Below are 55,779 nucleotides of genomic sequence, written 5' to 3' on the forward strand. Positions count from 1 at the left end.
CGCGCTCGAACACGTCGCGCTCGTGGGCGTAGTAGATGCTCGGGAGCGCGATGTTCTCGCGGTCGATGTAGTTCCAGATGTCCAGCTCGGTCCAGTTCGACAGCGGGAACACCCGGACGTGCTCGCCTGGCTTGTGCTTGCCGTTGTAGAGAGACCACAGCTCGGGCCGCTGGTTGCGGGGGTCCCACTGACCGAACTCGTCACGCAGGCTGAAGATCCGCTCCTTGGCCCGGGCGCGTTCCTCGTCGCGCCGTCCGCCGCCGAACACGGCGTCGAACCGGTGCGCGTTGATCGCGTCCAGCAACGGGACTGTCTGCAGCGGGTTGCGCGTACCGTCGGCGCGTTCACGCAGCCGGCCGTCGGCCAGGTAGTCCTCCACCCGGGCGACCTCGAGCCGCAGCCCGAGCGCGCCGACCGTGGCGTCGCGGTAGTCGAGCACCTCGGAGAAGTTGTGCCCGGTGTCGACGTGCAGCAGCGTGAACGGCACACCGGCCGGCGCGAACGCCTTCCGCGCCAGGTGCAGCATCACGATCGAGTCCTTGCCACCGGAGAACAGGATCACCGGCCGCTCGAACTCCGCCGCCACCTCACGGAAGACGAAGATCGACTCGCTCTCCAGCGCGTCCAGCTCGGTCACGGTTGCCGGGGGCAAGCTCACGGCGGTCACGTGTGGAGCCCGCATTCGATCTTGCCCTGGCCGGCCCAGCGGCCGCTGCGCGGGTCTTCACCCGGGGCGACCTGCTTGGTGCACGGCTGGCAGCCGATCGACGGGTAACCGTCGTACTGGAGCAGGTTGACCAGCACGCCGTTGTCGTTGATGTAGCCGTCCAGGTCGTCCTGGGTCCAGGGGGCGATCGGGTTCAGCTTCACCATGTCGCGCTTCTCGTCGTACTCGACGAGCTGGGTGTTGGCCCGCGTCGGCGCTTCTTCCCGCCGTACGCCGGTCACCCAGGCCTTGTAGCCGGACAGCACCCGGTTCAGCGGCTCGACCTTGCGCATCGCGCAGCACTTGTCCGGCTGCGTCGCGAACAGGTCCTTGCCGTACGTCGCGTCCTGCTCGGCGACGGTCTGCTTCGGCGTCGCGTTGATCAGGTTGATCGGGAGCGTCGCGGCGACCGCGTCCCGGGTGCCGATGGTCTCGGCGAAGTGGTAGCCGGTGTCGAGGAACAGCACGTCCACGCCCGGAGCGGCCTCGGCAGCCAGGTGGGGGAGCGCCCCGTCGGCCATCGACGCGGTCACCACGAGCTCGTCACCGAACGTCTCCCGAGCCCACGCCAGCACTTCCTGCGCCGAGGCGTCGGCTAGTCGTTCGTTCGCCTCCTCGGCGAGCGTCTTCAGGTCTGTACTCATTTCACCGTCACCCGCAGTCCGATCATCTTGAGCTGGAACACCCGTGCACACGGCCGGCACTCCCAGGCGCCGTGCCCTTCCTCCGACGGACGAAGGTCCTCGTCCCCGCAGTACGGGCAGTAGAGAGGTGCAGCGCGTTCGCTCATTGCAAAGCCTCCTCGTCGGCACGGACGACCCACTGGGCGAAACGCTCGCCGTCGGACCGCTCTTTCAGGTAGTTCTGGGTGACGCGTTCGATGTAGTCGGTGAGTCCGTCGGAGGTGACCTTGTGGCCGCGCAGCTTGCGGCCGAAGCCGGCGTCGAGGCCGAGTCCGCCGCCGAGGTGGACCTGGTAGCCGGGGACCTGGTTGCCGTCGGCATCGAGGACCAGCTGGCCCTTGAGGCCGATGTCGGCGACCTGGATCCGGGCGCAGGAGTTCGGGCAGCCGTTCACGTTGACCGTGATCGGTACGTCGAGCTCGGGGATCCGCTCCTCGAGGTCGTCGATCAGCTGGGCCGCGCGGGCCTTGGTCTCGACGATCGCCAGCTTGCAGAACTCGATGCCGGTGCAGGCCATCGTGTTGCGCCGCCAGGCCGACGGCCGCGCCTGGAAGCCGAGGTCGGCGAGCTGGGCGACCAGCGACTCGACCTGCGCCTCCGGGACGTCCAGCACGATCAGCTTCTGCTGCGCGGTGGTCCGGATCCGGTCCGAGCCGTGCGCGGCGACGACCTTGGCCAGCTGGGCGAGCTTGGCGCCGGAGACCCGTCCGACGACCGGCGCGACGCCGACGTAGTACAGGCCGTCCTTCTGCCGGTGCACGCCGACGTGATCACCTTGTACGGCGGGGATCTCGGGCGCGGGACCGTCGATCAGCTTCCGGCCGAGGTACTTGTCGCTCTCCAGCACCTCGCGGAACTTGTCGATGCCCCAGTCGGCGACCAGGTACTTCAGCCGCGCGCGGTTGCGCAGCCGGCGGTACCCGTAGTCGCGGAAAATGCTGACGACGCCCTTCCAGGCCAGGTGCACCTCGTCGATCGGGATCCACGCCCCGACGCGCTGAGCGAGCATCGGGGTGGTGGACAGTCCGCCACCGACCCACAGGTCGAAGCCCGGGCCGTGCTCGGGGTGGACGACGCCGACGAAGCTGATGTCGTTGACCTCCGGCACCACGTCGTGCGACGGGTGGCCGGTCATCGCGGTCTTGAACTTGCGCGGCAGGTTGGAGAACTCGGTGCTGCCGATGTACTTCTCGACGATCTCGTCGATGGCCGGCGTCGGGTCGATGATCTCGTCCGCGGCGATCCCGGCGACCGGGCTGGAGATGATCACTCGCGGCACGTCGCCGCAGGCCTCGGTCGTGTACAGGCCGACGGCCTCGAGCTTCTCCCAGATCGCGGGCACGTCCTCGACCCGGATCCAGTGCAGCTGGATGTTCTGCCGGTCGGTGATGTCGGCGGTGTCGCGGGCGTAGGTGCTGGAGATCTCGGCGATCACGGCGAGCTGCTCGGTGGTCAGCTGACCGCCCTCGATCCGGACCCGGAGCATGAAGAACTTGTCGTCCAGCTCCTCCGGCTCCAGCGTCGCGGTCTTGCCGCCGTCGATCCCGGGCTTGCGCTGGGTGTAGAGGCCCCACCAGCGGAAGCGGCCGCGCAGGTCGGCCGGGTCGATCGAGTCGAACCCGCCGTGCGCGTAGACGTTCTCGATCCGGGCCCGGACGTTCAGGCCGTCGTCGTTCTTCTTGTTCTCCTCGTTCTTGTTCAGCGGCTCGCGGTAGCCGAGCGCCCATTGACCTTCGCCCTTGCCCTTGCGGGGGCGGGCGGCCTTACGAGGAGGATCAGTACGGGGGGCAGAGGTGACGCCAGTCATCTGGGGGCGTGTCCTTGTCTGTCCAGACAGGTGCGCTCTCGCGATGGAGGCTCGAAACGTCATCGGTTCGATCCGGTCTGCGCGGTGCGCACCCAGCGGTGATCAGGTGATCAGGGGGCCGTGAGGGGCCCGAGCAGGGTGGCTGTCAGATCGTCGAAGGACAACAGATGGCGCTGCGCATCCGCCCGAGGTCGACGTGAATCCGACCTACGAGGTGGGTTGACTGGGCAGCGAGCATGGTCACAACGATCAGCGCAGGCGGCTGACAAATCAACTCCCTATCCTGCATCGCGAGACGCGTTCTCAGGATGTGGATAAGTGCACCGACTGGGTCGTGATTCTTTCGCGCTCAGTTCGTGATCTGCAAGAACTCTTGCGCAAGAGTTCTTGTCATTGCTACGGTCCGGAGATGAGCCCCGCGAACCGTCGTACCGCCGACCCGTCCGTGATCGCCGCGATCCACCACCCGCTGCGACGGCGGCTGATCGACCTGCTCGGCGTGAACGGCCCGTCGACCGCCTCGCGGTTGGCGGAGACGACGGGGGAGCTGGTCGGGAACATCAGTCACCACCTGAAGGTCCTGGCGGCCGCCGGGGTGATCGTGGAGGCGCCGGAACTGGCCAAGACGCGGCGCGAACGGTGGTGGCGATCGGCCAAGGCGTCGTACTCGTGGTCGATCGCGGACGCCGGTGGGGATCCCGCCGGCGAGCTGGTCGCGGAGACCGCCGAGGAGGCGAACCTCACACACCACACGACGAAGGTCCGGCAGTGGTTCGGGCTGCGCTCGGAGTACGACGAGCCGTGGGTCCGCGCGGCGGTGGCGACCGAGAGCTGGGTGACGGTGACGCCGGAGCGGCTGGAGGAGCTGGGGACCCGGCTCAGCGCCTTGATCCAGGAGTACGTCGACGAGCCCTCCGAGGGCGAGGGCGCCCACCCGGTCTTCGTCTTCGCCCACGCCGTACCGGCCCGGCCGTGAGCGCCGTGCTCGAAGCTCCTGTGTTTCCGCCGTTGGGGCGGGATCGGCGGGTGCAGGGGTGGATCTTGTCCGCCGGGGTTTCACAGGCTGGGGACGTGGCCTGGTACGTCGGGTTGGCGTGGAGCGCTACGCAGGTGACCTCGCCGGCGGGGGCTGGGCTGGTGATGGGGATCGGGGCGTTGCCTCGGGCGCTGGTGCTGCTGTGGGGTGGGGCTCTGGCTGATCGGCTGGATGCGCGACGGACGATGATCCTGGCGAATCTCGGGCGGATCCTCGTCCTGGCGGCCGCCGCGATCGCGGTCGCGGTCTCCGGGGTTTCGCTGGCGCTCCTGCTCGTCGTGGCCGTGCTGTTCGGGCTGGTGGACGCGCTCTACACGCCGGCGGCGGGGACGATGCCGCGGCGGATGGTGCGGGCCGAGGACCTGGTGAAGCTTGCCGCAAGCACCCAGTTGGCGAATCGGCTCGCGGTCTTCGTCGGTGCTCCGCTCGGAGGCTTCCTGGTCGCGCACGGAGGACTCGCCGCTGTGATGATCGTGGATGCGATCTCCTTCGGGGTGATCGCGGTCGCGCTGGCCTGGGTCGTCCGCCCGCGGCTCCCGCAGGTGTCGTCCGCGGGCTCGTCGATCCGCGCGGATCTCCAAGCCGGCTTCGGATACCTGCGCCGAGACCTTCCGGCGCGGACCCTGGTGATCGCGTTCTTCGGGCTCAACCTCTGCGTCGGCCCGGTGCTCGCCGTCGGCCTGGTGCAGCGGACGTCGGCGGCTGGATGGGGTGCCGGTTCGCTCGGGCTGTTCCAGGCGTGCTCGGGCATCCTCGCCGCGACCGGCGCCGTACTGGCCATGCGCTGGAAGCCGGCGAACCTGGCCCGAGCCGGCCTGCTCGCCCTCATCTTCCAGGCCGCCGGCTGCGCGGCGATCGGCTTCGCACCCCGGGCAGGCGTTTTCGTTGCGATGGGCATCATCGGCTTCACCGCCGGCCTCGCGTCGGCACAGTTGTCTGCGGCGTTCCAGCAGACCATCGCCCCGGCGTACCTGGGCCGCACGAGCAGCATCGTCAGCCTCTCCGACGAGGCCCTGATGCCACTTGCCATGACCGGCTTCGGCGCCCTGATCTCCGGCGCCGGAATTCCCTTCGCCTGCGCCCTTCTCGGCACGGTCTTCGCCGCCTTGATGGTCTGGTCGGCCACTCGACTGACCTGACCGTACGACGGCAGTTGGCACGATCTCTTGCTGGCGGGGGAGCGGGGCGCTAGTTTGTGGCGACCAATAGGAAAGTTTCCTAACGGTCGATCGCCGAGGAGCCCTGCCATGCGCCCCTTCCGCCGTGCCGTCCTGGCAATTGTGGTCCCCGCGAGCCTCGTGCTCGCGATGACCACGGCGTCCGCCGCGCAGGTCGCGGCTCCACCGGCCGGCGGGCTCGTGCGGGTGAACCAGCTCGGGTACGCCGCGGGCGCGGCCAAGGTCGCCTACCTGATGAGCGGTACGGCGTCAGCCGGAGCCAAGTTCTCGGTGCTCGACCGGTCGGGTCGACGGGTGCTGACCGGCCGCGTCGGCGCGGACGCGGGGGAGTGGAACGCGGCGTACAAGCACGTCCATCGGATCGACTTCTCGGCTGTACGTCGTCCGGGTAAGTATCGGGTTGAGGTCGAGGGTTCGACGTCGCCGGTGTTCGAGGTGAAGGTCGGGGACGGGCTGGAGGAAGCCGCGGCGGACAAGGCGGTCGGGTTCTTCACCGAGCAGCGCGACGGCGCGCACGTGCCGAGCGGGCCGCTCGGGCGGAAGGCGTCGCACCTCACCGACCGGGCCGCGTCGGTCTACGACTGGCCGGTGTTCACCGGGCCGGACACGGATCAGTCGACCGGTGAACTGCTTCAGCTCGGCGGGCCGGTCGACGTCGAGGGCGGGTGGTTCGACGCGGGGGATTACCTCAAGTTCACCCACATCGCGGCGTACTCGGATTCGTTGCTGTGGGCATCGGCCCGGGACGGCCGGCGGCTGAATCCGACGCTGCTGAAGGAAGCGCGGCACGGGCTCGACTGGCTGGACAAGATGTGGGACGAGCGGACGAAGACGCTCTACATCCAGGTCGGCGTCGGCACCGGGAACGCCGAGGGCACGTTCGTCGGCGACCACGACGTGTGGCGACTGCCCGAGGTGGACGACACGCTCTCCGATCCGAGTGAGCGCTTCCTGAAGAACCGCCCGGTGTTCCGTGCCGCTGCGCCGGGCGCGCTGATCAGCCCGAACCTCGCCGGCCGGACGGCCGCGGCGTTCGCGCTCGCGGCGCAGGTCGAGCTGTCGCCGACGAAGGCTCGCCGGTACTTGGAGACTGCCGCGCAGATCTACGCGCAGGCGAAGACGACGGGCGTGGATCAGTTGGTCACGTCGCTGCCGTTCGCGTTCTACCCCGAGAGCGCGTGGCGCGACGATCTCGAACTGGGTGCCGCCGAGTTGGCGCTCGCCGCGCAGAAGCTCCACGACCCGCGCGCCCGGACCTGGCTGCAGAAGGGCGACTACTGGGCCGGCCAGTACCTCGAGCACGAGGCCGGCGGCGACACCTTCAACCTGTACGACGTGAGCGCGCTCGCCCACACCGACCTGATCCGCGCCACACGGGCAGACCGGCGTACGGCAGTCGGCGTCAGTGCCCTGAAGGCAGACCTTCGAGCGCAGCTGGAGATCGGCGTCCAGCGAGCGGCCGCGGAGCCGTTCGGCGCCGGCGCGCAGTACGACAACTTCGACGCCGTACCGCACGCCTTCGGCCTGGCCGCGACCGCACGTCTCTACAGGGAAGTCACCGGCGACCGCCGCTACGACACCTTTGGCGAACGCCAGCTGGACTGGAACTTCGGCGCGAACCCGTGGGGCGTGCCGTTCATGATCGGCGTCGGCGAGAAGGTCGAGCGCTGCCCGCACCACCAGATCGCGAACATCAAGAACCGCCCGCTGATCGGTGCCGTCGTCAACGGTCCGAACTCCGCCGACCTGTTCGAGGAAGGCCTCGGCGACAACCTCGACGGCATGCTGCCGTGCCCCGCCAACGGTGTCGACCGCTACGAACCCTTGACCGGCAAGGGTTCCCGCTACGTCGACGACGTCCGCTCCTGGCAGTCCTCCGAACCCGCCGACGACTTCGCCGCCATCGCGGTCTACGCCCTGAACCTCTGAGGTCTAAGGTGGCGCGGTGGCTGAGATCGACTGGGAGCAGGTCCGCGAGTTCACCCTCGGCACGGTCGCACGGCCGGCCACCCGGAAACGCAACCGGATCGAGTGGGGCCCGAAGGCGATCCGGGTGGCCCAGGGGCCGAAGGCCGACCGGGTCTTCACGCCGTGCGCGTACGTCGCTTCAGCGGGTGGCCTGAGCCTGGATCCCGACGGGAAGCAGCCGCTGTGCTCGGTGGCCGAGTCCGTCGAGAACACCTTCGAGGTGCGCGACGACCGGGGCGAGCCGGTCGGGACGATCACCCGGGTCCCGTCCGGCCGACCACTGCTTCGGCCGACCTGGCGGATCGATCAGCCTGGACGGCCGGAGGTTGTCGGCCGCACGGAATGGCTCAGTGGTGAACCGAAGGAGCTCGCCGCGAAGGCGGCGGGGCGGTTGTTCACCGGTGTGCTGGACGCCGTCTTCAGTGCAGGGGCCGAGGGTGGGGACCAGGCCACCAAGGAGCGGGTGCTGGAGTGGCGGGCCGACGGTGAGGTCGTGATGCTGTCCGAGGGCGCCAAGTCCGTCACGGTGACGGCGGACTGGCTGGATCGCCGGCTGCTGTTCGCCTACGTTCTCGTCGCTGGGTGACCTCAGCGCGCCGGGTGGTCGGTGCGCCAGTTCTTGATCATCTGGTCCATGTCGTCGCGGATGAACGCGAAGAAGTCGGCGGCTTCGGTGAGGCGCTGGCCGACCGGGTGGTCCGGGCCGAACAGGTCGGCGCCGCCGCGGCTGGAGGACTCCCACTCGCCGAGGGCGTTGTTGCGGCGTTCGAGGATGGCGGCGAAGACGTCGTCGCGGATCCGGTAGTGGTCCTTGCGGGAGCCGGGCAGACGCTCACGGGAGATGAAGCTGACCTGAAGCAGTTGCCGTACGGCGCCTGAGACGGCGGGCTGGCTGATCTGCAGCGACTCCGCGAGCTCGGACGCGGTCATCGTGCCGGTCGGGCTGACCAGCATCCGGCCCATCACCCGCGCGGACATCGACGGCACTCCACTGTTCGCCAGTACGCCGGCGAACCGCTCGACGAACTGACTGACCGCCTCGGCCGATGGCTCAACGGCGGCAGCATCAGTTGAAGCTTCCTGCGTCATGCCGAAACACTACCCGAATCCTATTTATCGCAACTATCACAATCTTCTGAGACTTTGCCTCCACCAGTGGCTAGCGGGTGCGTTCGCCGGTCGGCCGTTCACCGGGGTTCCGGTGCGGCCGATCGGCGACCTGACCGGGCGGCTTCACGGCCGACGCACCAACAGGCGGAGGAAGGGCTCGGGCGACCGTGTTGGCCACCTCGTTGGCGGATGCGCGCACCTGGTCGGGAGTGGTCTCGCCGCGGGCCGTAGGGGAGCGGCGCTCGGTGGGCTTGGTGAAGTCGGAGAGCGCGGCAACGACCTCCGGCGTGAACACCTCCGGCCGCGCACCACTGGCAGCGGCCGCCGGACCGGACGAGTCGGCCGGGCGGCGTACGAGCTCCCGCCCTTCGAGGACCAGGAACTTCACGAGCTCCTTCGCCCGCAGCACCCGGCTACGACGCAACACCCGGGACTCGCCCTGCAACGACGCCTTCGCCTTCCACCCGAGGTCGAACTCGACGCGTCCCCGCCGAAAGTCCGGATTGGTCTCGCCGCCCGAGTAACCACGGGCGTTCCCGTGGGTGAAGAACTCGCTGTAGAAGGCTCCAGGATCGTTGTGCTTCACATCGCCGACCCACCGCTTGTACTGGTCCGTCGGGATCTCGCCGCGCGCCCACGACTCGTCCATCAGCGCGTGCGACGTCTCGTTGAGCGGCCGGTGCCCGACGTAGTGGTACCGCGGCGATCCACCGGCCTTGCGGTTCTCGTACTCGGCGATGATCTGCGGCCACTCGTCCCCACTGCGTGACCTGCAGCGACGGCCGGTTCCGTCCACCGGTCAGGGCATTGAGCGCCCGCAGCGCCGCGATACCGGCCTTGTACAGCGGGACGCGGCGGCGCATGATCCGCGTCTCCCACGCGATCCGGTAGTCGCTCTCGAGCCAGTCTGATCCGACGAGCCGGCGGGCGTCACGGCGGTTCACGAGGCGGACGGCAGTACGACGCGAGCAGACACCATGGGCCGGGAGTCTAGGGCGCCAGAGGTCCGCCACAGACAGCACAGCGCCCGCCCCCAACCTCCCGGGAGCGGGCGCCGTACGACGACGATCAGTTCAGGTCGAGCCCCGGGTACAGCGGGTGCTTGTCGAGCAGCTCCGCGGAGGCCGCGCGGACCTTGTCGGCGACGCCGTCGGCGAGCACGTACTTCGCCTTCGACGGCGCCCCGGCCGACGTGCTGGTCGGCGTGACGCTCGACAGGACGTCGACCATCAGCTCGGCGACCTTGTCGAACTCGTCGCCGCCGAAGCCGCGGGTGGTCAGCGCCGGCGTACCGATCCGGACGCCCGAGGTGTACCAGGCGCCGTTCGGGTCACGCGGTACGGCGTTGCGGTTGGTGACGATGCCGGCGTCGAGCAGCGCCGACTCGGCCTGCCGCCCGGTGATCCCGTACGACGAGACGTCGAGCAGGACCAGGTGGTTCTCGGTGCCGTCGGTGACGAGCTTCACGCCACGCTTCATCAGGCCCTCGGCCAGCGTGACCGCGTTGTCGGCGACGTTCTGCGCGTACGTCTGGAACTCCGGCTGACGCGCCTCGGCCAGCGCGACGGCCTTGGCCGCCATCACCTGGCTGAGCGGACCACCGAGCACCATCGGGCAGCCGCGGTCGACGGCGTCGGCGTACTCGGGCTGGCACAGCACCATGCCACCGCGCGGACCGCGCAGCGACTTGTGCGTCGTGGTGGTGGTGACGTGCGCGTGCGGGACCGGGTCGAAGTCGCCGGTGAAGACCTTGCCCGCGACCAGCCCGGCGAAGTGCGCCATGTCGACCATCAGGGTCGCGCCGACCTCGTCGGCGATCTCGCGCATCTTGGCGAAGTCGACCTTGCGCGGGTACGCCGAGTAGCCCGCGATCAGGATCAGCGGCTTGAACTCGCGCGCGGTCGCGGCGACCTTGTCGTAGTCCAGCAGCCCGGTCTCCGGGTCGGTGCCGTACGAGCTCTGGTGGAACATCTTGCCGGAGATGTTCGGGCGGAAACCGTGCGTCAGGTGGCCGCCGGCGTCCAGCGACATGCCGAGCATCTTCTGGTCGCCGAGCGCCTTGCGCAGCTTGGCCCAGTCCTCGTCGGACAGGTCGTTGACGTGCTTGGCGCTCGCCTCGGCCAGGGCCGGGGACTCGATCCGGTTGGCCAGGATGGCCCAGAAGGCGACCAGGTTGGCGTCGATGCCGGAGTGCGGCTGGACGTAGGCGTGCGGGGCGTCGAACAGGGCCTTCGCGTGGTCGGCGGCGGCCTGCTCGACGATGTCGACGTTCTGGCAGCCGGCGTAGAAGCGGTGGCCGACGGTGCCTTCGGCGTACTTGTCGGACAGCCAGTTGCCCATCGTGAGCAAGGTGGCGGGGGAGGCGTAGTTCTCGCTCGCGATCAGCTTCAGCGAGGAACGCTGGTCTTCCAGCTCGGAGCGGATGGCGCCGGCGACGGTCGGTTCGACCGCGCCGATGACCTCGAGAGCGTTGCGGTACGCGGCCGACGCGGCGGTCGCGTCGAAGGGTTGAGTCATCGTCGTCTCTCCTGCGGTTGCACTCGGTCGCGGCACCCAGGCGCACGGTGCCGACGTCTTCTCGCTCCCCGGTGGTTCTCCACCTCACGCGCCAGTCGCGACGCGGTAACCCTAGCGTGTGACGGCGCTGGGGCGGACAACTCCCTGTCCTGTCAGAAGATGCGGTCCACGATGGCGCCGAACGGCGTCGTACGAGGCAAAGTCCCGAACACTCCACCCCAGTCGCCCGCCAGTCGCGAGGCCACGAAAGCGTCGGCGACCTCGGGCGTCGAGTAGCGGACCAGCAAGGACGCCTGCAGGCAAGCGGCCATCCGCGCAGCCAGTCGACGCGCACCGGCTTCGGCCTCGGAAACGTCGGAGAGCGCTTCCAGTACGTCGGTGACGGCCGCGTCCAGCCGATGGTCGGCGCCTCGAACCGAGCCGACCTCCGTCAGCCAGGCCTGCAGCGACTCGGGGCGACGCAGCGCCCGCAGTACGTCGAGCGCGTTGACCGTGCCCGAACCTTCCCAGATCGAGTTGAGCGGCGACTCGCGGAACAGCAGCGGCAGCCCCGACTCCTCGACGTACCCGTTGCCGCCCAGGCACTCCAGCGCCTCGGCGACCATCATCGGCGTCCGCTTGCAGACCCAGAACTTGGCCAGCGGCAGCGCGATCCGCCGGAACGCCTTCGCCTGCTCGTCGCCCGCCTCGGACGCGTCCACCGCGGCCGCGAGCCGCATGGCGAGAGCGGTTGCCGCCTCGCTCTCGATCGCCAGGTCGGCCAGCACGTTGCGCATCGCGGGCTTGTCGCGGAGCAGATCGCCGAAGGCACTCCGGTACGACGTGTGCCAGGTCGCCTCGACCAGCGCGCGCCGCATCAGCGCCGCGGATCCGAGCACGCAGTCGAGCCGGGTCGCGGCCACCATCTCGATGATCGTGCGCACTCCGGCACCCTCGTCGCCGAGCCGGTACCCGACCGTGCCGCTGAACTCGACCTCGCTGGATGCATTGGAGCGGTTGCCGAGCTTGTCCTTCAACCGCTGCAGCGCGAACACGTTGCGGTTGCCGTCAGCAAGAACTCTGGGGACGACGAAGCAGCTCAGGCCTTCCGGCGCCTGCGCCAGTACGAGGAACACATCGGCCTGCGGGGCCGAGCAGAACCACTTGTGCCCGGCCAGCAGGTACTCGTCACCGCTGCCGGTCGGCGTCGCCGTCGTCACGTTGGCGCGGACGTCGGAGCCGCCCTGCTTCTCGGTCATTCCCATGCCCGCGAGCACACCGGTCTTCTCGGCGACGGGCAGCCGGCGTACGTCGTACTGGGTGGATGCGAGCTTCGGGATCCACTCGCTGCCGAGGGACTCGGAAGCGCGAAGAGCCGGTACGGCGGCGTACGTCATCGAGATCGGGCACCCGTGGCCGGGCTCGACCTGGGACCAGACGTAGAAGCCGGCCGCGCGCGTCAAGTGTGGTGACGGCCGGTCGCTCGTCCAGGGCGCTGCCTGGAGCCCGAAGCCGATGGCCTTCTCCATCAACCAGTGCCACGACGGGTGGAAGTCGACCTCGTCGATCCGGTTCCCGTAACGATCGTGCGTCTTCAGGACCGGCGAGTTCTGGTTGGCCGGGAGCGCGTGGGAGAGCGCTTCCTGCGTTCCCGCGAGTTCTCCGACCTCCGCCAGCGCCGGATCTTTCGCCAGGTCCCCGTGCGGGCGCAGAGCGTCACCGAGCGACGAGTCCTGGGTGAAGAAGTTCACTCCCTGAAGTGGGGGAGCCTGATTCGTTACAGCGTTTGGGTCCGCCATGTCAGTACGGTAAGCGGTATGGCACGCTCTGGGTCAGCGCGAGGCGGTGGGACGTCGGTCTCACTCGCCTGGGTGCGACGTATCCCCGCGACGACCTGGAAGCTGATCACCCAGACCGTCGGCACCTGTCTGCGCTACCGGGTCACCGGTCTGGCCGCCGAGGGAGCGTTCTTCGCGATCCTCTCGCTGCCGCCGCTGATCTTCGGGCTGGCCGGCTCGATCGGTTTCATCGCCAGCCGGTACTTCGAGGTCGAGACGATCGAGGACATCAAGATCCAGATCGCCGACCTGGCGGCGCGGGCGCTGACCGACGACTCGGTCAAGACCGTCATCGTGCCGACGCTGAACCAGGTGCTGAACGGCGGCCGTCCCGACGTCATCTCGATCGGTTTTGTGCTCGCGCTCTGGTCCGGCAGCCGCGCGCTCAACGTCTTCGTCGACACCATCACGATCATGTACGGGATGGGCGGCAAGCGCGGCATCGTCCGGACCCGTGCGCTGTCGTTCAGCCTGTACTGCGCGGCGCTGGTCATCGGCGTCATCGTGCTGCCGCTGGTGCTGGCCGGTCCGGACGCGGTCGACGCGCTGCTGCCGCACCGGCTGGACTTCCTGAACCAGCTGTACTGGCCGGTCGTCACGATCCTGTCGGCGGGCTTCCTGAACACGCTGTACCACTTGTCGGTTCCGGTCCGTACGCCGTGGGTCTCGGACCTGCCCGGCTCGTTCCTCGCGCTGTCGATCTGGATCCTCGGCAGCTTCGTGCTGCGCTGGATCCTGCAGAGCACGGTCGGCGGTACGTCGATCTACGGGCCGCTGGCGGCGCCGATCGCCGTACTGATGTGGCTGTACATGTCCGCGATCGCCGTACTGATCGGTGCGGCGCTGAACGCGGTGGTCGACCGGTTGTGGCCGCACAAGGCCCGCCGCGAGGCCGCCGAGCCGGTGATGAAGGCAGAACCCGACCCGAGTCACGAGGACAACCCGCTGACGCCGGGCGAGCTGCGACCTGAGGTGAAGCTCGCGCGGGCCGTGGAGGCGATGTCACCTGGGTCGCCGGTGGATCCGCCGGGACACGCGGTGGGGTATCCGTCGAACGAGGCTCCGGCGAAAGAGCAGCCGGTCCCGGAGAAGCCGAAGCCGCCGAAGCCTGCGGTCGCGAAGCCGGCCGGGGGAAAGCCCGCGGCCCGGGCTCCTCGTGCGGAGAAGCCTGTCGAGGCCAAGGCCGAACCGGCTCCCGTCGGGCCCGCTGAGGACGCCGTTGCGCGTGCTGACGCGGACAAGGTCGTCCAGGCGAACCGGACCGAAACCACGCCGTAGTAATTCCGGTGCGGTGGGTCGCAAGTCGACCTACCCTTGACGTATCGCGACAGTCCGCCGGATCCGGCGGCAAGGACCCCGAAGGGAGTTGAGACGACCATGCACTCCGATCTGGCCCACGAGGACCATCGAGCCGACGGGCCCGCTCTCTCCCACACCGTCCGGCCGCCGAGCTGATCTCCGCGGCCGGGCCTCCCGAAAGGTTCGTCGCACCATGTCAGCAACGCTCGAATCCCTCGGCCTGGACCAGTCCACTGCCGATTACCTCTCTGCCTTTCCCGACCTGATCCACGGCCGCGTCATCCGGGTCGACAAAGGCCTGTCCACCGTTCTCACCGCCGACGGCCCGGTCCGCGCCAGCTGGTCCGGTGGGGTGCTCGCCGCCGTCGCCGAGGACTCACAGTCGTCCCCGTGCACCGGCGACTGGGTCGGCCTGCGGTGCTGGCCGGACGACCGGATCACGCTCGAGGCGATCGCTCCTCGCCGTACGGCGATCGTCCGTGCCGAGGTCGGCGGCTCGTCCCGCGGCCAGGTGCTCGCGTCGAACGTCGACGTGATCGCCATCGTCGTCGGCCTGATCCCCGAACCGAACATCGGCCGGATCGAACGCTTCCTCGCCCTGGCCTGGGAGAGCGGCGCGCACCCGGTCGTCGTACTGACCAAGTCCGACCTGGTCGGCGACGCGGAGTCGATCGCCGAGGACGTTGCCACGGCCGCGCCGGGCGCCGACGTACTGGTCTGCAGTGCGACCACCGGTGAAGGCGTCGAAGCGGTCCGCGAGCTGCTGGCCGGCAACTCCACGATGGCTCTGCTCGGCGTCAGTGGCGCGGGCAAGTCGTCTTTGGTCAACGCTCTCGCTGGTGTCGAACTGCTCGACGTCCAGGCGATCCGCGAGGACGGCAAGGGGCGTCACACGTCCGTACGGCGTGAGCTGATCCCGCTGCCGCAGGGCGGAGTCGTGATCGACACGCCTGGGCTGCGGGGGATCGGGCTGCAGGAGTTCGGCGGGGGGCTGGCGGCGGCGTTCCCGGATGTCAGTGGGCTCGCGGAGCACTGCAAGTTCAAGGACTGCGCGCATCAGACCGAGCCCGGGTGTGCGGTGCAGGAAGCCCTTGCCGACGGCACCCTTCCGGTACGCCGGTACGAGAGCTGGATCAAGCTGCAGCGTGAGGCGGCGTTCATGGCCCGGCGGACGGATGCCAGGCTGCGGGCCGAGGCGAAGAAGGAGTGGGCCCGCCAGACGAAGAACTACCGCAAGGACATCACGCCGCGGTAGTGAACGGTCCGGCCGAGTGAGCGATCGGGCTCGGTGAAAGACTCGGGGGCATGAGTCGATCGGTGCTGGTGACGGGGGCTTCACGAGGAATCGGCGCGGCAACAGCGAAGGCTTTTGCCGCGGCCGGAGATCGGGTGGCCGTGCACTACGGCGCCTCGGCCTCGGCTGCTTCGGCGGTGCTGAAGGAGCTTCCGGGGGAGGGGCACGTCGTCGTACAGGCTGAGCTTGCCGACCCCGACGCGATCCGCCGGATGGTCGACGAGGCCGCGGCCGCGCTCGGCGGGATCGACGTCCTGGTCAACAACGCGGCGGTCTACTCGGCGCATCCGATCCGGCGTACGTCGTACGAGGACTGGCAGCAGGCCTGGGCCGACACACTCGGGGTGAATCTGATCGGCGCGGCCAACGCCTGCTGGTGCGCCGTGCAGCACATGAGCCGGGGCGGCCGGATCGTCAACGTTTCGTCGCGAGGCGCCTTCCGCGGCGAGCCGAACCAGCCGGCCTACGGCGTCAGCAAGGCCGGCCTGGTCTCGCTCTCGCAGTCGCTGGCCCGGGCTCTCGGTCCGGAGGGCATCGCGGTCACCGCGATCGCGCCCGGCTGGACGACCACCGACATGGCCGCGGACGCACTCGCCGGCGATGGCTACGAGCGTCGGCGGATGGAAAGCCCGCTGGAACGGGTCGCCGCCCCCGAGGAGGTCGCGGCCGCGATCCTGTACCTGGCCTCACCGGCCGCCGAGTTCGCCACCGGGACCGTGCTCGACTTCAACGGCGGTTCTCACTTGCGGATGTGAAGTGCGGTGAACTCCTCCGCGGTCATGCCGTACACGATGATGTCCTGGTAGGCGCCGGCCAGGAACTCGTGATCCCTGAGGTGCCCCTCGCGCTGGAACCCGAGCCGTTCCTGCAGCGCGATCGAGGCCTCGTTGTACGCGTACACGCCGGCTTCGGCCTTGTGGTAGCGCCGCTCCTCGAACATGAACCGCAGCAACAGCTTCACCGCGTCGCCGGCATAGCCCTGCTGCTGGTGCTCACGCCCGATCGCGATCCCGTAGCTGAACCGCCCGGACCGCCGACTGGTGTCGTTGGTCGAGCACGCGCCGACCACGGTGTCGGTCTCGATCGCCTCGATGGCGAGCTGCAGCCGGTCGTTCTCTTCCCCGTGGGTCGCCTGTTCCTCGGCCCAGGCCTGCATGGCGAACGCCGACCGCGGTGCGTGCACCATGTCGACGTTGCGCTGCATCTCACTGTCCTCGTCGAACCGGTGGAAGTCCGCCCAGTCCTCGGGCTCGATCGCCCGCAACCGAACCCGCTCACCCACCCACACAGAGCCCATGCCCAAGGATTCAAACAGGCTTACGGATCAAGTTCCACGCCTTAAAACAGAAGAAGGCGACGTGCAGAGCACGTCGCCTTCGATCTCGCGTGGACGATACTGGGATCGAACCAGTGACCTCTTCCGTGTCAGGGAAGCGCGCTACCGCTGCGCCAATCGTCCGTATGAAGTTCTTCAAGGTTTGCGAGGTGGAGACGGGATTCGAACCCGTGTACACGGATTTGCAGTCCGTTGCCTCGCCTCTCGGCCACTCCACCACAGAGTCTCAGCCTGCTGACCTCTTCCGAGCGAACGACCGGGTTCGAACCGGCGACCTCAACCTTGGCAAGGTTGCGCTCTACCAACTGAGCTACGTTCGCACTTCTCACCGGGAGTTTTTCGCTCCCTGCGAGAGCAGAACAGTAGCGCACTTTCGGGGCCAAGAAAAATCGGTATCGCAGCCTCCTGAACCCCCTGATTTGGCACACTTCCGATGTGACGGAGACCAACATGCCCGCCCCCGCGCGCCCTCTTGCAACCCGCAAAGCAGATGCTCTAGAGCGCCTCGCCACCGCCGTGGACGCCTGGGTCTCCACCGCCTCAGCGGACGGCGTCCCGTACCTCGTCCCGCTCTCCTTCATCTGGACCGGCGAGACCCTGATCCTCTCCACCGCCTCCCGCAACCCCACCAGCCTCAACCTCCAGGCCAACGGGCACGTCCACCTCGCCATCGGCGGCACCCGCGACGTCGTCCTCGTCACCGGTACGGCGCAGCGATTCGCCCCCACCCAGGAGCAGGGCGACACCTTCGCCGAGAAGACCGGATTCGACCCGAGAGCCCTCAAGGCGACGTACCCGTACTTCGAGGTCACGCCGGTCCGGATCCAGTCCTGGCGCGAGGCGAACGAGCTCGAGGGCCGGGATCTGATGCTGGACGGCGCCTGGCTCGTCTGAGCCGGCTGCGTAGCACCTCGCCGAGCTTGCCGCCGCCCGCGCTCGTGCCCGGTCGGCCTTCTACCGCGCCTTCGCCTCGCGAAGGATCGCGGCGAGCTCGTCGTACCCGCGCTTCTGGGCGTGCTGAAGGGGAGTGACACCGTCACTGTCCGCACGCGACGGATCGGCGCCCGCCGCGAGAAGAACGCGGACGATCTGCTGCCACGGCTCGGTGCCCTTGCCGAGGATGACGGCCTCCAGCAGCGCGGTCCAGCCGAGATCGTTGACGTGATTGACGTCGATCCCGGTCCGGACGACGCGACGGACGTACTCGACGTGGCCGCGTTCGCTGGCGGGAATCACCGAAACGCCACCGAACCGGTTCCGGAGAGTGAGATCCGGATGCGCCGGCAGGAGGGCTTCGAGCATGGCGACGCTTCCAGTGACACCCGTGACGAGCCAGGCCGAGTCCTGCCGGTCGTCCTGAGCGTCAGGGTCCGCGCCGAGCGCGACCAGCAAGCGGGCGACCTCCACGCGATCGTTCGACGCCGCCAGGATCAGCGGCGTACGGCGGTTGCCGTCTTTCGACTCGATCGGCGCACCGGCCGCCAGCGCGGCGGCGGCCAGGTTCGCGTTGCCTGAGGTCGCCGCGGACAGCAGCGCCGCCGCGGGGGAGTCCGGGCGCTTGGTCTCGAGCACGGCGGTCACCGCGCTCTGGCCGAGCTTCTTGGCGCCCTGCACCGGCGTGGTGCCGTCGCGCTCGGCCGGCTTGGCGCGGTCGGCGCCCGCGGCGATCAGCAGTCGCACGGTGCCGATGTACTGCGGTGTGCCCTTGCCGAGCAGAACCGCCTCGTGCAGTGCGGTCCAGCCGAGATTGTTGACGTGATCCACCGCGACGCCGGCCTTGAGCAGCCGGCCGACCACGTCCGCGTGGCCGCGCTCGGCAGCGCGGATCAGTGCTGTGCCGTGGTAGCTGTCGAGGCTCCGGACGTCGGCTCCGTGCTGCAGCGTGAGGTCGAGCAGTTCGACGTACCCCTCGCTGGCTGCGATCAGGAAGGCGCTCTGCACGGTGTCGTCCACCGCGTTGACGTCCGCGCCGGCGGTGATCAACCGGCGCGCGGCGGCGAGGTCGTTCTTCCAGGCGGCGGCGATGAGTTGATGGTCCAGATCGGTCGCTGTCGGCATCGTGGGCCTCGGGGTCGGGGTGGGCGTGGTCGTGGATGTCGTCGGGCTCGGCGGCGCGGCTTCGGTGGTGGAGCAGCCGGCCGCAGTCACCAGGATGACCGCGGCCACCGACAGCGCGCGAGTCACCTTCATCGGCGCGGCGGGGTCAGAGCGACGACCTGGTACGGCGGGGTCGCGGTCGGCTCGTCGAACTTGCTGTCGACCAGAAGCAGTCGGCCCTGCGCGAGCTTCGCGGTGGTGAGCACCCGGTCGGGGTCAGTGGGAGTCGCCGCGACGAGTCGCGCGGTCCGACCGTCTGGCGTCAGCCGGAGCGTGCTCAGCACCTTCGAGAAGTTGCGCACCACCCACAGCGTGCGGCCGTCCTGCACGAGTCCGTCCGCGTTGACCAGGTCCGCCGTACCGGTGCCGACCGCCGACACCGCGCCGGTGCGCAGCGAGAACCGCCAGAGCTTGCCCACGTTGCCCTGGGCCACAATCAGCGCGGTCCGGTCCGGGGACAGGACGATGCCGCCGAGGTTGAAGCCGGTCTGGGTCGGGATGGTCGCCGTCGCGTCCGCCCAGGTCCGGATGGTCCAGCGGCCGTGCTGTTCGGCGACTCGGAACACCTGCGGCGCGTTCGAGTTCGTCACGTACGCCGCGCCGTCCGGCCCGATCACCAGGTCGTTCAGGAACGCGTTCGGTACGCCGGTCCGCAGCGCCGCGAGCAGTTTCCCGTCGCGGTCGTAGACCCACAGGTCCGGCGCGCCCGGGTGGTCGATGCTGTTCGGGCCGCCCGCGACGTACACCCGGCCACGCGCGTCGACGGTGACGCCGCGGGCCGTCCAGCGCCCGTCCGTACCGTCGCCGGCCTGCCACTCGGTCGCGGGCGGGGACCCGAGCCGACCGCGGTGGATCTCGCCGCCGGTGGTCTCGGAGACGTAGAAGCGCTGCGCGCGAGCGTCGTACCCGATGCCCTCGAACTTCGACCCGCCGAGGTCGCCCTGCAGTTCGTAGGTCAGGGGCCGGGCGGACGCGGTGGGGACGACGACGCCGACCAGGGCGACGGACAGCACGAGCGTGGTGCACAGGGAGCGGACGGACATCGGGAACCTCTCATCGCTGGAACGGGATGTCTCCAGCGTGGTCCGTGTCGACGCTCGGTTCGACGGGAGATCGGCCACCGCTGGATAGCCGATCGGATGATTCTGTCGCCGGCTTCTCGGGCCTACCATCGGCAGGACATGACGACTTCACCGACACCGGCCGCCGTGCTCGGTCAGACCGGCGGGCTGCTAAAGGCGCTGCACACGACGTTCGTGGTCCTCGTGCTGGCCTCCGCGGTGCGCTACCTGACCGGTCACGGGTTCGGCGATCAGGCTCCGTGGATGATCGCGGGGGCCCTGGCTCTGCTGGCGACGTACGCCGCGGGGCCGGTCCTGCCTGGCCGGGTGTGGCTCGCGTTGCTGGTGGTGGTGTGGTTCGGGCTGGTGCTGTTGGCGCCTTCGTTCGCGTGGTGCGCCGTACCGCTGTCGTTCGTGGCCCTGCGGGTGCTGGCGTTCTGGCCGGCCTGCGCGGTGGTCGCCGGCATGGTGGCCACGGTGGTGGTCCAGTGGACCCGGATGGCTGACCGCCTCGACCCGACGATCGTGCTCGGGCCGGCGTGCATCGCCGTACTGGCGGTTGGCGCCTACCGGGCGCTGGAGCGGGATGCGGTAGCGCGACAGGTCCTGCTGGACGACCTGCATGCGGCGCAGGGAGACCTGGCCGACGCTCAACACCAGGCGGGTGCCCTGGCCGAGCGGGCGCGACTGTCGCGGGAGATCCACGACAGCGTCGCCCAGGGCCTGTCCAGCATCAACCTGCTCCTGCAGGCCGCCGAACGCGAGTGGGACGCCAGGCCGTCCGCGGCCCGCGAGCATGCGGCCCTGGCGGCAACGACCGCCCGAGACGGGCTGGACGAGGTACGCCGAGTGGTGCGGGACCTGGCGCCTGCCGAGCTGGCGGCCTCTGGGTTGGGTGCCTCTGGCGCGGCCGCTTCTGGCGCGGCCGCCACTGGCGCCGCTTTGGGGGCGACGGCACCTGGGGTTGCTGGCTCTGGCGCAGCAGCCTCTGACCCGGCCGCATCTGGGTTAGCCGCCTCTGCGACGGCTGCGTCTGGGATGGCGGCTTCTGGGTCGGCCGCTTCTGGCACGGTTGTCGCTGGGACGGGCGCGTCTGACACGGTCGGCGCTGGCGCGGCTGCCTCTGGCGCAAATGCTTCGGGGGCGGCAGCATCTGGGCTTGCTAGCTCTGGCGCGGCGGACCCTGGGGTTGCCGGCGCTGGCGCGGCTGCCTCTGGCACGGCCGCCACTCGTGCGAATGCTTCGGGGGCTGCAGCCGCTGGGGTTGCTGGCTCTGGCGCGGCTGCCTCTGGCCAACCTGCGCTGCCGGGTGCGCTGCGGCAGACCTGCGAACGGCTCGCCGCCGTGAGCGACGTCGATGTCCGGGTCCAGGTGCACGGGACCCCGGTGTCACTGGGCCCCGAGGTCGAGACAGCTCTGCTGCGTACTGCGCGAGGCGCCCTGGCCAACGTGCTCGAGCACTCCGCTGCCACGACGGCCGTGGTCACGCTGACGTACCAGCCGGACTCGGTGGTCCTCGACGTCCGCGACGACGGCCGCGGCCTTGCCAACCGTGGAACGACTGCCCCGGACCGTGGGAGAGGGCTGGCCGGCATGCGTGATCGCCTGAGCCAGCTCGGCGGCACGCTGATCCTGGAGAGCGAGCCCGGCGAGGGGACGGCGCTCGCGGCGTCGATCCCGCTGAAGGCGACGAGAACGTGAGCGCCAGCCGGTCGTCGAGAAGCGTGCCCGGGTCGAACCCGAGCCGACCCGCTGAAGGCGGCGAGAACGTGAGCGCCAGCCTGTCGTCGAGAAACGTGCCCGGGTCGAACCCGAGCCGACCCGCTGAAGGCGGCGAGAACGTGAGGACCAGCCCGTCGTCGAGAAACGTGCCCGGGTCGAACCCGAGCCGACCCGCTGAAGGCGGCGAGAACGTGAGGACCAGCCCGTCGTCGAGAAGCGTGCCCGGGTCGAACCGGACCCGATCGAGCGTCTGCGCCAGACCCGACAGCGCGATCGCGGTCTGCCGATGGCGGACCCGCACCGAGGCCCACCTGGTCGCGATCGACCGGGTCAACGTGTCCGTCCGTCGTACCGCCCAGGCCGCGGACCATCGCCGACCTGGTCGAGGGTGGAACGCTCGCCTACGTGCTGATGGTCGGTGGCCTGCGCATCCCCAGTCTCAGCACGGCCGGCTCCGACCCGGTGAAGCTGTCGGCGCGCGCCGGCCGGGTGTCTGCCGAGGTCGGACCTCCCGCCCAGGTCGGACCTCCCGCCCAGGTCGGATGTTCGGCCGCTGGGGCGGTCTCGTGATCAGGGTCGCGACCCCGGCCGCTCGGGCGGCGTCGTGATCAGGGTCGCGCTGGTGGACGATCACCCCGTCGTACGGGCCGGGATGCGTGCGCTGGTCGAAGGTCAGGACGACCTGTCAGTCGTGGGCGAGGCTTCCGACGCCCACAGCGCCGTGCAGCTCGTCGCCGCGATCCGGCCGGACGTCGTACTGATGGATCTCAACCTGGGCGCCGGCCCAGGCGGCGCCGAAGCGACCGCGCGCCTGCGGGCCCTCCCGGAACCGCCGCAGATCCTGGTCCTGACGACGTACGACACCGAGGCCGACATCATGAGCGCGATCGACGCGGGTGCATGCGGCTACCTGCTGAAGGACGCACCGCCCGAGGACCTGTTCCGCGCGATCCGCGGCACCGCTCGCGGCGAGACCATCCTGGCCCCGGCCGTGGCAGCCCGGCTGATGCGCCGAAGCGGCCCACTGCTCACCGAACGAGAGGTCGAGATCCTCGACCAGCTCGCGACCGGTCGATCCAACCGCGAGATCGCCCGCCGGTTGTTCGTCAGCGAGGCAACGGTCAAGTCGCACCTCTCGCACATCTACACCAAGCTCGAAGTCGACACCCGCGCCGCCGCCGTGGCCCGCGCGATCGAGCAACGCATCATCCGCCCACCGAGCTGACGACTGCCTGCCTGCGGGTTTGCGTTCGCCCACCTCTCGCCACCCAACTAACCGCTTTCCCAGCCGTCGGCACTGGCAACCCGCCCAACGCAACTCGGCCCCCAAGGCGCGTGCTCGCACACCGAGCGCCAGCGCCGTACAAACAACTAAAGGAACAGGGCGGTGGCCGGCGAGGTGCCAATGCGGCCGCCACTGTTGCCTTGGGTCGAGGCGGCACCGGCCGGAAATACAGAAAGAGGAAGAGGCGGAGTTTGCGCGGTGGGCGGCGTCTGTGTTGGCGTTGACCACGAGCAGTTGGGCGAAGGTGCTGCAGACCGGCCACCCGGAGGAGTCGACCGGAGTGAAGCCGCCCAAGTAGACCAGCCCAGCCGAGCGCAGCGAAGGCGCCCTGACAACCAACCCCAGACAACGCGGCCGAGCGCAGCGAAGGCGCACCCGGCAGACGACCTCAGCCACAGCGGCCGAGCGCAGCGAAGGCCCAAGGCGGCCCGGCAGCGAGGCGGAGTGCACAACGCGACGCCGCAGGGACCCCAGCCCCAGCCGCCGAGCGAAGCGAAGGCGCAGGGGTGCGGGTGGCGAAGCCCCCGCAACGCGGCAAGCGAAGCGCAGCCGCACAAAACGACGAAGGCGACCCGCTCCGCGCTCTCCGCGGACACAAGTCGCCTATCGACTGAGTGGGCGATACTGGGTCGAACCAGTGACCTCTTCGGTGTGAAGGCGGTTCTGGCATACCAACGAGCCACCCGACGTTCTTCAACCTCTGCAGTAGTGCGGCGATGTCACCTAATCACTTGGACGAGCAGCCTGCTTGCTGCCTTTCCGCTGCCTGGGAACCTGTCGGGCCTGCATACCCGCGCGGCGGCCGGAGGTCGATGCTCCTTGCTGGGCACAGTCATGCCTGAGGTACACGCGAGCCTCGCCAGGATCCCATCGAGACCCGAGCGCGATGCACCACGGTCAGTAGAGCTTGAAGTAGCCGACGATGATGGCGCTGAGAACGGCGACCGTGCCGCCTGACATCAAGCCGACTCTGAGATTCTCCCGTCGATCAGCTCGCTGGCTCCGCAGCTCCTTACGGTCGACCGTGCGGATTCGATGGCCGGGGTATCCCGCGTATCCGGCGGTGCTCGTCACGCGAGCGCGCACGATGTTCCAGCCGGCGGCAGCGGCGAACACAGTGATTGGCGATCCCGCCAGGCCGAGGCTCAGGGGTGGCTTCGTGCCGATCAGGTACCAGATCCAGCACCCGACCATGAGCGCGATTAGCACGACGGGAGCCCGGGCGAACAGCGGCTTCCACATGATGCGCGGTCGGCCTTCTGCGTAGAGCTTGTTGTAGATCACCTCAGCGAGAGCGACTGCGCTCTCGTCGGCCGGTTCGTGTGTGATTGATGGCCAATGCCCCTCACGAAGGTCGACTTTGAATAGGGGAGCGTGGATTGCGAGCTTACGGATCTCCCAGTCAGGGCGACTAGCGAGGTCGTCCAGGTTGAACGGCTGAGCAGGTGGAGTATCTGGTTCGCCAAGCCAAGAATTCGTCGGGTCCTCAACCGGGTGCCAGCGGACCTTGACTTCACTGAAGTGCTGTTCGACCAGCCCGGCGATGTCTCGGATGGTGTCCGGTTCGAGCGCAAGCGACCGCATATAGATCTGGTTTCCCAGTTCGTCTCTCTTCGGACCGTAGAGCCAGTCGAACGCCATGACGCAAACCTAGACGAGTCAACTGCCCCGCGCCGATAGGCTCGCATGGATCCTTGGTGACCGAGACGACGGGTTGCAGGTCGGTCATGGGCCAGCGCGACGAAACGGACCGGCGATAGAGGTGGTGCGCCGCCGGCCGTCGTGCACCGTTGAAGGCCAAGGTCTGGACGAATCCACTCAAACGCGGTTGGCTGGCAGCTTCAAAGCCGCGCGAGACGATGCTCGCGCGCACGTTCTGCAGTTTCGATTGCCAGGGGGCAATGGTGGGGGAGATCATCGATCTCAAAGGCATGCTAAAAGAGCTTGATGAGAGTGTCCGGGATGAGCTAAAAAGCACTCCAGAAGTAGTCGATAAGGGCAAAATCCTTGATATCTCGAAGCTGCCAATCGAGGCAAGGCGATGGTTCAAGGTCTCGGGGGTGCTTGCTGTTGTAGCTGACCTGAAAGGTTCTACTAAGCTCGGTACAGGTAAGCGTGCTTCGTCGACGGCCAGTATCTACGAAGCGGGAACCGGGAACGTAGTCAAAATATTCAATCGGTTCGAGGCCGATTTCATCGCGATTCAAGGTGACGGTGCATTCGCTCTCTTCTGGGGCGATCGGAATTTCGAGCGTGCAATGTGCGCGGCGATAACGGTGCGAACATTTTCGGCAGACTTCTCGGAGAGGCTTGAGAAGAAATGGCCTGAAAGTCCGGCGACAGGCTTCAAGGTCGGTGTTGCTGAGGGACGACTTCTAGTCAAGCGAGTTGGTACGCCGAGAAACCCAAATGAGCAGGAACCGATCTGGGCGGGTAAGGTTGTCAATTACGCAGCAAAGGCTGCGCAGACTGCGAATCGGAACGAGATCATAGTTACCGGGACTGTCTGGGACATGATCGAGAAGAACGATTATCTCGCGATCAGTTGCGGCTGCCCAGATGGGCCGAGTTTGAATATTTGGCAAAATGTTGTCGTGAATAACCTCCCTGAGGGAGAGCCAGACGCTCAGGGGCGAATGCTGGTTGCTGGGTGGTGCGCTATTCATGGAGGCCAGTTCTGTCAGGCGGTCATGGACGGCGAAAAGAAGCGGGAAGATGTTGCGCATCTCCGAGCTGCGGTCCAGAGGTCTCAATTCGGGAACGCAGTGACCGAGAAGGCTAGGAGAGCACGCGAGCTTCGCAACGTAGGCCCGCGGTGACGCTCCTCTCGCGTCTCAGGGCGGGGCGCGCAAATACGCACGAATCTGTGGTCGAGGTCGTATCAGTCGGGACCGAGCAGGCGTGGAAGATCCTCGACGTCGTGACCGGATGGGTTCGAGCTTCCGAAGTTAAGGCGACGGCGGCGCTTGCGGCAGGCGGTGTCATCGGCGGGACGGTTTACAACCTAACCAAAAACGAGACGTTGAGCGTCGCCGAAATCGTTATTGTCATTTGTTCTGTGGCGAGCATTCTAGGTGCTGCACTTTGCGCCGGAGCGTGTCTTATTCCTCGCCTTTGGGTGAAGGAGAACCCTCAGAATCTAATCTACTTCAACCATGTCGCCAGGAGATACAGCCGATATGAAGATTATCGCTCTGTGTTTCAAGAGCTTGTTGTCGACGAGGCGCGGCTTGTGGATGAAATCAGTGCTCAAGCTTGGGTGAATTCAAAGATCGCTCGGAGAAAGTTCTTGTGGAGTGGGTGGGCGATCATCCTGGTCTTTCTGGCCATAACATTCGTCGCAATTCTGATGATTTTGCAGGCCTGACTTCGATAATTACCTCTGTGGAGGGCGCGGATCTTCCGCCAGTGCGTCAAGAACCCAACGCCATTGGAACTCGACAGCGACTTTGCCCCCCGTCCCGCTACTTACGGGGTCGAGGGAGGCGGCTGAACCGCTATGGGCATCGAGAATTCGCACCCCTGCATATCGGAGCACAGCTATCGATGCCAGCCAGGCGGGGTGGCCGGGAAGGTCATGCTTCGCAAAAGGCACGGCGACGATTGGCGTGCGAGCACCCAGCGCTGCGCACAACGTCGTCAGTGGGTAGGCGTGCGCATTGCCGTTGGTTAATGCGTTTAGGGTGTTGAAGGTCATCGGGACGACGGCGACGGCGTCGGCCGGCGGGGTGCGCTTCGGTTGGTCTGGGGTGCGGTTGCTGGTGATGACGGGGGTGTCGCCTAGGTCCTGGTCTGCGAGCCAGGGGAGGGCCGCATCGGTGGGGATGACGTGGGGATCCCAGGCATTGGCGCGGGTGGCCTTGACGCCGTCTGCGGTGCGGGAGGCGAGGGGTGCGCCGCACACGACGATGTAGAGGTTCGGTTGGTCACGCGAGGACTCCTGCGCGGGTTGCGATGGCGGTTAGGGCTGGGGTGGGCTTGCGGGAGCGCTTGAGGAGTTCGCGGACCAGCTCGCGGGCGATGGTGTGATAGCGGATCGACTCGGGGGCTACGCGTTCGGCTTGCTGGATGTGGAGGATCGCTTCCATGTCGTTCTTGGCCTGGGCTTGGGCTCATGCGAGGTCGATGTGGAGGCGGGAGCGGCGGCCTTGGAGTCCGGCCGGCAGTGCTTCTGTGTGGATTTCGGTTGCCACTCGGAGGGTTCCGCTCGGGTCTCCGAACTCGGCAGCGACCGAGGCGCGGTGGATCAGGACGTTGGTGGGGCCGAAGGCGGTCCACCAGTGGTTGCCGTCGTGCGCCAGGAGCTCCGCGAGCTGGGTGGCCGTGGCTAGGCGCTCGTTCGAGGCAGCACGGTCGGAGCGTCGGGCTGCGATGACGGAGGAGATGAGCCACAGGGAACCGGCGAGGGAGACGGCGTCGGGGGTGTCCGAGCCTGCCAAGGACATGGGTCCTTCGGCTGATCGGGCGGCGACGCGTTCGGCGTCGTCGGTTCGCTGGCTACGGAGCAGTGCGATGACGACCTGATAGGCCGTCATGCTTTGGCTGGCTTGGATTCGGCGGCTAGGGCGGCGCGATAGGGCACGAGCGGCCGACAATGATGCTGGCGATCTACACGCACGTCCAGGGCTGCTCCCAAGAGCGGGTTTTAGGGCTCTTGCTGCCTTTGCTGCCTGAGTAGGAGGAAAACAAGAGAGCGAGGGCTCGGCTGGTGCCGTGTCCTCGCTCTGACCTGCGGATTCCAAACGTGGGCGATACTGGGTTCGAACCAGTGACCTCTTCGGTGTGAACGAAGCGCGCTACCACTGCGCCAATCGCCCGTTCGGGGTGTTGCTGGTGTTGCTCGGGAGAAACCATAGCGCATGGAGCGGCGACGTACGAAACCGGCCGGGCTACTCTTGCTGCAGGACGGAGACCCCGTCGCGTTGGAGACGTGATTGTGACTTTCTCGCACGACACCGAGCACGCGCTCGGCACGCTGGTCCGGCTGGTCAACACGCTGCCCGGGCCGAACAGCCAGGTCGACACGATGGACTCGCTCGAGGATCTGGAGAAGTTCGTCCAGGAGCGGGAGTTCAGCGCGGTCGGGACGCTCACCGAGACGGACCTGCAGGAGGTCCGGGATCTGCGGCCGTTGTTCTCGCCGGTGTTCACGACGGGTTCGGACGCGGAAGCGGCGGCGATGATCAACGCGATCGTCGCGCGCGGTACGACGACGCCGCGGTTGACCAACCACGACGGTCACCCGTGGCACATCCACTACTCGCGCGACGGTGCGTCGCTGACCTGCCGGATCACGGTCGAGTGCGGCATCGCGCTGGCCCAGGTGATCTCGGCCGGCGAACGCGAACGTCTGCGTCGCTGCGAGGCACCGGACTGCGACGACGCACTGATCGATCTGTCGCGGAACCGTTCGAAGCGGTACTGCGACGCACGCACCTGCGGCAACCGCCTGCACGTGGCGGCGTACCGCGAACGCCGCAAGGCGTCGGGGGAGTAGCAAGCCCTCGTACGACGTACGCGCTCGCCGCGCCGGTGTAAAGCACCGGCGCGGCTTGTCGTTGTGCCCGCACTCGTGCAGTTGTCGGTGCGCGTGGGTGCTTGCCGGCTAGGACGCCGAGTGGCTGAGGCGGGCGGCGATGCGGCCGGACCCGGTAGGCGGTGCCTGGGGCCGCGGCGGCCGGATGCAGAAGAACAAGGCGGCGGCCGGATGTAGAAGAACAAGCAGGACGGGCGTTTCGTGGCTTACCCGCCAAATGACCCGTTGGCCCATTGAAACTCGGTGGGCCAACGGGTGAGTTCGTGGGTGAACCCACGAGATGGCCCGTTGGTCCGTCGGATTTCGGTGGGCCAACGGTCGAGCTGGTGGGTTGACCCACGAAACGGTCAGGGGTCGATGTCTTCGGCGGAGCGTTCGGCGAAGGTTTTGGCTACGGCGGCGGTGACTTCGCCGGGGGTGGTGAGGTCGCGGGCGTCGGCTCGGTGGATGGCTTGGACGTCGCGGGTGGTGGAGGTGAGGAAGATCTCGTCGGCCTCGGCCAGCTTGGCGAGCGGTACGTCGCGCTCGACGGCGCCGAACCAGGCGATCACCAGGGCGCGCGTGACTCCGGCCAGCGCGCCTGACTCGAGCGTCGGGGTGACCAGCTCCCCGTCGTACACGCAGAAGATGTTCGATCCGGTGCCCTCGCACAGGTTGCCGATGGTGTTGGCGAAGATCGCTTCGCTGGCACCGCGTTCCTTGGCGTAGGCCAGGGCGCGGACGTTCTCGGCGTACGACGTGGTCTTGAGGCCGGCGACCGCGCTGCGCTCGTTGCGGACCCAGGGGACTGTGACAAGCGCGGAGGTCGGCGCCGGTGCTTTGATCGCCTGCGATGCGACGACCAGGGTCGGGCCGGTTGTGCCGCGCTCCGAGGAGAGTGGCGAGACGCCGCCGGTGTAGGTGATGCGTAGCCGGCCGAACGCGATGTCCGGGTCGGCCTTCACGACCGTCGCGATCGCGTCCTCGACCTGTACGACGTCCGGTGCCGGCAGGCCGAGCCCGGTCGCCGAGCGGACCAGCCGCTCCAGATGCTTGGTCACCGCGAACGGCTGCCCGTCGACGATCTTCAGCGTCTCGAAGACGCCGTCACCCGTGGTCAGCCCGTGATCCAGCACCGACAACCCCGCGGACGACGGGTCCGGCAGAACGGCCCCGTTGAGCCAGACGATCATTCCTTGCTCCTTCCAACGGCCCACACAGTAGCTCTCGGTACGGCGATTCGTCTTACACCGTTGGGATTTCGCCTCCACAGGCGTGATCAGGGGGTGAACGGAGGGTGACGAAGGGGTACCCCGATTTTTGTTCTCCCGCCTGGATGGGCTAATGTTCTTCTCGCGCCGGGGGAACGAAAACCGGTCGCAACGCGGACGTAGCTCAGTTGGTAGAGCGCAACCTTGCCAAGGTTGAGGTCGCCGGTTCGAACCCGGTCGTCCGCTCGGAGAGGGTATCCGGCAGGCCGCTTTCTCACCTGGTGGAGTGGCCGAGAGGCGAGGCAACGGCCTGCAAAGCCGTGTACACGGGTTCGAATCCCGTCTCCACCTCTGAACACCCCTGGTTTCACAACTCAACACCTGGACGATTGGCGCAGCGGTAGCGCGCTTCCCTGACACGGAAGAGGTCACTGGTTCGATCCCAGTATCGTCCACGTAGTCGATAGGCGACTTGTGTCCGCGGAAAGCGCGGACCAGGTCGCCTTCGTCGTTTTGTGCGGCTGCGCTTCGCTTGCCGCGTTGCGGGGGCTTCGCCACCCGCACCCCCTGGGGCCTTCGCTTCGCTCGGCCGCTGGGGCTGGGGTTGCTTGCGGTGCGGCGTTCTTCGCACCACGTCGGTACCGAGCCCGCCTCCGCCTTTGCTGCGCTCGGCGGCTGTGGCTGGTGCCGTCTACGGCGCGGCGTTCTGGCGGACCACGTCGATACTGGGCCGCCTCGGGCCTTCGCTGCGCTCGGCTGCTGTGGCTGGGGTTGCTCGTCGGGTTTCGTTCTCGCACCCACGTTGGTACTGGCCCCGGGCCTTCGCTGCGCTCGGCTGCTGGGGCTGAGGTCCTCTGCCGGGTAGGCCTTCGCTTCGCTCGGCTGCTGACGCCTACGTGAAATGCCCTGCCTACCTTGCCGCCTACTTCTTGTACTACCGGCCGCAGCGGCCTCAGTCGAAGGGCGCCTCGTGCAGCACCTGGTAGGTGTCGGCCAACGACTCCGGCGAGGCCACCCGCTTGGCGTCTTCCCGGCCGCATCGCCAACCTCCCCACGCCACATCACTTGCTGCATGTCGACGCTGGGTCGCTTCGCTTCGCTCGGCTGCTCCTTCTGAGCCGCTTGCGACCACGGTGCCGAGATCGCGAACGCCGTCAGCCGGCGCCGTCTTCACCGTCCACCGCGATGGCGGCGCTACCTCGTCGACCAGCCTGTCCCCGCCGTCGATCCGCGCGCACGCGTTCGCGTCACTACCTACGTGACGTGCACGCGTTCGCGTCACCACCTACGGCGAGCCCACTCTCTTGTACTGCCGGCCGCATCGGTCTCAGCCCACGGCGACGTTGCCGGCCGCATCGCTACCTCGGGCACCATCGCCGTGACCCATCCACACCGGCTGCAGATCTGTGCGTTCGCTTGGGCCGGCTAATGAGGCTGTCGGCCGCTGGGTTGCCTTCGCATCGCTCGGCAAGTTGTGGTCGGCGCATACGTGCGTCTCCATCTCGCCACCCATGGCCGACCATCTCTCCGCGTACTCGCTGCCTGCGGCGGGCCATCTCGCCACCTATTTCCGGCCGCCGCGGCCTCAGCCGGAGGGCACCTTCCCGGCCGCATCGCCGCGGTCGGCACCATCGCTACAACCCATCCACCGGCTGCAGATCTGCGTCTTCGCGTGGCTCGGCTTCTCAGGCTGAGGCCGGGTGTCGGGTTGCCGCCTGGGGGTGGGGGGTGCGTGCGCCGGTGGGAGTGCCGGCATCCATCTGCCGGCTTATGCGATCTGGGGCTGGTACTTGCAGCCTTGTCGTGGGTTCGCCTGGGGGCTGGGGATGGGTTGCTGTGAGGGTGCCTTCGCTGTGCTCGGGTGAGGTTGTCGGCTGGGTGCCTTCGCTTTGCCGCCTGGGGTGGGACGTGGGTGCGCGGGGCGTGCGGGGTTGCCGGCCTTGGTTCGCCCGCTCAGGTGATTGGTGGCTGGTACTTGGTGAAGTTGGCCGACGAGAAGGCGGGCGCGGCCTTTGGCGTCCAGCGGCCGTTGGCTTGGCTGCGGTCCGGGTGGCGTCAGTGGCCGGGTTGCCGTCTGGGGTGGGGTGACGTCCGTGGGGTGGGGTGGCTTCGCCTTGCGTGGTGGGGCAGGTCGTCTGGTGGCGCCGGTTGTTTGGGGTGACCTTTGTTGTCGGGTGCCCGCTTTGGGAGCCGGTTGGGCTTAGGGGCGTGACTCTTTGGGCAGGATGGGTTCCGCTTGGTGATCAGTGAGGGTCATTGGGCCGGTTGCTGACTTCTGGGGGCATGGTGCCGGGTGGGTTCGAGGGGTTCGAGGCGCTTGTTGAGCTCGTTCGGCTGCGGTTTCGGCGGTTGCGGAAGCGGTTGGGGCGGGAGGACACGCCGCCGATTCTGGCTTGTGTGCAGCCTTCGTTGCATGAGCAGCCGGGGTTGCTGGTGGGGATCGCGGAGCAGTTGCGGCCGGGGGATCGGCGGGAGAAGCCGGTTCCTTACGCGTATGTCGACCTGAGTGGGAACCGGAGTGCGCAGGCGGGGCCGGATCATGATCTGGCGCCGATCGACGTCGATGACGTGGTCGAGCTGCGGAAGGTGTTGTCGGCGATCACGGGGCAGTTGGCGTTGGGGAACGGGGGGCAAGTACCGGTTTCGGCGGTTCTTTCTTGTCAACTGGTTGATGAAGATCTCCGTGCCGGAGCCGGATGGTGGGCCGCCGGCGATCAGCGGGAAGATGTTCCGGCGGGCACTGGCGACGGCGGGGGATGACGGGGCTACGGCGGCGCGGTACGCGCTCGACAGTTTGCCGCGGGTGCTGGCGACCGGCGTACTGGTGACTGTGACCGGGTTCCTGCGGGTCCTGCACAGCGGACGGGTGCCGGGGCCGGGCAAGGGATACAGGTGGTTCCGAAATCAGGACTTCCTGCCGCGGGGTGACGACACCTTCGCGGAGCTCGCCTACCGGATCACCGCGGATCAGTGGCAGAAGCAGGACCCTGCGCAGATCGCCCGGCTGCTCGTCGGCGCATTCCTGGGGGATCTCCGCGGGGCTTATCCACGCCGCGGGTTCTTCCGGCGGTACAGGACGACCTTCCCGATCGTCCTGCTGGACGGCATCACGCGAGCGAACGGCGGATACCCACTGATCCGTACGGTCGCCGACGTGCGCAACGAGACGCGGACGTTCGACCCGTTGTTGCTGATGACAACCAGTCGGCTGGTGCCGCCGCTGGCGCTGCCGCCGGCCGAGGACTCGTCGCTGGAGAGCAAGACCCCGGCGGAGCTCGTGCAGGGGTGGCACCAGCGCAACGAGGCGTTGAGCCGGCGGCGGGAGATCATCGCCTGGATCATCCCAATCACGGTGCACGCGCGGGCCGACGGGGACCCGCCCGCGCCCCCAGCGCGGTACCTGAGTCGGCCGCCGACACCTTGGCGTCGTACGAGGGTTGCCCGTGGAGTGTCGGTCCTGGCCACGCTGGCGGTGGTCGGCGGCGGCTACACGGCGTACGGGATGGTGGACGACGAACGCCGGTGCGGCGACGGGTTCCAGTGGCGGGACGGCACGAGCTGGCTCCTGTCGGACCCGATCGCGGACTCGGTGGCGCGGATCGACGGGACGTGCGTCGGGGTGTCCGACGGGTCCAACAGCTTGCTGCTGCCCAGCGCGCAGTTCGACGACGTTCGCGGGTTGATCTTCGCCCAGAACGAGCAGGTACGGCGGTTGCACGCGGAGACCGGTCGTCCGTTGATGACGCTGGTGTTCGTGGCGGCGGTCGCTGACCAGGCCGGTGTCGACAAGGCCCTGGCCGCGCAGCGCGAGCAGCTCGCGGGGATGGCCGTCGTCCAGGCTCGGCAGCTGGACAGGAACCGCGGCGGCGAGCCGCTGCTGCGGGTCCTGATCGCCAACGCGGGCCCGCAGTTGCAGCACACGCGGTTCGTGGTCGACCGGCTGCGGGTGCTGATGAAGGACGACCCGAGCATCGTCGCCGCGACCGGGCTGCACGAGAGCCGCGAGTCGACCCAGACGATGGTGAAGGAGCTCGCCGCGGCCGGCATCCCGTCGATCGCGGCGACGCTGACCGCCGACACGATGGTCGACACGTCGCGGCTGTACTTCCAGATCTCGCCGCAGAACCGTCGCGAGGCCGCCGTCGCCGCGGCGTACCTGAACCAGTTGATGGCCAAGGGCCAGGACGCGTTCGGCCACCGCCTGACCCGTCGCGCGCGGCTCTACAAGTCGGCCGACCCGAAGGACACCTACAGCCAGAACCTGGCCGCCGACCTCGAGGAGAGTCTCGCTCGACGCGGAATCGCGGTCACGACAACCTCGATCCGGCCCGACGGACAGGACGCGGACGGGCAGGCGCCGGACGGGCTGGACGCCGAGCGCGCGGGCCGGGACGCGTGCGACGCCCAGGGCGAGGCCGTCCTGTACGCCGCTCGCGGCCTGGTCGACTTCCAGGCCTTCCTGGACGGCATCACCGATCGTTGCCCCAAGCAACCGCCGTACATCCTGGCCGGGGACGATGTCACCAAGCACGTCGCGGAACGCTCGGTGAGTGCCGCGAACCGCGCCGTCCCGTACCAGTACCTCTCGCTGGCGATCGCGCCCGAGCTCGGTGGCGCCGCATCACCGGCAGCGGCGAACTTCTACCAGCGGCTGACGGACCTCTTCGACTACGAGGGCGACCCGGAGCGGTCCCGCACGCTCGACGGTCACGCCGCGCTGAGCTACGACGCCGGCTACAGCGCCGTACTGGCGGTGCGGTTCCTCGCCGAGAACAACATCGCGATCAGCAGCGCGACGCTGTGGCCGGCGCTGCTGTCGATCACCGACGACGCGGGCCAGCAACGGCGCTACGAAGGAGTGACCGGCACGATCGACTTCGGCGGCCGGATCGACCAGCGGGTGCCGGTGAACAAGCCGGTCTACATCGTCACGTTCGAGAAGGGCCGGGCGACCGCCAAGGACAACCTCGTCTGCGGCGCTCCCACCGACCGGGAGAGCACCTTGACCAAGCCGTGGTGCCCGGTCGATCAGTAGTAGCGGCGGAGGTCGGGCCAGAGGGCCGACCAGGGTTTCGTCGGGCCGGTGCAGAGGAGGACGTGGGCGCCGCGTTCCTCGTTGTCGACGCGTTGGCCGTTGTCCACGCGGGCGGCATCGGTGCAGGTGCCGAAGTGGGACTCGTACTGCGGCGAGCGTTCCTGCGTGACCACCACGACCGGGCCGTCGTGCGCGTCGGTCGGGGGCGTCCAGTCGGCGTAGCTCATGTGGCCGGAGTACACGGTCGGGAGGTCGTCGCCGTACTTGGCCAGAGCGCCGGCTTCGCCGTAGTTGCCGGCGAAGAGGACGGCTCGATCGCGGTCTTCCGCCGGGATCTGGTGCCAGACGGACGTGACGGTGGCGGTGAGTTCGGGCCAGCCGATCTGCTCGCCCTGCTCGGCGTTGACGGGGAGGACGAGGTTGACGGCCGATTCCGGCAGGACCGGGAGCGTGAACGCGGCCGAGGTGACGGCGGTGAGGACGGCGCCCGCGGCGAAGACCGTACGGCGTACCGGCCGGCGGCCTCGGGACAGCCAGTCGAGCGTGGGTTGGGTGCCTGCGGCAACAAGGACCAGGAGCAGCGGGAGCGCGTAGTACGACTTGCCGCCGGTGGCCAGGACGATGACGCAGAGGATCGGGTAGGAGAGCGCGACCGGGCGCGACCACCGCAGGGCGGGAGTGCGCCAGAGGCGGAGGAAACCGGCGATCCAGATCGGGACCAGGAACGGCGAGAGCTGCGCGATCTGGAGCGGGATGAACATGATCCGGTTCTCGGTGCCGTCGTCCTCACTGATGCCGCCGGCAACGGTCAGTTGGGGCCAGTCGTGGGTGGCTTGCCAGATGAGGTTCGGCGCCGCGACAACAGCTGCCACGGCGATCGCCGCGGGGAGGTACCAGGTCTTGAGGATGCTGCGCGGACCGGTGACCAGTACGGCGAGCAGCAGGGCCGCGAGGGGGAGGACGACCAGGTACTTGTTCTCCAGCGCGATCCCGGTGGTGAGGCCCAGCGGGATCCACCAGCGGGCGTCGTCCGTCCGGAGCAGGCGGAGGGCGAAGAACGCGATCACCATCCAGCCCAGCAGGTCGAAGGTGGCGGTCGAGACCATGTGACCGGTGCCGAGCACGAAGCCGGCGAGCGCCGTACAGGCTGCGGCGAGGATCTGGGCCTTGCGTTCGCCCGCGAGCTCGCGGGCGATCAACGCGACGACGACCACGGTCAGCGCCGCGCTGAGGGTCGCGACGACGCGCAGGCCCATCGGGGTGTCGCCGAAGATCGTCATCGAGATCTTCGCGAGCAGTGGGGTGAGCGGCGGCTGGTCGGTGTAGCCCCAGGCGAGGTGGTCGGCGGCGACGCGGAAGTACAGCTCGTCGCGGTGGTAGCCGTACCGGCCGGACAGCGCGGTGAGCACGGCGGCGACCGCGACGGCGATGAGGGTGACGGGGACGGTGGCGAAGGCAGGGACCGACGGGCGCGTCATGCCGGAATGTTGCCAGTCGCGGGGGTCCGCAGCTAGAGGTCGAGCAGCTCCGGTAAGCGCTCTCTTTCCAGGAGCAGGACGCGACCGGCGAGAGTGTCGTCCTCGATGAGCCGTACGACGGCGTCGGTGAGGGTCCGCAGCGGGATCTGCTCGGGTCCGCGGTCCTCCACCGGAAGGGCTTCGCGCTCGGCGATGCCGCGCTCGGTCGCCACCCAGTCCGGTACGACGCAGTTGACGCGAACGCGGTGAGTGTCCCGCAGCGGCGCGAGGGTCGCGGTGAAGCGGATCAGACCGGCTTTCGAGGCGCTGTACTCCGGGGAGACGTGCGGGCCCAGGCCGCGGCCGGCGGTCGAGCCGACGTTGACGACCGCGCCGCCGCCGGCTTGGCGCATGTGGTCGAGGACGAGCTGGGTGGCGAGCATCGGGGCGCGCAGGTTGAGGTCGAGCGAGGCCGACCAGCGGGCCGCGTCGGCGTCGGGGAAGCAGGGGCGGAGGACGGCGCCGCCGCCGGCGTTGTTGACGAGGATGTCGGGGCGGGTTTCGTCGAGGAGCCGGGCGAGTGCTTGGTCGTCGAGCAGGTCGAGGTGCTCGTAGCGGGCCACAGGCCGTGGCGACCCGGCCGAGCTCTTGTTGATCGCCTCGGCGGCCTGGTGCCCGGCCTCGTCGTCGATGTCGACCAGGACGACCTCGGCCCCTTCCGCGGCCACACGCGCGGCGATGGCGCGGCCGGTGCCGACGGCGGCGCCGGTGACGACTGCTCGCTTGCCGGAGATGTCCATGCGAACCACCCTGCCCGGTCGCACCGACAGAAACCGGGTTGGTATGTCTCGGCATGCGCGAGGGCGCTTGTCTGGAGCGGAGGTCGGTGATTTGGTATGTCAACCTGCCCGCCGACAGGAGGTTCGGATGACGCTGCTCTACGAGCGGATCAGCACGTACGTGCTGGAGGAGATCCGCCGCGGCGCGCTCGGCCCGGGGGACCGGGTCGCGTCGGAGATGGAGCTGGCGGCGCAGTTCGAGGTCAGCCGGATCACGTCGAAGCGCGCGCTGGAGGTGCTGCGTGAGGCCGGCCTGATCGAGCGCGTGCGGGGCAAGGGGTCGTTCGTCGTACAGGACCTGCCGGATCTGAACGGCGTGACGACGCCGCTGCGCGGCCGGATCGCGGGCGGGCCGGCGCCTTCCCATCTGAGGCCCGGGACGATCGGGCTGGTGGTTCCGGACGTCTCCGAGGCGTACGGGCTCGAGCTGCTGCGCGCGATCGAGGAGCGGTGCGCCGACCACGGCGTCCATCTGCTCGTACGACGGACGCGCGGCCGCCAGCCGGACGAGGAGAAGGCCGTCGACACGTTCGTCGCCTCGGGCGAGGTGGACGGGATGATCGTGTTCCCGGTGCACGGCGACTTCTACAACGCGAGCCTGCTGCGTCAGGTGCTCGACGGCTACCCGATCGTCCTGGTCGACCGCCACCTGTCCGGGATCCCGGTGTCGGCCGTGCACACCGATAACGTCGCGGCCGCCCGCGCGCTCACCGAGCGGCTGATCGAGCTCGGCCACCGCCACATCGCCTTTGTCTCCCCGCCGCCGCAGAACACGTCGAGCATCGAGGAACGCCTGAAGGGTTTCCACGCCGCGTTCGCCGATCGCGAGCCGGGTCAGCACCAGGCGCACCAGCTCACCACCCTGCGCGCGACCCTGCCCGGCTCGTTCACTCCGGAGCACGTGAGTTCCGACGTCGCCACGATCCGGGCGTTCCGCGCCGAGGAGCCGGAGGTCACCGCGTACGTCGCCTGCGAGTACAACCTCGCCCGGATGCTCGACCGCGCCTTCGCTCCGCCGGCCACGCCTGGCCCGGGCCATCCGGACGACCAGCGCCGTCCGGTGATCGCCTGCTTCGACTCACCCGGCGATCCGATCTCCGGCGCGCCGTACCTGCACGTGCGGCAGGACCAGGAGGAGATGGGCCGCCAGGCCGTCGACCTCCTGTTGGCCCGGCTGCGGGGCGAGTCCGTGCCCAACCTGTCCCTGGTCCCGTTCCGGATTGTCGATGCCGACGACAACTGACTTTCGGCAGTACTGCGGTGACGTCGTCGGTGTGTAGCGTCGGAGGGTGACGTGGCAGCGGGCGGGTGACTTCGGGCTGTGGGCCGGCCTGTCGTTCCTGGTGGTCGCGGAGAGCGGTAGCAGGAACGATCCGTACTCGTTCGTCGGCGTGTGCCTGGCCGCACTGGCCGCAGCCGTACTGCTCCGGCGTTCTCGCCCGCTGGTCGCGCTGACGCTCGTGCTCCTGCCGCAAACGGTGATCCTCGCCAACGCGATGAGCTCGACCGCCGGGGTGGAGATCGCCCTGATCCCGTCGATCGCGTTGTTCGCCTACCTGGCAGGCCGGCGGGAGAGTCAGCTCAAGTTCTTCGTCGCGCTGATCAGTGGATCACTGGTCCTGCTCCTCGTCCTGCACGTGATCCTCTCCGCGGATGTCGCTGTCGCGGACAGGCTGCTCAACTGGCTCGCTGTCGTGCTGCTCGCGCTGGTGCTGGTCGTGATGCCGTGGCTGATCGGCCGGTACCGCGCCCAGCAGGCCCTGCTCGCGACCGCCGGGTGGGAGCGCGCCGAGCGGATCGAGCGCGAGCAGCGGCTGGAGATCGAGCAGGTCCGGCTCCGGGAGCGCTCTCGGATCGCCGAGGACATGCACGACTCGGTCGGCCACGAGCTGAGCTTGATCGCGCTCCGCGCCGCCGCGCTCGAGGTGGACGCCGAACTGCCCGAGCGACACCGCCGGGCCGCGACCGAACTGCGGGAGGCCGCGGCCACGGCGACCGAGCGGCTGGGCGAGATCATCGGCGTACTGCGGGACGCGGACGCGCAGGCGCCCGTCGTACCGAGTGACGAGTCGGTCGCCGAGCTTGTCGATCGAGCTGCCGCGTCCGGTCTGGCGGTGCGCTTGGTGCAGGAAGGTGCGGCCGAGCCGTCGCCGATGGTGGATCGCGCGATCCATCGCGTCGTCCAGGAGTCGTTGACCAACGCCAGCAAGCACGCGCCCGGCGCCGAGGTCGTCGTCACGCTGACCCGCGCCGAGGACGAGGTGGTTGTTCGGATCACGGACACAGGACCGACGCGGGCAGTCGAGGCGGTGCCTTCGAGCGGGAGTGGGCTGGCGGGGCTGGCTGAGAGAGTCCGCCTGGTTGGCGGCAACTTGAGCGCCGGCCCGAGGAGCGTTGGTGGGTTCGAGGTCGTCGCGCGGGTTCCGCGGAGTGGTGGGCGGCCGGAGCCGGTCGTCGATGTGCGGTCGGCGACGGCCGACGAGAGGGACGTCGTACGGCGACGCGCGCGGCGCGGCCTGATCACCGCGCTGCTGGTGCCCGCGGGGCTGGCGGTCGGGATCGGGGCGATTGCCTTGGGCTACTACTTGGTGGCCGGGTACAACTCGGTGCTGCCGCCGCCCCAGTACGACGCACTGCGGATCGGGCAGAGCTTGGCCGAGGTCGAGACGGTGCTGCCGCGGATGCAGATGATCGACCCGCCGAAGGAGCGCGTGGTCGAGCACGACGGCTGGGCCTGCCGCTACTACCGTCCCGACGGGCCGTTCTCGATCAACTACGCGTACCGGCTGTGCTTCGAGAACGACAAGCTGGTCGCCAAGGAGATGGTGCAGACCGGCTCGGTGCAGCCGACCACTGAGGGCTACACGCCGGGCCCACAACCTGAAGGGACACGATGATCCGCGTCTTGCTGGCCGACGACGAGGCGATGGTGCGGGCCGGAGTCCGGGCGATCCTTGCCTCCGACGACGAGATCGACGTCGTGGCCGAGGCCGGTGACGGCGCCGAGGCCGTCGAGCTGGTGCAGAAGCACCGGCCGGACGTCGCCGTACTGGACATCCGGATGCCGCGAATGGACGGGCTCGCGGCCGGGGCCGAGATCCGCCGGACGGTGCCGGAGACGGCGGTGGTGATCCTGACGACGTTCTCCGAGGACGCCTACATCGCGAAGGCGCTGGGCGACGGCGCGAGCGGGTTCCTGCTGAAGTCGGGGGATCCGCGGGAGTTGATCGCCGGGTTGAAAGCTGTCGCGGAAGGGGCCGCGTACCTGTCGCCGAAGGTCGCGCAGCGGGTGATTGCCGAGCTCGGAGCCGGGACCGGCGGCGGCCGGATGGCCCGGGCTGCCGATGCGAAGGAGCAGGTCGCCGTACTGACTCCGCGGGAGCGTGAGGTGCTGTCACTGGTCGGTGCGGGGCTGTCGAACGCCGAGATCGCCGCCCGGCTCTTCCTGGTCGAGGGGACGGTCAAGGCGTACGTCAGCGCCGTACTGACCCGGCTGGACGTGAAGAACAGGGTGCAGGCCGCGATCATCGCGTACGAGGCCGGTCTGGTGAGCTGAGCCCGATTGTTGCCTGCCGTGGCAATGGGTACAGGTCCTGCCATGGCCGACAGAGCGGTCTGGCCGGAAGGGGCCGCCGACGCTCCGGCGGGTGACACCCGGTAGACACTTGGTCATGGGATAGTGGGACCTCCCGGCGGGACGGTTGCCGGGGAGGACCAGCAGAGCCGGGGCGGCGGCACGCCTCGTTGAGAGAATCAGGGGATCCAGGTCGTGACCGACTCGCACAACTCCGGACAGCACAAGGACCGGGAAGCGGCGGCGGCCGAGGTCCGGAGGATGTGGCAGCCCACGCCGTCCTGGAGCCAGCCGGACCCCGGCGCCCAGGCCGAGCCCGAGGACACCGAGCCGGCCGAGGAGAACCAGGACGCGCTCGCCCAGGAGTTCCCGGGCGACTCGTGGTCGAAGCCGAGCCAGCCGGGCCAAGCCACGCCGTACGGCGGACAGCCGGACGAGGCTCCTGCCAGTACGCCGGGAGCGCACAGCGCCGGCCCGAGCAGCACCAGCTCCGCCAGCAACTCCAGTACGCCGGGCGCCCACAGCGCGCCTGAGCCCGACGCCAACCCCTGGGGCTCCAGCAAGCCGAGCACCAGTGAGGCCAGCTCGTGGAGCATCGCCAACCCGGGCTCAGCCACTGGCGCCCCCACCGGAACTCCGGCGGCGGCCACTCCTCCCGCCGCTGACCCCTGGACGCAGCCGGCCGAGCAGCCCGCCCAGCAGCAGGCGCCGCAGGCCCCGCAGCTGTCGCAGACCGCCCAGCAGTTCTTCCCGCAGGGCGTCCCGAACCAGCACCCCCCGCAGCCTCCGCGCGAGGTGTCGTACCGCGCTGAAGAGCTGATGCAGGCACTGCCGCTGCCCCGGGAGGCTCCGGCCGAGCGCGGTGTCCGCAGCGTGCTGCGGCTGCGTCCGGGTAGCTCCGAGCGCGTCGAGCGGATCGCCCGTGCGACGGCGGCGACCGCGTTCCGCCGTCCGGTGACGATCACGATCGCCAACCCGAAGGGCGGCTCGGGCAAGACACCGACCACCCTGCTGCTGGCCGGTGCGCTCGGCCAGGCCCGTGGTGGCGGTGTAGTGGCCTGGGACAACAACGAACTGCGCGGCAACATGCACCTGCGTACCCACGACACCAACGCGCGCTCCACGGTGACCGACCTGCTGCAGGCGATGCCGATGCTGACCCAGCCGGACGCTCGGCTCGGTGACGTCGCGGCGTACCTGCGCCACCAGGTCGCAGGTCAGTACGACGTGCTGACGTCCGCGACCACGACGTACTCGCAGATCGAGGCCAAGGACTTCGACCAGATCCACCGGCTGCTGAGCCGCTTCTACAAGGTGCTGGTGATCGACACCGGCAACAACGAGGGCTCCAGCAACTGGCGCGAGGCGATGCGGGCGTCCGACGCCCTGGTCATCCCGATCAAGTGGAAGAGCCTGTCCTGCGCGGCCGCCGTGCAGATGCTCGAGGAGCTCGACCACCAGGGTCCCGAGGCCCAGCGGCTGATCCGGCGTGCGGTCATCGCCGTCAGCAACGGTCCCGGCGACGTCAACAAGGAGGTCGAGAAGCAGCTGCGCCCGTACTTCGAGTCACGCGCCGCCGCTGTCGTCGACATCCCGACCGACCCCCACATCGCCGCCGAAGGCGCACTGGACCACTCGGCCCTGCAGCCGGCCACCCGGCGTGCCGGTCTGGAGCTGGCCGCCAAGGTCGCCGAGCAGATCACCATCGCGCTGAACGTCCCGCGCTGAAACAGCTGAAAGGGGGCTCCGACCAGGTTGGTCGGAGCCCCTTCTGCTGTGTTCAGGCGTCTCTGCGCTGCAGGACCCGGAGTCCCACAGCCAGTCCGGCCACCGCCCACAGCACCAGTACGACGAAGCTGAGCGTCGGCGACATCGGGTCGGTCGCGCCACTGAGGAAGCCGTTGCCGGCCCCACCGGGCAGCAACGCCGCCAGCCACTGCAGTGCGCGGATGCTGCTCTGGCCGAGCATCATCGGTACGACGAGCAGCAGCAGGAACGCCGCCGTCAGAGTGCCTGCTGTGTTCCTGATGAAGAACGCGATGCCCGCGGTGAACAGTCCGGCGAGCACGGCGTACACACCGATCTGCAGCAGGTCCACGACCAGCGCAGAGGCAGTCCAGTCGGCCCAGCGGCCAGCAGCGAGTCCAGCTCCGACGGCGGCGACCAGACCGAGCAGTGCGCCGTACAGGAAGAGCACGGGGGCCAGGACGAGTGCCTTGCCCAGTACGACGTCGCGGCGTACCGGTGTCCACTGCAGCGTGCTGCGCATGCTGCCGGTCGCGTACTCCGACGTCACCGGGACCATCGCGAAGGCCGCGATGACCACCTGCACGATCATGAGCGCACCGATGGCCATGCCGCCGACCTCGGACGGCTCGACCAGCTGACCCGGTGCCGGGTTGTCGCGCTCGTACGCCGCGCTGAAGCCGAGCTGGAGTCCCAGCAGACCGGTCAGCAGGACGGCGCCGACGATGTTGAGCCAGGTCGAGCGGACCGACCAGAGCTTGGTCCACTCGGCGGCGACGGAGCCGCGCAGACCGGCGCCCGTCGACCTCTGGTGGACGGTGATGGTTGCCGTACTCATCGTTCTCCTACGGTTGTGAGCTCGACTTCGACCTCAGCTTCAGGGGTATGGCGTTTGCGGCGCTGGTGCCGCACGACCTCGACCAGCAGGGTCACCGCGAGGGCCAGGCCGATGCCGAGCACCACGCCCTTCAGCGGGTTGTCCTCGAAGGCCTTGCCGCCGATGTAGCCGACCAGCGAGCAGTAGATGCCCCAGCTGATCGCAGCGAGTCCGGCGAAGAAGGTGAACTTGCGGGCCGGGTAGCGGACGGCGCCCATGGTCAGCGTGACCGCGGTGCGGCCGCCGGGGACGTAGCGGGCGACTACCAGGACCAGTCCGCCGCGTTCGGCCAGTGCGGTACGCGCCCACTGGGTCATGGCGTGCCGCTTGGTGCCTGGCTTGGTCCTCTCGATCAGCCGGCCTCCTGCGCCCCGGCCGAGGAAGTAGGAGACGTGGTCGCCGAGGAACGCACCCGCTGCGGCGACCGCGATCACGCCGTACAGGTTGGGCTCGCCGGTGGCAGCGAACACTCCGGCCGTGACGACCAGGGTCTCGCTGGGGATCGCCGGGAAGAACCCGTCGAGCGCCGCGAAGCCGAACAGGGCCGCGTAGATCCACCAGGAGGACATCAGCTCCTCGGTGAAGTGCAGGATCGCGTCACCCATCACGCCACCTCGGCAGCGACGCCGTACTGGACGCTGTCGGCCGTCAGCTCCATGTAGGCCTCTTCCAGCGACGCCTGCTTGGTGGACAGCTCGTGCACCCGTACGCCGAGCTCGTAGGCCAGATCGCCGACGCGCTCGACCAGTACGCCGCTGACGATGAGCTGGTCGGCCGTGGACTCGATCTGCTCGGCCTCGGCGGTCAGCCGGTCGCGGAGTGCCGCTCTGGCCGTCGCGTCGGGGACTCTGACGTGCACCGTGGTCCGCGACGACCCGGCGATCACGTCGGCGATCGGTGCGTCGGCGATGAGCTTTCCGCGACCGATCACCACGAGCTGGTCAGCGGTCAGCTGCATCTCACTCATCAGGTGGCTGGACACGAACACGGTCCGGCCCTCCGCCGAGAGCGAGCGCATCAACTGGCGGACCCAGCGCACGCCGTCCGGGTCGAGCCCGTTGACCGGCTCGTCGAACATCAGGATCTCCGGGTCGCCGAGCAGGGCGCCGGCGATACCGAGCCGCTGGCCCATGCCGAGCGAGAACTGACCGGCGTGCTTGCCGCCGACCTCGTCGACGCCGACGATCCGCAGCACCTCGTCGACCCGGCTGAGCGGTACGCCGTTGCTGCGGGCCATCGCGACCAGGTGGTTGCGCGCCGAGCGGCGCGGGTGGAGCGCCTTGGCGTCGAGCAACGCACCGACCTTGGACAGCGGGACCGGCCAGTCGGCGTACGGGCGGCCGTCGACCAGGGCCTGGCCGGCGGTGGGACGGTCGAGGCCGAGGATCATCCGCATCGTGGTGGACTTGCCGGCGCCGTTGGGGCCGAGGAAGCCCGTCACCCGGCCCGGCGAGATGGTCAGGTCGAGCGCGTCCACGGCGGTCGTTCCGCCGTAGCGCTTGGTGAGTCCTGCGAGGGTGATCACGGATGCCCTTCCGGTTCCTGGAGTGTGGTTAAAACCTAGGAATTCGGCAGGGGTCGGCACATCGGACCAACGGCTGGAAGGACCCCCGACTTTCGTCAGGTCCGGGCTACGACCGGGGGATCCCGGCAGGGCCTGTGGATGGCGTGTGAGGTGGCGGGAGCGCAGTCGATACCATCACTGCGTGACCGGCATCCCGGCCGATCGCGCCAACCCGAGGAGAGCAACGTGTCGGAAGTCAAGGTCCATCTGATCGGCGTCGAGGGCGAGGCTGAGCGGAGCGTGACCGAGACGACGACGATCGGGGAGCTGTTCGCCGAGCTGTTCGGCCAGGACCGCTCCGCCATCGCCGCTCGGGTCAACGGTGAGCTGCGGGACCTGTCCCGGGTCGTCGCCGACGGTGACGAGATCGAGCCGGTCAAGGCCGGGTCGGACGACGGTCGCGCGATCATCCGGCACTCCACCGCGCACGTGCTGGCGCAGGCGGTGCAGGAGCTGTTCCCGGCGGCCAAGCTGGGCATCGGCCCGCCGGTCGAGAACGGCTTCTACTACGACTTCGACGTGCCGACTCCGTTCACCCCGGAGGACCTGGGTGCGCTGGAGAAGAAGATGCAGCAGATCATCAAGGAGCGGCAGCGGTTCGCCCGCCGGGTGGTCTCGGACGACGACGCGCGCGCCGAGCTGGCGGCGGAGCCGTACAAGCTCGAGCTGATCGGGATCAAGGGGTCCGCGGCCGACGCTGCCGAGGGTGCTTCGGTCGAGGTCGGTGGCGGAGAGCTGACGATCTACGACAACGTCCGGCGTGACGACAGCGTCGCCTGGAAGGACCTGTGCCGCGGGCCGCACGTGCCGGCGACGGGGTACCTGGGCAATTTCAAGCTGATGCGGACGGCGGCGGCGTACTGGCGGGGGAGCGAGAAGAACCCACAGCTGCAGCGCATCTACGGCACGGCGTGGGAGTCCCGCGACGAGCTGAAGGCGTACCTGAACCGTCTGGAGGAGGCCGCCAAGCGCGACCACCGCAAGCTGGGGACCGAGCTGGACCTGTTCAGCTTCCCCGACGAGATCGGTTCCGGGCTGGCCGTGTTCCACCCCAAGGGCGGCGTGCTGCGCAAGGTGATGGAGGACTACTCCCGCCAGCGCCACGTCGAGGACGGGTACGAGTTCGTCTACTCGCCGCACATCACCAAGGCGCAGCTGTTCGAGACCTCGGGCCACCTCGACTGGTACTCCGACGGCATGTACCCGCCCATGCACCTGGACGAGGAGCGCGGGCCGGACGGTGAGATCCGCAAGCAGGGCCAGGACTACTACCTGAAGCCGATGAACTGCCCGATGCACAACCTGATCTTCGACGCCCGCGGCCGCTCGTACCGCGAGCTCCCGATGCGGCTGTTCGAGTTTGGCACGGTGTACCGGCTGGAGAAGTCCGGCGTCATCCACGGGATGACCCGGGCCCGCGGCTTCACCCAGGACGACGCGCACATCTACTGCACCCGCGAGCAGATGCGCGACGAGCTGAAGAACCTGCTCACCTTCGTGCTCGGGCTGCTGGCCGACTACGGCCTGGACGACTTCTACCTCGAGCTGTCGACGAAGAACCCGGAGAAGTTCGTCGGGTCCGACGAGGTCTGGGAAGAGGCGACGACCACGCTGCGGGAGGTCGCCGAGTCGTCCGGTCTCGAGCTGGTGCCGGACCCGGGAGGCGCGGCGTTCTACGGGCCGAAGATCTCGGTCCAGGCCCGGGACGCGATCGGCCGGACCTGGCAGATGTCGACGATCCAGCTGGACTTCAACCTGCCGGAGCGCTTCGAGCTGGAGTACACCGCTTCCGACGGGTCGCGGCAACGGCCGGTGATGATCCACCGGGCGCTGTTCGGTTCGATCGAGCGGTTCGTCGCCGTGCTGACCGAGCACTACGCCGGGGTCTTCCCGCCGTGGCTCGCGCCGGTCCAGGTGATCGGCATCCCGATCACCGACGGGCACGTCGACTACCTGTTCGAGGTCGCCCAGCAGCTCAAGGCGCAGGGGATCCGGATCGAGGTCGACGCCTCCGACGACCGGATGCAGAAGAAGATCCGCAACGCCCAGAAGGCCAAGGTCCCGTACATGCTGATCGCCGGCGACGAGGACATGGCGGCCGGGTCGGTCTCCTTCCGCTACCGCGACGGTTCGCAGAAGAACGGCATCCCGATCGCCGACGCGATCACCGAGATCGTCGAGTCGGTCCAGAAGCGCATCCAGGTATGACGGACCAACCGCCCGGTTCGCCGTACGAGCCCGAGGACGTGGTGCAGCAGGACGGAGTCGGCGACGCCGACCCGTTCCTGCGGCTCTGGACGCCGCACCGGATGGCCTACATCGCCGGTGAGAACAAGCCGACCAGCGACGCCGAGGGCTCCTGCCCGTTCTGTCGGATCCCGTCGCTGCCGGACGCCGACGGGCTGATCGTGCAGCGCGCTGAGGCGGCGTACGCCGTACTCAATCTGTATCCGTACAACCCTGGGCACTTGATGGTCGTGCCGTACCGGCATGTCGCGGACTACACGGAGCTGACGCCTGCGGAGGTCGCTGATGTTGCGCGGCTGACGCAGGAGGCGATGGTCGCCGTCCGCGAGGTGTCGGCGGCCCACGGCTTCAACATCGGCATGAACCAGGGCGAGATCGCCGGCGCCGGGATCGCTGCCCACCTGCATCAGCATGTCGTCCCGCGCTGGGGCGGCGACACGAACTTCATGCCAGTCATCGGCCAGACCAAGGTGCTGCCCCAACTGCTGGCCGACACCCGATCACTGTTGGCAAAGAACTGGCCGAGTAGCTAGGTCTTCACTCGGCTGCTGGTCAGGGCGCGCCGCGGACTACTTGCGCTGCGCGCGGCCGGACGGCCGCGCCGCTCCGCTGCACGAGGGCGAGGCGTGGGCTGTGAGCGTGTTGCTTTAGGCCGGGCGGTGTTGGACTGCGTTGGCGATGGCTGCTGTGACCAGGTTGCTGACGGCTGTGGTGGTGGGCGGGCCGGGGTCTCTGTCGGCGTGCAGGAGGTGGCCGCCGCCTACCAGGGACAGCGTGATCGAGTCGATGTCGGCGTCGGGGGCTATGCGGCCCAGGTCGCGCTCGGCGGTCAGGTAGGCCGCGATCGCGGTGGTGGCCTGGGCGAGGATGGCGATGCCTCCTCCGGGCGTGGCTTGGCGGAGGCGTGCGCGGAGCTCGTCGCGGAAGGTGATGAGCGGGATGATCGCGACCGGGATCGGGCCGAACAGGGCGGTCAGCGCGGTGGTGAGGTTCTCGGCGACCGTGCCGGTGCCGGCGGATTCGCGGAGTGCGCTCGCCTGAGCCTCGAGCTGGGCGGCGCGGTCGAGCACGAGCTCGGCGAGGAACGCGTCGAAGTCGGCGAAGTGCCGGTGCAGCACGCCCTTCGCGCAGCCGGCCTCGTCGGTGACCGCTCGGCTGGTCAGTGCGTTCGGGCCGTCGCGCAGGAGCACGCGTTCGGCAGCGTCGAACAACTGCTGCCGCGCGTCACGAAGATGCACTCCTGTCGGCACGCGCAGATCCTCTCACTCCATCGACCCGTTGCTTGAGTGGGCGAGCGCCCACTAAGGTGGGCGCATGCCCACATTACCGCGAGAACAACCAGAACCGCCTGAAGACAAGCCACATGAGGCCCGGCGGATGGCCGAGTCGTTCGGCGTGAACGCAGAGAGGTATGACCAAGCCCGACCTGCCTACCCGGATGCCTTGGTGGCGCAGATCATCGCTGGGAACACCAAGGCCGACGTACTGGATGTTGGGTGTGGGACCGGGATCGCGGGGCGGCAGTTCCAGGCCGCTGGATGTTCTGTGCTTGGGGTTGAGCCTGATGAGCGGATGGCTGAGTTCGCGCGAGGGCGGGGGCTACAGGTGGAGGTGGCGTCTTTCGAGGACTGGCGGCCGGCGGGTAGGACCTTTGATGTGGTGATTGCCGCTCAGGCGTGGCACTGGGTGGATCCGGTGACCGGCGCGGTGAAGGCTGCGGAGGTGTTGCGGCCTGGGGGACGAGTGGCGATCTTCGGGCACGTGTACGAGCCACCGATCGAGGTGGCTGAGCCGTTTGCCGTCGCCTATCAACGCGCAGTGCCCGACTCTCCGCTCAACGGGCAGCCGGCCCGGCGGCCGATCGAGCTCTACCAAACGGCGTACGCGAAGATCGCCGGTCAGTTGCGCGCGACCGGGCAGTTCGAGGAGCCCGAGCAGTGGCGGTTCGACTGGGGGCGGTCCTACACGCGTGACGAGTGGCTCGAGCTGCTGCCGACGACCGGTGGTCTCACTCAGCTCCGGCCGGACCAGTTGGCCGACGTACTGGGTGCTGTCGGGAGTGCGATCGACTCCCTGGGCGGACGCTTCACGATGCAGTACACGACGCTCGCCGCGACCGCCGTACGCGCTGGCACGGGCTGACGGTCAGCGGAGGAAGAGGGGGAGGAGGGGTTCGACGATGTCGAGGAGGGACTCCAGGGGGATCTCTCGGGGTGGGGTGGTGAGGGCGCTGACGCGGACGACTCGGCGACCGTAGCGGAAGACGAGTTCGCCCTGGTCGGGGAGGTAGTAGCCGGGGCGGCCGATCGGGGCTGAGCGGGGTGGGGGAGTCTGGCTCGCTTCCGGGATCGAGTCGGTGTTGATGGACTCGACGATGGCGACCGTGGCCTCGGTGGTTCCCCAGATGCAGGTGAGCGCGCCGTTGACGCGGTAGTCGCGGCGGAGCTGGACCAGTACGCCGATGAAGCGTTCGGCCATCGCGTTGGAGAGCTGGCAGGCGGCGTCGGACTGGCGGGCCGGGCGGAGGACTTTCGGTACGGCGTTGCGGACCGAGACGGCGACGCGGAGGAGTTCGCCGTCGGGCAGGCCGGAGGTCGTGGTGATGCGGACGATCCGGTTGGTGGTCTCGAAGACGATGCCGCGGCCGCTGGTTCGCGCGCCGGGACCGAGGTCGCGGGCGGCGCCGCCGAGCTTGTCGGCCGGTTCGAACATGCCGAGGGTGTTGGCGACGCGCTCGAGGGTGCCGGGCGGTGCTGCGAGCGAACTGACGCCGATGACGGCGGGCAGGCCGCCGACGACGAGCGTGCAGAGGTCGAACGCGGGCAGACCGCCGTCGTTCCAGCCGAACGGCTTGGCGATCCACTTGCTGCTCGGTCGCTTGACGAGGTTGTCGGGCGCGGCGACCGCCGTACAGGCGTGTTTGCCGGACTGGCCGATGGTGCCGTCGATGCCTTCGGCCTGTGGTGGAGCGATCACGGTCGGGACCGGGGTGACCGGCCGGGGCGGTTCGGGTGGTCGCTCGTTCGCCCGGTGCGCTACCGAGCACCCGGCAACCAGTACGGCGGCCAGGCCCAGGCAGCTCAGACGCTGCACCCGGAGGCCGCCACCGAGGCGGGCGGGTCGGCGTACCGGTCGGGCTGTGGGCATGGAGGCCTCCGCAGCCGGGAAACAAGGCCGGCTGAGCCCATGGTGCGCCTCCGCGTGGGGGTTCGCCAGTGCTGCCGGAGCGGCTGAAACCGGTCCCGGAGTGTTCCTGTCACCCGATGGTGATCCGGCTGGACTACGATCGCGTCGCCATGCTTAACAGATTCCGGCAGTTCTGGACCAAGGTGATCTCACCGATCGCCAACCTTCTGCTTCGGCTCGGGGTGAGCCCGGACGCGGTCACCCTGGTCGGCACGATCGGCGTGTGCGCGGGCGCGCTGGTGTTCTTCCCGCGCGGCCACATCTGGCTGGGTGCCGTGGTGATCACGCTGTTCGTGTTCTCCGACCTGATCGACGGCTACATGGCCCGCACCTCGGGCACGTCGTCGAAGTGGGGCTCCTACCTGGACTCCACGCTCGACCGGCTCGGGGACGGCGCCATCTTCGGTGGGCTGGTGCTGTTCTACGCCAACTCCGAGGCCGGCGACTCGACGCTGATGGCGGCGGTGGCGCTGTGGGCGCTGGTGATGGGTGCGACGACGTCGTACGCGCGCGCCAAGGCCGAGAGCCTCGGCCTGCACGCCAGCGGCGGACTCGCCGAGCGGTCCGACCGGCTGGTCGCGGTGCTCGTGATCGGCTTCTTCTCCGACGTGCTGAACCTGCCGATCCTGTTGAAGATCATCCTGTGGGCGCTGGCCGTCGCCAGCACGATCACGGTCGTCCAGCGCACGCTCTCGGTCCGCAAGCAGGTCCTGGCGGACCCGGCGAACGCAGGGCTCGGTACGCCGCCGGCAGCGCCGACCACCGATCCGACTCCGGAGGGGCCGGACGTACCTGGTCCTTCGTCGAGTTCCTGAGTCGTGGACGGGCTGCGGCAGCGGGCGGTCGACCTGGCTTTCGCCTCGGCGTGGGCGCTGGTACGGCGCCTGCCCGAGGCGGTGGTGACGTGGGTGTTCACGCGGGTCGCCGACTTCGTCGTACGGCGTGATGGCAAGGGCGTACGGCGGCTGCGCGGCAACCTGGCGGTGGTTCGCCCGGAGGCGTCGGCCGTGGAGCTCGACGGGATCGTCAGCGCCGGGATGCGGTCCTACCTGCGCTACTGGCAGGAGGCGTTCCGGCTGCCCGAGTGGTCCGACGAGCGGATCGTCGGACGCGTCCGCACGGTCAACGAGGAGCGCCTCCGCGACGCGCACGCCGCCGGCAAGGGCGTGATCTGCGCGCTGCCGCATCTCGCGAACTACGACCACGCCGGCGCCTGGGCGGGCCGGACCGGAATGCCGGTGTCGACCGTCGCCGAGCGGCTGAAGCCGGAGTCCCTGTTCGACCGGTTCGTCGCGTACCGCGCGAAGCTCGGCATGGAGGTTCTGCCGTTGACGGGCAGCGACGAGCACGTGTTCGGCGTACTGGCCGAGCGGCTGCGTGCCGGCGGATTCGTTTGCCTGGTCGCCGACCGGGACCTGTCCGAGCGCGGTGTGCCCGTCGAGTTCTTCGGACGCAAGTCCCGGATGCCCGCGGGCCCGGCGGCGCTGAGCGTGCGGACCGGCGCCCCGCTGATCCCGGCGACGCTGCACTACGACGGGCCGGACCTGGTGATCACCTTCCACCCGCCGATCCCGCGCGACGGCGGCCCGGCCGCGATGACCCAGCGCTGCGCCGACGCGTTCGCCGAAGGCATCGCCGCCCACCCGCAGGACTGGCACATGCTCCAACGCATCTTCGTGGACTGACATGATCGCGCCCCACCACCCGGATCAGCCGTGAAGATCGGCATCGTCTGCCCGTACTCCCTCGGCACCCCCGGCGGCGTGCAGAACCACGTCCGCGATCTCGCCGAGACCCTGCTCGCCCGAGGCCACCAGGTCTCGGTCCTCGCCCCGGTCGACGACGACCAAGCACCGCCGTACGTCGTCTCCTCCGGCCACGCCGTCGGCGTCCCGTACAACGGCTCGGTCGCCCGCGTCACCTTCGGCCCACGCACCGCGGCGCGAGTCCGGAGCTGGCTCGCCGACGGCCACTTCGACGTCGTCCACGTCCACGAACCCACCACCCCCAGCGCCTCGATCCTCGCGCTGTGGGCCGGCGACGGCCCGTTCGTCGCGACCTTCCACACCTGGCAGGTCCGCTCCCGCGCGATGAGCGCCGCCTCCGGTCTGCTCCGCCCGGCCTTGGAGAAGATCGACGCGCGGATCGCGGTCTCGGAGAACGCACGCTCGATGATGGTCCAGCACATCGGCGGCGAGGCGGTGGTGATCCCCAACGGCCTGTACGTCGACCGCTTCGCGGGACGGATCCGCCCGGAGTGGCGTGGCGAGGACGGCACGATCAGCTTCATCGGCCGGATGGACGAGCCGCGCAAGGGCCTCGCGGTCCTGCTCGCCGCCGTCCCCGCGCTCGTGACGCAGCGGCGTGGGCTGAAGGTCCTGGTCGCCGGGACCGGTCAGGGTGAGGAGGCACGGCGTTCGCTGCCGCCGTACTGCCGCGACAACGTGCTGTTCCTCGGCGCGATCGACGACGAGGCCCGCGCCGACATGCTGGCCGGGTCGGACCTGTTCGTCGCGCCGCACCTGGGCGGCGAGAGCTTCGGCATCGTGCTGCTGGAGGCGATGGCCGCGGGGGCGCCGGTCGTCGCGAGCGACTTCACCGCCTTCCACCAGGTGCTGGACGGCGGTCGGCTGGGCGAGCTCTTCGAGCCGGGTTCACCGGATGCGCTCGTCGCCGCCTGCCTGCGCCTCCTCGCGTCGCGCGACGAACGCGACAAGCTGCGCGACGCCGGCCTGACCGCCGTACGGCGGTACGACTGGTCGATCCTGACCGACGAGATCCTTGCCGTGTACGAGTTGGTCGCCCGCTAGACCTGGCGGTTGCGGAACGAGTCGAGCAGCGTCGCGCGGGATTCGGGGGAGAGGGCGTCGCTGGGCAGACTGTCCAGAGCCTGGCTGGTCTGCCGGACCTGGTCGAGGTAGCGCTCGCAGTCGTCGCAACCAGGGAGGTGGTCGACGAAGTCCTGCTCCTCGGCGGGAGTCAGCGCGCGTTCCAGGTACGCCGTCACCTGCTCGACGAACTGCCGGCACTCGAGCTCGCTCACGAGGTCTCCTCCTGGGTGTAGTACGTCTCCAGCTTCGCGCGGACGAACGCGCGGGCGCGGTGCAGCAGGACGCGCTGGTTCGCGGCGGTGAGGTCGAGCAGTGCGCAGACTTCATCGGCCGGCCAGCCCTCGGCGTCCCGCAAGGCGATCACCACCCGCTGTCGCTCGGGCAACTCCTCCAGCGCCGCGACCAGGAGCATGCGCACCTCATCCGTCAGCACCCCTCTCTCCGGCTCGGGCCAGACCGGCGGCGGCTCCCACCAGTGCCCGGGGAACGGTTGGTCCGCCGACTGAAACCGCCGCGGGTCAACGGTCGCCTGTTCGGTGGCCAGCTCTTCGCTCGGAAGCATCCGGTGCTCCCGGCTTCCTCGACGCCGCGCGGTGTTGGTGAGGATCCGGTAGACCCACGTACGCAGCGACGAGCGGCCCTCGAAGCGATCGATCCCTTCGATCACCGCGAGCCAGGTCTCCTGGACGACCTCAGCAGCCGATGCCTCGGTGGAGACGTAGCTCCGGGCCAGGCGCAGCATGCCACCGGACCAGCGGTCGAGAACGAGGGCGAAGGCGCTCTCGTCCCGTTCGCACAGCCGGCGTACCAGCACCTCGTCCACGGGCAGGTCGTCCATCGACTCAGGCTAGTGATCGAGCCGGCCGAAGGAGAACCCACAACAGGGAAGCTCCAGCGAAAACCACCGCGCCCGCCAGCAACCAGCCCGCGGCGTACACATCGGCCTCCTGCGTGACGGCCCCGAAGCCGAGCGCGTACGGCGTGAACAGCATCCACGACACCGCGCTGATCCCCGACGCGACGCCGGTCCGGATGGTCGAGTCGACGGCGTCGTGCACGAGATGGCTGACGTGAATCCCGATCACCACGACCAGCAGGGTCAACAGGACAACAGCGATGGTCACCACAGCCAGACTCCCACTCGTCAGCAGCACGGCGGAGCACCCCAGCATCACCAGTACGACGGTTGCCACTGGCAACCGTCGGTGCAGTCGCAGCCGCCCGGCCAGCAGCCCACCGAGACCGAGCGCGCCGACGACACCGGCCCAGAACGGACCGTAGAACCCAGCCGGCGCCGAGAGCTCGATCAGCCACAGCGGCCCGAACTCGTACATCGCCTGCAGGATCAAGGCCGCCATCACCGCAGCCGCCGCGATCGGCACCAGCCGCCCCCGATGCAGGATCGCGCGGACCGTCGTCCGAAGGTGGTCGCGCAGCGGAGAGCGCTCACCCGCCTCGTGCAGCCGCGGTTCGCGGAACCGGGAGAGCGCGATCAGCGACGCGGCCACGAACGGCAGCGTGACGAAGTAGGTCAGCCGGGTCGACGTCGCGGCCGCGATCCAGCCGCCGGCCAGTGCGCTGGTGACGAGGGCGGCGCTCTCGAGCAGGCGGATCCGGCCGATCTCCCGCTCGTACGCCGTACTGGTGCCGGTCTCTTCGAGCACGGTGTCGTAGACGACCGCCTCGACCGTGCCGGAGTAGAGCGCGAAGTACAGCCCGAGGATCAGGGCCGCGACGATGTAGGCCACGACGTTCTGGCTCAGTGCACCAACCAGTACGGCGAGGAGCAGTGCGATCGCCGCCAGGACGAGGACGCCGCGACGGGACCACCGATCGGCCAGTACGCCGGACAGCACCTCGGCGACCGGCACCAGCCCGGCGTACGCGGCGGCCATCACGCCGATCGTCGCCGCCTCGAACCCGATCTCGGTCATGAACAGCTTCTCGACCGGGACCCAGAACGCGACGCCCTGGAGCAACACCATCCAGCGCAGCGGGACCAGCCGCCGGAGACGAGTCGGTGCATCCAGAACCGCGGTCGGCATGACGCCCCCAAGGGGTGCTCGAGAGTTCCTGTCACCTGTGCAGTGTCAGCAACCCCCGGAAGCGTTACAGCCGCAGCTCGGCCGCCGTCTCCGCGATCACGTTCATGTCGCCCGGAGTCGGGTGCCACGGCAGCTGCAGCGGGTCGTCCTTGTACCGCGGTACGACGTGCAGGTGGGTGTGGAACACGCTCTGCCACGCGTCGGCGCCGATGCAGCTCAGCAGGTTCGCGCCGTCGGCGTCGAGCCGGTCGATCACCCGGCTCACCAGCGACTGGGCGAGCAGAGTCGCCGCGGTGAGGTCCTCGGCGGAGGTCTCGCGCAGGTCGGTCGAGTGCGTCCGCGGTACGACGAGCAGGTGCCCGCGCGTCGCCGGGTTGATGTCCATGAACGCGATCGCGCGATCGTTCTCGGCCACCTGCTGCGACGGGATCGACCCCGCGACGATCCCGCAGAAAAGACAGTTCTCGGTCATGTCCCCACCCTAGAGCGTGCGGGACAGGCGAACTCGGGCTGGCTTAGACTGCGCGGGCCGGGCTGACCTGGTGGTGTGAGGCCTAGGAGGGGACGGGATGGCGGACGAGCTGTTGCGGCCGACGATCACGGCGAACGTGGATCTGTCGGTGCGGCCGTGGCGGTTGATGTCGCAGGCGTACGTCGCGTTCTTCGGCGGCGTGCTCGCGGTGACGGTGATCGCCTTCCTCAACGCGCGGCGGCTCGGGGTCGACGCGGCCCGGCA

Annotated in this window: 52 protein-coding genes, 7 tRNA genes and 1 riboswitch (1 of these 60 only partly in view); of the genes, 28 read left to right on the forward strand and 31 right to left on the reverse strand. The window is 68.9% G+C overall.

Annotation, left to right across the window (positions count from 1 at the left end; translation table 11 throughout):
* From cysD to ACYVIO_RS31850, 4 genes are all read right to left on the reverse strand, one after another.
* The coding region (cysD, locus tag ACYVIO_RS31835) for a sulfate adenylyltransferase subunit CysD (protein ID WP_460654637.1) at positions 1–682 on the reverse strand (682 nt) is incomplete at its 3' end.
* Positions 664–1,350 carry a phosphoadenylyl-sulfate reductase gene (locus ACYVIO_RS31840; protein WP_460654638.1) on the reverse strand — a complete coding sequence of 229 codons (687 nt, stop codon included), beginning with the start codon at positions 1,348–1,350 and terminating at the stop codon, positions 664–666. The genes ACYVIO_RS31840 and cysD, both read right to left, overlap by 19 nt.
* Positions 1,347–1,496, reverse strand: a complete 150-nt coding sequence (locus ACYVIO_RS31845; protein ID WP_460654639.1) for a hypothetical protein — start codon at positions 1,494–1,496, stop codon at positions 1,347–1,349. The genes ACYVIO_RS31840 and ACYVIO_RS31845 overlap by 4 nt, the downstream gene beginning before the upstream one ends.
* Positions 1,493–3,196, reverse strand: a complete 1,704-nt coding sequence (locus tag ACYVIO_RS31850; RefSeq protein WP_460654640.1) for a nitrite/sulfite reductase — start codon at positions 3,194–3,196, stop codon at positions 1,493–1,495. The genes ACYVIO_RS31845 and ACYVIO_RS31850 overlap by 4 nt, the downstream gene beginning before the upstream one ends.
* A 409-nt stretch (positions 3,197–3,605) precedes the next feature.
* On the opposite strand from ACYVIO_RS31850, the gene ACYVIO_RS31855 reads away from it, so the two are divergent.
* From ACYVIO_RS31855 to ACYVIO_RS31870, 4 genes are all read left to right on the forward strand, one after another.
* Positions 3,606–4,172, forward strand: coding sequence for an ArsR/SmtB family transcription factor (locus ACYVIO_RS31855; RefSeq protein ID WP_460654641.1), 567 nt, complete (start codon positions 3,606–3,608; stop codon positions 4,170–4,172).
* Between the two features lie 50 nt (positions 4,173–4,222).
* A complete protein-coding gene (locus tag ACYVIO_RS31860) occupies positions 4,223–5,371 on the forward strand; it encodes an MFS transporter (protein ID WP_460654642.1) in 1,149 nt (382 codons plus the stop codon).
* A gap of 108 nt (positions 5,372–5,479) precedes the next feature.
* Positions 5,480–7,339, forward strand: coding sequence for a glycoside hydrolase family 9 protein (locus ACYVIO_RS31865; RefSeq protein WP_460654643.1), 1,860 nt, complete (start codon positions 5,480–5,482; stop codon positions 7,337–7,339).
* A 16-nt stretch (positions 7,340–7,355) separates the two neighbouring features.
* Complete coding sequence (locus ACYVIO_RS31870; RefSeq protein ID WP_460654644.1) at positions 7,356–7,964, forward strand: hypothetical protein; 609 nt, start codon at positions 7,356–7,358, stop codon at positions 7,962–7,964.
* A gap of 2 nt (positions 7,965–7,966) precedes the next feature.
* Here ACYVIO_RS31870 and ACYVIO_RS31875 read toward each other — a convergent pair whose 3' ends face one another.
* The 4 genes from ACYVIO_RS31875 to ACYVIO_RS31890 form a co-directional block, all read right to left on the reverse strand.
* Positions 7,967–8,467 (reverse strand): GbsR/MarR family transcriptional regulator, encoded by a 501-nt coding sequence (locus ACYVIO_RS31875; protein ID WP_460654645.1) that lies wholly within the window; start codon positions 8,465–8,467, stop codon positions 7,967–7,969.
* 70 nt (positions 8,468–8,537) lie between these two features.
* Complete coding sequence (locus tag ACYVIO_RS31880; protein ID WP_460654646.1) at positions 8,538–9,284, reverse strand: hypothetical protein; 747 nt, start codon at positions 9,282–9,284, stop codon at positions 8,538–8,540.
* Between the two features lie 272 nt (positions 9,285–9,556).
* Positions 9,557–11,005: a glycine hydroxymethyltransferase gene (locus tag ACYVIO_RS31885; protein WP_460654647.1), complete on the reverse strand. Its 1,449-nt coding sequence runs from the start codon at positions 11,003–11,005 to the stop codon at positions 9,557–9,559.
* Positions 11,006–11,032: 27 nt separating this feature from the next.
* Positions 11,033–11,114, reverse strand: a riboswitch (ZMP/ZTP riboswitch).
* Between the two features lie 43 nt (positions 11,115–11,157).
* The gene (locus ACYVIO_RS31890) at positions 11,158–12,783 is read right to left on the reverse strand and encodes an acyl-CoA dehydrogenase family protein (protein WP_460654648.1); all 1,626 of its coding nucleotides are present in this window, start codon (positions 12,781–12,783) and stop codon (positions 11,158–11,160) included.
* 18 nt (positions 12,784–12,801) lie between these two features.
* Here ACYVIO_RS31890 and ACYVIO_RS31895 point away from each other — a divergent pair, with 18 nt between their 5' ends.
* The 3 genes from ACYVIO_RS31895 (at position 12,802) to ACYVIO_RS31905 (ending at position 16,170) form a co-directional block, all read left to right on the forward strand.
* Positions 12,802–14,100: a YihY/virulence factor BrkB family protein gene (locus tag ACYVIO_RS31895; protein ID WP_460654649.1), complete on the forward strand. Its 1,299-nt coding sequence runs from the start codon at positions 12,802–12,804 to the stop codon at positions 14,098–14,100.
* Between the two features lie 214 nt (positions 14,101–14,314).
* A complete protein-coding gene (gene rsgA, locus ACYVIO_RS31900; RefSeq protein ID WP_460654650.1) occupies positions 14,315–15,376 on the forward strand; it encodes a ribosome small subunit-dependent GTPase A in 1,062 nt (353 codons plus the stop codon).
* Positions 15,377–15,426: 50 nt separating this feature from the next.
* Positions 15,427–16,170, forward strand: a complete 744-nt coding sequence (locus tag ACYVIO_RS31905; protein WP_460654651.1) for an SDR family NAD(P)-dependent oxidoreductase — start codon at positions 15,427–15,429, stop codon at positions 16,168–16,170.
* Here ACYVIO_RS31905 and ACYVIO_RS31910 read toward each other — a convergent pair.
* From ACYVIO_RS31910 to ACYVIO_RS31925, 4 genes are all read right to left on the reverse strand, one after another.
* Positions 16,155–16,712, reverse strand: a complete 558-nt coding sequence (locus tag ACYVIO_RS31910; RefSeq protein ID WP_460654652.1) for a GNAT family N-acetyltransferase — start codon at positions 16,710–16,712, stop codon at positions 16,155–16,157. The genes ACYVIO_RS31905 and ACYVIO_RS31910 overlap by 16 nt on opposite strands.
* Positions 16,713–16,802: 90 nt before the next feature.
* A tRNA-Val gene (locus ACYVIO_RS31915) sits at positions 16,803–16,874 on the reverse strand.
* A gap of 24 nt (positions 16,875–16,898) precedes the next feature.
* Positions 16,899–16,969: transfer RNA gene (locus ACYVIO_RS31920), tRNA-Cys, on the reverse strand.
* A 29-nt stretch (positions 16,970–16,998) separates the two neighbouring features.
* Positions 16,999–17,071, reverse strand: a tRNA-Gly gene (locus tag ACYVIO_RS31925).
* Between the two features lie 115 nt (positions 17,072–17,186).
* Between ACYVIO_RS31925 and ACYVIO_RS31930 the strand changes: the two genes are divergently transcribed.
* A complete protein-coding gene (locus ACYVIO_RS31930) occupies positions 17,187–17,645 on the forward strand; it encodes a pyridoxamine 5'-phosphate oxidase family protein (RefSeq protein WP_460654653.1) in 459 nt (152 codons plus the stop codon).
* Positions 17,646–17,705: 60 nt separating this feature from the next.
* Here the strand turns inward: ACYVIO_RS31930 and ACYVIO_RS31935 are convergent, their stop codons facing one another.
* Both ACYVIO_RS31935 and ACYVIO_RS31940 read right to left on the reverse strand, forming a co-directional pair.
* Positions 17,706–18,941, reverse strand: a complete 1,236-nt coding sequence (locus ACYVIO_RS31935) for an ankyrin repeat domain-containing protein (RefSeq protein WP_460654654.1) — start codon at positions 18,939–18,941, stop codon at positions 17,706–17,708.
* Positions 18,938–19,891 carry an SMP-30/gluconolactonase/LRE family protein gene (locus ACYVIO_RS31940; RefSeq protein ID WP_460654655.1) on the reverse strand — a complete coding sequence of 318 codons (954 nt, stop codon included), beginning with the start codon at positions 19,889–19,891 and terminating at the stop codon, positions 18,938–18,940. Before ACYVIO_RS31940 ends, ACYVIO_RS31935 begins: the two co-directional genes overlap by 4 nt.
* A gap of 138 nt (positions 19,892–20,029) precedes the next feature.
* Between ACYVIO_RS31940 and ACYVIO_RS31945 the strand changes: the two genes are divergently transcribed.
* Both ACYVIO_RS31945 and ACYVIO_RS31950 read left to right on the forward strand, forming a co-directional pair.
* Positions 20,030–21,610: a sensor histidine kinase gene (locus tag ACYVIO_RS31945; RefSeq protein ID WP_460654656.1), complete on the forward strand. Its 1,581-nt coding sequence runs from the start codon at positions 20,030–20,032 to the stop codon at positions 21,608–21,610.
* A gap of 625 nt (positions 21,611–22,235) precedes the next feature.
* The gene (locus ACYVIO_RS31950; protein ID WP_460654657.1) at positions 22,236–22,856 is read left to right on the forward strand and encodes a response regulator; all 621 of its coding nucleotides are present in this window, start codon (positions 22,236–22,238) and stop codon (positions 22,854–22,856) included.
* A 957-nt stretch (positions 22,857–23,813) separates the two neighbouring features.
* Here ACYVIO_RS31950 and ACYVIO_RS31955 read toward each other — a convergent pair.
* Entirely contained in the window at positions 23,814–24,557 is a 744-nt protein-coding gene (locus ACYVIO_RS31955) for a hypothetical protein (RefSeq protein ID WP_460654658.1), read from the reverse strand.
* Positions 24,558–24,820: 263 nt separating this feature from the next.
* Here ACYVIO_RS31955 and ACYVIO_RS31960 point away from each other — a divergent pair, with 263 nt between their 5' ends.
* The gene (locus tag ACYVIO_RS31960) at positions 24,821–25,735 is read left to right on the forward strand and encodes a hypothetical protein (protein ID WP_460654659.1); all 915 of its coding nucleotides are present in this window, start codon (positions 24,821–24,823) and stop codon (positions 25,733–25,735) included.
* A 47-nt stretch (positions 25,736–25,782) separates the two neighbouring features.
* Positions 25,783–26,283, forward strand: a complete 501-nt coding sequence (locus ACYVIO_RS31965) for a Pycsar system effector family protein (RefSeq protein ID WP_460654660.1) — start codon at positions 25,783–25,785, stop codon at positions 26,281–26,283.
* Between the two features lie 9 nt (positions 26,284–26,292).
* On the opposite strand, the gene ACYVIO_RS31970 is transcribed toward ACYVIO_RS31965, so the two are convergent.
* The 4 genes from ACYVIO_RS31970 to ACYVIO_RS31985 all read right to left on the reverse strand — a co-directional run bounded on the left by ACYVIO_RS31970 (position 26,293) and on the right by ACYVIO_RS31985 (position 27,733).
* Positions 26,293–26,826 carry a flavoprotein gene (locus tag ACYVIO_RS31970; protein ID WP_460655461.1) on the reverse strand — a complete coding sequence of 178 codons (534 nt, stop codon included), beginning with the start codon at positions 26,824–26,826 and terminating at the stop codon, positions 26,293–26,295.
* A 16-nt stretch (positions 26,827–26,842) separates the two neighbouring features.
* A complete protein-coding gene (locus ACYVIO_RS31975; protein WP_460654661.1) occupies positions 26,843–27,004 on the reverse strand; it encodes a hypothetical protein in 162 nt (53 codons plus the stop codon).
* A 24-nt stretch (positions 27,005–27,028) separates the two neighbouring features.
* Positions 27,029–27,361 (reverse strand): hypothetical protein, encoded by a 333-nt coding sequence (locus ACYVIO_RS31980; protein ID WP_460654662.1) that lies wholly within the window; start codon positions 27,359–27,361, stop codon positions 27,029–27,031.
* Positions 27,362–27,661: 300 nt separating this feature from the next.
* Positions 27,662–27,733 (reverse strand) — tRNA-Val (locus ACYVIO_RS31985).
* Positions 27,734–27,846: 113 nt separating this feature from the next.
* On the opposite strand from ACYVIO_RS31985, the gene ACYVIO_RS31990 reads away from it, so the two are divergent.
* Positions 27,847–28,413 (forward strand): CGNR zinc finger domain-containing protein, encoded by a 567-nt coding sequence (locus tag ACYVIO_RS31990; RefSeq protein WP_344171570.1) that lies wholly within the window; start codon positions 27,847–27,849, stop codon positions 28,411–28,413.
* A gap of 386 nt (positions 28,414–28,799) precedes the next feature.
* Here the strand turns inward: ACYVIO_RS31990 and ACYVIO_RS31995 are convergent, their stop codons facing one another.
* On the reverse strand, positions 28,800–29,624 hold the full coding sequence (locus ACYVIO_RS31995) for an aminotransferase class IV (RefSeq protein WP_460654663.1): 825 nt from the start codon (positions 29,622–29,624) through the stop codon (positions 28,800–28,802).
* Between the two features lie 191 nt (positions 29,625–29,815).
* Here ACYVIO_RS31995 and ACYVIO_RS32000 point away from each other — a divergent pair.
* From ACYVIO_RS32000 to ACYVIO_RS32015, 4 genes are all read left to right on the forward strand, one after another.
* Positions 29,816–29,888, forward strand: a tRNA-Gly gene (locus ACYVIO_RS32000).
* Between the two features lie 34 nt (positions 29,889–29,922).
* Positions 29,923–29,993: transfer RNA gene (locus tag ACYVIO_RS32005), tRNA-Cys, on the forward strand.
* Positions 29,994–30,025: 32 nt separating this feature from the next.
* Positions 30,026–30,097: transfer RNA gene (locus ACYVIO_RS32010), tRNA-Val, on the forward strand.
* Positions 30,098–32,313: 2,216 nt separating this feature from the next.
* Entirely contained in the window at positions 32,314–34,677 is a 2,364-nt protein-coding gene (locus ACYVIO_RS32015; protein WP_460654664.1) for a type 1 periplasmic-binding domain-containing protein, read from the forward strand.
* Here ACYVIO_RS32015 and ACYVIO_RS32020 read toward each other — a convergent pair.
* Complete coding sequence (locus tag ACYVIO_RS32020) at positions 34,671–36,155, reverse strand: ArnT family glycosyltransferase (protein ID WP_460654665.1); 1,485 nt, start codon at positions 36,153–36,155, stop codon at positions 34,671–34,673. The two genes, ACYVIO_RS32015 and ACYVIO_RS32020, sit on opposite strands and share 7 nt — an antisense overlap.
* A gap of 32 nt (positions 36,156–36,187) precedes the next feature.
* Positions 36,188–36,934, reverse strand: a complete 747-nt coding sequence (locus ACYVIO_RS32025) for an SDR family NAD(P)-dependent oxidoreductase (RefSeq protein WP_460654666.1) — start codon at positions 36,932–36,934, stop codon at positions 36,188–36,190.
* Between the two features lie 127 nt (positions 36,935–37,061).
* Between ACYVIO_RS32025 and ACYVIO_RS32030 the strand changes: the two genes are divergently transcribed.
* The 4 genes from ACYVIO_RS32030 (at position 37,062) to ACYVIO_RS32045 (ending at position 42,275) form a co-directional block, all read left to right on the forward strand.
* Positions 37,062–38,216, forward strand: a complete 1,155-nt coding sequence (locus tag ACYVIO_RS32030) for a substrate-binding domain-containing protein (protein ID WP_460654667.1) — start codon at positions 37,062–37,064, stop codon at positions 38,214–38,216.
* A gap of 46 nt (positions 38,217–38,262) precedes the next feature.
* Entirely contained in the window at positions 38,263–39,870 is a 1,608-nt protein-coding gene (locus ACYVIO_RS32035) for a sensor histidine kinase (RefSeq protein ID WP_460654668.1), read from the forward strand.
* Entirely contained in the window at positions 39,867–40,529 is a 663-nt protein-coding gene (locus tag ACYVIO_RS32040) for a response regulator (RefSeq protein WP_460654669.1), read from the forward strand. Before ACYVIO_RS32035 ends, ACYVIO_RS32040 begins: the two co-directional genes overlap by 4 nt.
* A 213-nt stretch (positions 40,530–40,742) precedes the next feature.
* Entirely contained in the window at positions 40,743–42,275 is a 1,533-nt protein-coding gene (locus ACYVIO_RS32045; RefSeq protein ID WP_460654670.1) for a MinD/ParA family ATP-binding protein, read from the forward strand.
* Positions 42,276–42,327: 52 nt separating this feature from the next.
* On the opposite strand, the gene ACYVIO_RS32050 is transcribed toward ACYVIO_RS32045, so the two are convergent.
* The 3 genes from ACYVIO_RS32050 to ACYVIO_RS32060 are packed head-to-tail and all read right to left on the reverse strand — an operon-like array spanning position 42,328 to position 44,695.
* Positions 42,328–43,131, reverse strand: coding sequence for an ABC transporter permease (locus tag ACYVIO_RS32050; protein ID WP_460654671.1), 804 nt, complete (start codon positions 43,129–43,131; stop codon positions 42,328–42,330).
* Positions 43,128–43,775: a DedA family protein gene (locus ACYVIO_RS32055; RefSeq protein ID WP_460654672.1), complete on the reverse strand. Its 648-nt coding sequence runs from the start codon at positions 43,773–43,775 to the stop codon at positions 43,128–43,130. Before ACYVIO_RS32055 ends, ACYVIO_RS32050 begins: the two co-directional genes overlap by 4 nt.
* Positions 43,775–44,695 (reverse strand): ATP-binding cassette domain-containing protein, encoded by a 921-nt coding sequence (locus ACYVIO_RS32060; RefSeq protein ID WP_460654673.1) that lies wholly within the window; start codon positions 44,693–44,695, stop codon positions 43,775–43,777. Before ACYVIO_RS32060 ends, ACYVIO_RS32055 begins: the two co-directional genes overlap by 1 nt.
* Positions 44,696–44,920: 225 nt before the next feature.
* Between ACYVIO_RS32060 and thrS the strand changes: the two genes are divergently transcribed.
* Together thrS and ACYVIO_RS32070 are read left to right on the forward strand one after the other, a co-directional pair.
* Positions 44,921–46,942, forward strand: coding sequence for a threonine--tRNA ligase (thrS, locus tag ACYVIO_RS32065; RefSeq protein ID WP_460654674.1), 2,022 nt, complete (start codon positions 44,921–44,923; stop codon positions 46,940–46,942).
* On the forward strand, positions 46,939–47,514 hold the full coding sequence (locus tag ACYVIO_RS32070; RefSeq protein ID WP_460654675.1) for an HIT family protein: 576 nt from the start codon (positions 46,939–46,941) through the stop codon (positions 47,512–47,514). Before thrS ends, ACYVIO_RS32070 begins: the two co-directional genes overlap by 4 nt.
* Positions 47,515–47,628: 114 nt before the next feature.
* On the opposite strand, the gene ACYVIO_RS32075 is transcribed toward ACYVIO_RS32070, so the two are convergent.
* Entirely contained in the window at positions 47,629–48,231 is a 603-nt protein-coding gene (locus ACYVIO_RS32075; RefSeq protein ID WP_460654676.1) for a TetR/AcrR family transcriptional regulator, read from the reverse strand.
* A 127-nt stretch (positions 48,232–48,358) separates the two neighbouring features.
* Here ACYVIO_RS32075 and ACYVIO_RS32080 point away from each other — a divergent pair, with 127 nt between their 5' ends.
* Positions 48,359–49,123, forward strand: coding sequence for a class I SAM-dependent methyltransferase (locus tag ACYVIO_RS32080; RefSeq protein WP_460655462.1), 765 nt, complete (start codon positions 48,359–48,361; stop codon positions 49,121–49,123).
* A gap of 3 nt (positions 49,124–49,126) precedes the next feature.
* Here ACYVIO_RS32080 and ACYVIO_RS32085 read toward each other — a convergent pair whose 3' ends face one another.
* Positions 49,127–50,128: a hypothetical protein gene (locus ACYVIO_RS32085; protein ID WP_460654677.1), complete on the reverse strand. Its 1,002-nt coding sequence runs from the start codon at positions 50,126–50,128 to the stop codon at positions 49,127–49,129.
* A 149-nt stretch (positions 50,129–50,277) separates the two neighbouring features.
* Here ACYVIO_RS32085 and pgsA point away from each other — a divergent pair, with 149 nt between their 5' ends.
* Genes pgsA through ACYVIO_RS32100 form a run of 3 tightly spaced genes read left to right on the forward strand, consistent with a single transcriptional unit; the run spans position 50,278 to position 52,977 of the window.
* Positions 50,278–50,982 carry a phosphatidylinositol phosphate synthase gene (gene pgsA / locus ACYVIO_RS32090; protein ID WP_460654678.1) on the forward strand — a complete coding sequence of 235 codons (705 nt, stop codon included), beginning with the start codon at positions 50,278–50,280 and terminating at the stop codon, positions 50,980–50,982.
* Positions 50,983–50,985: 3 nt separating this feature from the next.
* Positions 50,986–51,852: a phosphatidylinositol mannoside acyltransferase gene (locus ACYVIO_RS32095; RefSeq protein ID WP_460654679.1), complete on the forward strand. Its 867-nt coding sequence runs from the start codon at positions 50,986–50,988 to the stop codon at positions 51,850–51,852.
* Between the two features lie 30 nt (positions 51,853–51,882).
* The gene (locus ACYVIO_RS32100; protein ID WP_460654680.1) at positions 51,883–52,977 is read left to right on the forward strand and encodes a glycosyltransferase family 4 protein; all 1,095 of its coding nucleotides are present in this window, start codon (positions 51,883–51,885) and stop codon (positions 52,975–52,977) included.
* Here the strand turns inward: ACYVIO_RS32100 and ACYVIO_RS32105 are convergent.
* From ACYVIO_RS32105 to ACYVIO_RS32120, 4 genes are all read right to left on the reverse strand, one after another.
* Complete coding sequence (locus ACYVIO_RS32105; RefSeq protein ID WP_460654681.1) at positions 52,974–53,210, reverse strand: anti-sigma factor family protein; 237 nt, start codon at positions 53,208–53,210, stop codon at positions 52,974–52,976. The two genes, ACYVIO_RS32100 and ACYVIO_RS32105, sit on opposite strands and share 4 nt — an antisense overlap.
* The gene (locus tag ACYVIO_RS32110) at positions 53,207–53,836 is read right to left on the reverse strand and encodes an RNA polymerase sigma factor (RefSeq protein WP_460654682.1); all 630 of its coding nucleotides are present in this window, start codon (positions 53,834–53,836) and stop codon (positions 53,207–53,209) included. The genes ACYVIO_RS32105 and ACYVIO_RS32110 overlap by 4 nt, the downstream gene beginning before the upstream one ends.
* A gap of 4 nt (positions 53,837–53,840) precedes the next feature.
* On the reverse strand, positions 53,841–55,043 hold the full coding sequence (locus tag ACYVIO_RS32115; RefSeq protein WP_460654683.1) for an MFS transporter: 1,203 nt from the start codon (positions 55,041–55,043) through the stop codon (positions 53,841–53,843).
* Between the two features lie 64 nt (positions 55,044–55,107).
* The gene (locus tag ACYVIO_RS32120; RefSeq protein WP_460654684.1) at positions 55,108–55,515 is read right to left on the reverse strand and encodes an HIT family protein; all 408 of its coding nucleotides are present in this window, start codon (positions 55,513–55,515) and stop codon (positions 55,108–55,110) included.
* A 97-nt stretch (positions 55,516–55,612) separates the two neighbouring features.
* Here ACYVIO_RS32120 and ACYVIO_RS32125 point away from each other — a divergent pair, with 97 nt between their 5' ends.
* On the forward strand, positions 55,613–55,779 hold the start of the coding sequence (locus tag ACYVIO_RS32125; protein ID WP_460654685.1) for a hypothetical protein. It continues 280 nt past the right edge of the window; only the first 167 of its 447 coding nucleotides appear in the window; the start codon lies at positions 55,613–55,615; its stop codon lies off the right edge, out of view.

Source organism: Kribbella endophytica (genome assembly GCF_054781295.1).

Coding starts and splice junctions, on each gene's coding strand:
- ACYVIO_RS31840 (WP_460654638.1), bottom strand. CDS start 1,350: ATGAGTACAGACCTGAAGACGCTCGCCGAGGAGGCGAACGAACGACTA.
- ACYVIO_RS31845 (WP_460654639.1), bottom strand. CDS start 1,496: ATGAGCGAACGCGCTGCACCTCTCTACTGCCCGTACTGCGGGGACGAG.
- ACYVIO_RS31850 (WP_460654640.1), bottom strand. CDS start 3,196: ATGACTGGCGTCACCTCTGCCCCCCGTACTGATCCTCCTCGTAAGGCC.
- ACYVIO_RS31855 (WP_460654641.1), top strand. CDS start 3,606: ATGAGCCCCGCGAACCGTCGTACCGCCGACCCGTCCGTGATCGCCGCG.
- ACYVIO_RS31865 (WP_460654643.1), top strand. CDS start 5,480: ATGCGCCCCTTCCGCCGTGCCGTCCTGGCAATTGTGGTCCCCGCGAGC.
- ACYVIO_RS31875 (WP_460654645.1), bottom strand. CDS start 8,467: ATGACGCAGGAAGCTTCAACTGATGCTGCCGCCGTTGAGCCATCGGCC.
- ACYVIO_RS31885 (WP_460654647.1), bottom strand. CDS start 11,005: ATGACTCAACCCTTCGACGCGACCGCCGCGTCGGCCGCGTACCGCAAC.
- ACYVIO_RS31890 (WP_460654648.1), bottom strand. CDS start 12,783: ATGGCGGACCCAAACGCTGTAACGAATCAGGCTCCCCCACTTCAGGGA.
- ACYVIO_RS31895 (WP_460654649.1), top strand. CDS start 12,802: ATGGCACGCTCTGGGTCAGCGCGAGGCGGTGGGACGTCGGTCTCACTC.
- rsgA (WP_460654650.1), top strand. CDS start 14,315: ATGTCAGCAACGCTCGAATCCCTCGGCCTGGACCAGTCCACTGCCGAT.
- ACYVIO_RS31905 (WP_460654651.1), top strand. CDS start 15,427: ATGAGTCGATCGGTGCTGGTGACGGGGGCTTCACGAGGAATCGGCGCG.
- ACYVIO_RS31910 (WP_460654652.1), bottom strand. CDS start 16,712: ATGGGCTCTGTGTGGGTGGGTGAGCGGGTTCGGTTGCGGGCGATCGAG.
- ACYVIO_RS31935 (WP_460654654.1), bottom strand. CDS start 18,941: ATGAAGGTGACTCGCGCGCTGTCGGTGGCCGCGGTCATCCTGGTGACT.
- ACYVIO_RS31940 (WP_460654655.1), bottom strand. CDS start 19,891: ATGTCCGTCCGCTCCCTGTGCACCACGCTCGTGCTGTCCGTCGCCCTG.
- ACYVIO_RS31945 (WP_460654656.1), top strand. CDS start 20,030: ATGACGACTTCACCGACACCGGCCGCCGTGCTCGGTCAGACCGGCGGG.
- ACYVIO_RS31955 (WP_460654658.1), bottom strand. CDS start 24,557: ATGGCGTTCGACTGGCTCTACGGTCCGAAGAGAGACGAACTGGGAAAC.
- ACYVIO_RS31975 (WP_460654661.1), bottom strand. CDS start 27,004: ATGGAAGCGATCCTCCACATCCAGCAAGCCGAACGCGTAGCCCCCGAG.
- ACYVIO_RS31980 (WP_460654662.1), bottom strand. CDS start 27,361: ATGTCCTTGGCAGGCTCGGACACCCCCGACGCCGTCTCCCTCGCCGGT.
- ACYVIO_RS31995 (WP_460654663.1), bottom strand. CDS start 29,624: ATGATCGTCTGGCTCAACGGGGCCGTTCTGCCGGACCCGTCGTCCGCG.
- ACYVIO_RS32015 (WP_460654664.1), top strand. CDS start 32,314: ATGAAGATCTCCGTGCCGGAGCCGGATGGTGGGCCGCCGGCGATCAGC.
- ACYVIO_RS32020 (WP_460654665.1), bottom strand. CDS start 36,155: ATGACGCGCCCGTCGGTCCCTGCCTTCGCCACCGTCCCCGTCACCCTC.
- ACYVIO_RS32025 (WP_460654666.1), bottom strand. CDS start 36,934: ATGGACATCTCCGGCAAGCGAGCAGTCGTCACCGGCGCCGCCGTCGGC.
- ACYVIO_RS32030 (WP_460654667.1), top strand. CDS start 37,062: ATGACGCTGCTCTACGAGCGGATCAGCACGTACGTGCTGGAGGAGATC.
- ACYVIO_RS32040 (WP_460654669.1), top strand. CDS start 39,867: ATGATCCGCGTCTTGCTGGCCGACGACGAGGCGATGGTGCGGGCCGGA.
- ACYVIO_RS32050 (WP_460654671.1), bottom strand. CDS start 43,131: ATGAGTACGGCAACCATCACCGTCCACCAGAGGTCGACGGGCGCCGGT.
- ACYVIO_RS32055 (WP_460654672.1), bottom strand. CDS start 43,775: ATGGGTGACGCGATCCTGCACTTCACCGAGGAGCTGATGTCCTCCTGG.
- ACYVIO_RS32070 (WP_460654675.1), top strand. CDS start 46,939: ATGACGGACCAACCGCCCGGTTCGCCGTACGAGCCCGAGGACGTGGTG.
- ACYVIO_RS32080 (WP_460655462.1), top strand. CDS start 48,359: ATGGCCGAGTCGTTCGGCGTGAACGCAGAGAGGTATGACCAAGCCCGA.
- ACYVIO_RS32085 (WP_460654677.1), bottom strand. CDS start 50,128: ATGCCCACAGCCCGACCGGTACGCCGACCCGCCCGCCTCGGTGGCGGC.
- pgsA (WP_460654678.1), top strand. CDS start 50,278: ATGCTTAACAGATTCCGGCAGTTCTGGACCAAGGTGATCTCACCGATC.
- ACYVIO_RS32110 (WP_460654682.1), bottom strand. CDS start 53,836: ATGGACGACCTGCCCGTGGACGAGGTGCTGGTACGCCGGCTGTGCGAA.
- ACYVIO_RS32115 (WP_460654683.1), bottom strand. CDS start 55,043: ATGCCGACCGCGGTTCTGGATGCACCGACTCGTCTCCGGCGGCTGGTC.
- ACYVIO_RS32120 (WP_460654684.1), bottom strand. CDS start 55,515: ATGACCGAGAACTGTCTTTTCTGCGGGATCGTCGCGGGGTCGATCCCG.